Genomic DNA, 42,312 nt, shown 5'->3' with positions numbered 1-42,312 from the left:
GCCCTCGAGGCCGTCCGGTGCGTCAGCTTCCGCTGAAGCAGCCGGTGAGGCCGCTTCCGGTGGTGGCGCTCGGCCCGCCGATCTGGCAGGCGAACTCGATCTGCTCCGGGGAAACCACGTCGTTCGTCCACACGGCGTTCGCCCCGCCAGACGGATCCAGCGCGATGGAGATGGAGTCGGCGAGGTTTCGGTTTGCACCCGGGACCACCGAGCAGAAGATGCCGAACGAGCAGATCCCTCCGATGTGCACCGGGTTCGGGTCCAGCCGCAGCTGCGTGAGCACCGGGGTCGAGGCGTACCGGACCTGGCTGGGCCCGAAGATGGCGACCGCGCCGGTGATCTGGCCGAACTGCGCGTTCCACACGCTGGACGGGTCATTGGGCTTGCTGCTGGCGGACTTGTACCAGATGGCGTCCACGACGCCCTGCGCGCCGGCCGCGATCCACGGGAAGAAGTTCGACCCCTTGGTCCCTGGGGTCAGCACGGCCGGCTTCGTCCAGTGTTGCCCCTGGTCCGGCGATGTCACCAGAAGCAGACGGGTGGGCCGCGGAGCTTCCTGGCAGTTGGGATTGGTCTGGCAGTCGGTGGTGTAGCCCACCGGGTCGTCGTGGTGACGGACCGGGAGAAGGACGTGGACCTGGCCGGCCTGGTCCACGCTGATCGTGCCGAAGATCTTGTCGGCGTTGTCTCCCTGCAGCGTGGTGGGATCATACTTGCCGTGCCACGCTTGGTAGGCGGTCCACGTGGTCCCGCCGTCCGTCGACACCGACACCCATGCCTTGTCGAACGGGCCCAGCTGCGAGTAGTTGCAGCCGCTCGCGGTGTTCGCCGTGACGTCGTTCCCGGAGAGCCACAGCGCGTAGACGTAGTGGTTGTTCGGGTCCACGACGATCCCGCTGGGAATGGTGTTGCACGACGACGCCGACAGCGCATTGGGGTCGTTCGTCACGTTCATGGGCGGACCGAACGTGGCACCGCCATCGGTGGACTTGGTCACGTACACCATGTCGTCCGGCGAGAACGTGTGGTACTCGAGGTACACCGTCGTGTTGGCCGGGTCCCACGACCCGGTCGTCGAGGTCGGGTCCACCGCGATCCACGGTCGGTCCGAGGCGCCAGGATTGGAGTCCGCGGCGATGGTCTGCTGCGGCCAGGTGACCGTCCCATCGGTGCTGCGGTACACGCAGGTGTGCAGCGCCGCGGGGACGCCGCAGATCTGGCCGTTGTACACGGCTCCCGAGGCGTCCACGGCGTTGGACACGTCGCCCAGGGCGCCGGAGTCGGGCTCACCGGTGTTCGTCCAGGTGACCCCGTCGGACGCCACGGCGAACTCGCCCGGAGCCTGCCAGGACGCGTAGCGAATGCCCCCGGTCGAGATGGCCAGCGAGGGCTCGTTGCCGTCATCGGAGCCCGGCAGGAACCCGGTGCTGAACTGGAAGCCCGACGTCCCCGACGCCGGCACGATCATGAACACCAGAAGGAGCGCACCGAGGAGCGCCACCCCCAAGAGGAATCTCCTCTTCATACCCATCCACCTCCCCTGAGTCGCGGGCACGCCATTGCGTACCCCTCGGCGGGGCAGTTCAAGCTTCAAACGTGCAGGTCACCGCGAGTGAGTCCCGCGTCTGCAAGGCCGTTCTCGGTCGGCTGTCCGCATGGGGTTCGTTCCCGGCGGGTAACCCCGGATCAGAAGCCGCTGTCGAGGCCCGCCCGGGAGGGATCGTGGGCGACGAGAACAAGCGCACCGTCCACATCGCGGGGGCGGCCAACGGGCTGATCGCGATCGCCAAGCTCGTGGCCGGGCTGCTCTCGGGGTCGAAGGCCATCCTGGCCGAGTTCGCCCACTCCGTTGCCGACACCATTGACCAGGTCTTCCTCCGCGTCTCCCTGTCGCGCGGGGAGAAGGAGCCAGACGAGGATCACCCGTTCGGCTACGGCCAATGAGCGGTTCTTCTGGGCCTTCCTCACCGCCGTGTTCATCTTCGTGGCGGGGGCGATCTTCTCGATCGGGCAGGGCGTGCTCGCACTGCTGGGGGTGTTCCAGAGCGGGGACTCCGAGTACGGTCCCGTGGGTGGTGCTGGGCATCTCGTTCGTGGCGGAGGGAATCTCGTGGCTGCGGGCCTATCGCCAGACCCGTCGGGAGGCCAGCGACGCCGGTTTGCCCGTCCTGGAGTTCGTCCGGATCAGCCCCGACCCCACCGTGAAGACGGTCCTGCTGGAGGACAGCGCGGCGGTGATCGGCATCGTGATCGCGGCGACCGGCGTGGGGCTGCACCAACTGTGCCCGGCGTGCGCCTGGCGGTGAAGGTCGATCCGGCCAACCCGGCCCGGGTCGCCCTCATGACCGGGTGAAAACGCTGCCGATCGGCGTCTACCTGGAGATCGGGAAGAAGCGAACCTTCGCCGGCGCGCTCGAATGGCCGGGGTGGTGCCGGAGCGGACGCCACGAGGATGCGGCGCTGGACGCGCTGGTCGACGCCGCCCCCCGCTACGTGAAGGCCCTTGGTCGGCGGAAGGTCGCCGGGGAGTTCACCGCTCCGGCGCGTGTGTCGTCCCTGCGCGTGGTGGAGCGCCTGAAGGGCAATGCGACCACCGACTTCGGCGCTCCCGGCATCCCGCCGGCCGCGGACGACCGTCCGCTCGACGACGCCGAGACCAAGCGGCAGATCGCGCTGCTCCAGGCGTGCTGGGCCGCGTTCGACCGGGCCGCCAAGGCCGCGGTGGGCAAGGAGCTTCGGAAGGGCCCCCGCGGCGGCGGCCGCGAGCTCGACGCGATCGTCAGCCACGTGATGGGCGCGGACGCCGTGTACCTGGCGCAGATCGGTGAGCGGTTCCCCATCCGCGACGACCAGAAGGCGACGCCCGAGCTCGCCGCCGGCCTCCGCTCCGCCATCGTGGAGGCGCTGTGGGCCCGCGTGCGCGGCGAGCCCCCGGGGAAACCCCGCCGCTCGGGCACCCACTGGCCGCCCCGGTACTTCGTCCGCAGATCCGCGTGGCACGCCCTGGATCACGCCTGGGAGATCGAGGACCGGGCGGCGCCGCCGGGTGGCGCCTGAACGGGGCTGTGAGGCGCTCGGAGCACGCCTTCAGACGCCTCCCCGTCAGCTGGACTCTTGCCGGCCACCGAGCCGTGACCGAACGTAGGCCAGCTTCTCCGGGTTGGCGATCGCGTGGATCTTCATGATCAAGCCCTCCCGCGACTCGAGGGCCAGGACGGCGATGAGCTCGCCGCCCAAGGAGGCGATCGCCCCAGGCTCGCCGTTCACCGCCATCGGCGCCAGGGTGACGTTCCAGGTCCTGAGGAATGCCAGGAGGGTCTTGGCGACCCGGAGGCTTCCGGCGACGGCTCGCGGCGCCCCGCCGACGCCACCCGTGTCGGTCCATCCCACGACATCGGGATCCAGCACCTTCAACAGCGCATCCACGTCGCCGCTCGAGGCGGCCCGGATGAACTGCTCAGCCGCACGGTGCAGCATGGCCGGGTCCACCTCGAACCGCGCCGGGCTCGTCTCGGCCTCGATGTGGCGCCGCGCGCGGCTCGCCAGTTGCCGGCAGGCCGCGGGCGACCGGCCGACGATCCTCCCGACGGCCTCGAAGGAGAACCCGAACACGTCGTGCAGCACGAAGGCCGCTCGCTCCGCGGGGCTCAGTCGTTCCAGCACCACCAGGAGCGCCATGCGCACGCTGTCGTCGAGGGTGACCCGGTCGGCCGGATCGGGCTCGGCGCCGGGGACCTCGACGAGGGGCTCGGGCAGCCACGTACCGACGTATGCCTCGTGCCGAGCCCGCGCCGAGCGAAGCTGGTCGAGGCACAGCCGGGTCACGACCACGACCAGCCACCCCCGGACGTCGTCGATCTCCTCCAGGTCGACCCGCATCAGCCGGGCGAAGGCCTCCTGGACCACGTCTTCCGCATCCGTGACGCTGCCGAGCATCCGGTAGGCGACGTCGAGCAACAGTCGACGTTGCTCGTGCCACACGTCGGCGAGCCGATCGTCGACCCCGAGGCGCTGCTCGCGTGATGGTCTGTCGCTCATGTCAGGCCTCCGAGGATAGGTCTCCACCAACAGGGACGAGATCGCGGGCCGGGATATGACACGCGGATGGCTCCGCGCGACCGATGTCACATTCCCCGATGGAGCCACGTCCTTGCGCCATCGACACGAAGGAGGAGGCACCCATGGAAATCGACATCGAGCGCTCGCCGGGACCAGCGGACCTCGCCATCCAGGTGCGGGGCCTGACCAAGACCTATCCGGGCGGCGCGGAGGCCGTGAAGGGGATCGACTACGACGTGGCCGCGGGCGAGGTGTTCGGCCTGCTCGGACCGAACGGCGCCGGCAAGTCGACGACGATCGGCATGCTCACCTCGACCGTCGTGCCCACCAGGGGATGGGCCAGGCTGGCCGGGTTCGACGTGGCCGGCCAGCCGCTGGCCGCCCGCCGGATCAGCAGCGTCCTCTTCCAGGACCCCGTCGTGGACAGGCCGCTCACCGGCCGCCGCAACCTCGAGATCCACGCCCGCCTGTGGGGGGTCGAAGCTGGAGCCGCCGCCCACCGCATCGCCGAGATCACCGAGCTGATGGGATTGTCCCTGCTGGTGGACCGGCCGGTGGGCACCTTCAGCGGCGGCGAGCGGCGGCGGCTGGAGATCGCACGGGCCCTCGTCTCGGAGCCACAGGTGCTGTTCCTGGACGAGCCGACCGTCGGCCTGGACCCGAGGATCCGCCACGAGCTGCTGGACGTCATCGCCAACCTGCGGGCCCGCAGCCGGATGACGATCCTGATGACCACGCACTACCTGGACGAGGCCGAGCGGCTGTGCGACCGCCTCGCCATCATGCACGCCGGGCGGATCGTGGCCCTGGACACGCCGGCGGCGCTCCTGGACGGGCTCGGCGAGGAGATCGTGGAGGTGCGGGTGAGCGGGAACCCCCACACAGCTCTGGCGTCGCTGCGCTCGAACGGCGTGGCCGGGGACGACGCGTTCACCGTCGGGTCGACCGTGACGGTGCCCCTGCACGAGGGCGCCGCCGGCGACGCGATCGCCGCCATCGATGCGCTCCAGCTGGGAGCCACCTCGATCAGCACCCGGAAGCCGACGCTCGACGACGTGTACCTGCGGCTCACCGGCGACCGGCTCGCCGAGGCCGCCTGACCCATCACGAACAGGGAAGACCACTGCCCGAATCTCGACGCGAGAGGAGAACCTCGAATGGCGACCATCGCTTCCACCGTTCCCCGAACCCGGCGCCGCCGGACGCTGGCGCTCCCGCTCGCGACCCTCGCGGGCCGGCGCTTCCAGCTCACCGTGCGCACGCCCCGGGAGCTGTTCGTTCCGCTGCTCACGCCGATCCTGTTCGCGCTGGTGATCGCGCCCGCGCTGAAGGAGGCACTGCACACGAGCGCGGCGTACGAGTCGTTCATCGCGATCGGCACCATCGGTCTGCTCATCCCGCTCAACACGATGTTCTCGGGGCTGAGCGTGATCGTGGACCGGGAGAGCGGGGCGCAGCGAGAGCTGCTCGCGGCCCCGATCCCGCGCTCGATGCTGGTCCTCGGCAACCTCGCGGTCGCTCTGGCCGTGACCGCCTTCCAGGTGGTGACGCTGATCGGGTTCGCGCTGGTGCGGGGGATCCACTTCCACGCCACCGGTGCGGGCGTGGCCTGGTTCGTCGCCACCGCCGTGCTCTTCACCGTCGGGATGTACGGGGCGGCCGAGACCCTGGCCAGCCGGGTCCCGAGGCAGGACGAGTACATCGCCCGCGTCCCCGCGATCGCCATCGTGCCGTGGTTCCTGGCCGGCTCGCTCTTTCCGATCAGCGCCCTGCCGGGATTTCTGGCCTGGTTCGCCCGAGTGCTGCCCCTCACCCACGGGCTGGCGCTGATGCGTTACGGGCTGTTGGGGGATCGCTCCGGCCTGGCGGACATCTGGGGCATGGGCAGTGCGACCACGATGGCGACGCTCAGCCTCGCGGTGGTGCTGGTCTTCGCCGGGGCGTTGCTGGCCATCTCGGTCCGAGTGTTCACCCGGTCAGCGCTCAGCTGAGGGCGCCGCCTACACTCCGAGCGGCACGTTTGTAGCGCGAGAGTGGCGGAATCGGTAGACGCGCCGGGTTTAGGACCCGGTGCCCGAAAGGGCGTGGGGGTTCGACTCCCCCCTCTCGCACCGCACCGTCTTCAGTCGTCGGGGCTGTCCCGGTCGCCGAGTGCCCGCACGTTCCGTCGCTCGGCTCGCCCGAGGTAGTGGCGGGCAAGCAAGGCGGCCAGCGCGACGCCGAGCAAGGCTCCGAGTACGTCCGCGAGGACGGAAGATCCCGGAGGTCTGAGCGTCAACTCGGCGATCGCCACACCGATCAAGGTGGAGCCCAGCCGAGTTACCAGTCGCCGAGGCTGGCGCTCCTGATGAGCATAGGCGGCCACGAGAACTCTCTGATCGGGATCGGGGGCCACCCTGCCTCGGAGCGCCAGGAAGAGAACGCGAAAGCGCTCCCTCACGCGCAGAGCCTTCCACCTGCGTCGGAACTCCGAACCACCAGGCAGCTCGGCCATCGCCGAGCTGAGCATATATGTGGTGGCCGACGATCACCGTGGGCGGAGACATGGACCGCGCCAGTTTCGGCGCGGAGGCTCCATATGCGATATTCGGCCCGCTCCTCGGCCTCGCGTAGGGACCCGCGGCCGGGGACGAAGGGGGGATCATGAGCGATTCGACCGACGCTGCGCCCGTACCGCCCGGCCCTCCCTCGCGGCCCGAGATCGGCTCTCCGGATGACCCGTTCCACAACCGGAAACCGATGGTCAAGTGGCTGAGCCCGATGGGTCTGCTCAGCACGGGCTACAAGGTGCTGCTCGCGGGGATCTTCGGCCAGTACTCCGACAAGCGGGAGACGATGGCGGCCCTCCCCCAGCCGCCGTTTCCCCCGCTCACCGGCGAGGAGATCTGGATCGACTACGTGTCCGACGCGGGGGACGGGTGGGACTCGACCTACACGGTTGCATGGCTGCTGGGGCGGGAGGCGCTCGAGGTCCACGACGGGGCCGGACCCCGCCGGATCGAGCGTGGACGGATCCTGGTGATGGGAGGCGACCAGGTCTATCCGACCCCGAACGAGGACGCCTACCAGGGCCGGTTGATCGGCCCGTACCGCGCGGCCCTGCCCTGGACCGAACCGGGGAGCAGCCCCGTCCTGTTCGCCATTCCCGGGAACCACGACTGGTACGACGGCCTGTCCACGTTCCTCCGCTTGTTCCACGCGGGGAAGTGGGTGGGAGGGTGGCGCGTGGACCAGAGCCGGAGCTACTTCGCCATCGAGCTCCCCCACCAGTGGTGGCTGTGGGGGATCGACGTCCAGCTCGACTTCCGCATCGACCAGCCCCAGCTCGACTACTTCCACGACGTGGCCGCAAACCACGCGAAGCCGGGCGACCGCCTGATCCTGTGCACGGCCAAGCCGGCATGGGTCCACGACACCCTGGTCGGTGACGTGTCGTTCCAGGCCAACGAGCGGGCCAAGCGGAACCTCGTGTACTTCGAGAGCGACGTCGTTCGGGCCCATGGTCTGGACCTGCGCCTCGTGCTCTCCGGGGACCTCCACCACTATGCCCGCTACGAGGGGACGGATGGAAGCCACCGCATCACCTCAGGGGGCGGCGGGGCCTTCCTGTATCCGACGCACAACCTGCCCGAGCACCTCTCATGGCCGATGTCCTCGGGTCCCGGGGCGGAAGAGATCCCCTATCGCAGGGCGGAGCAGGGGGTCTTCCCGGACGTGCGGCGATCGGAGCGCCTGCGCTGGGGTGCCTTCGTCGCCCCAGTCCGGACGTGGACGTTCATGATCCTGAACGGCCTCCTGTACATGGCGTTCGCGTGGATGATCCGGTTCGCCCTTCCCCTGGGACAACCGTTCGTGGTCGCCATGAAGGGGGCCGGCTTCCGGGGGCTTGGCCTGGCCATGCTCCGGAACCCCATGAGCCTGCTCCTGGCCCTGCTGCTGCTCCTCGCGCTGTGGAGCTTCGCGGACGGGCGGAAGTGGTGGGGGAGGCTGTCGATGGCCGGCCCCCACTGGCTGGCCCACATGGCCATGGTGACGACCGTGGTCTGGGGGGCCACCAGGGTTCCCTTCCCGCCCCATCCGTACTCCGTCCTCCCCTTCGTCCTGCTCGTGGGCATCGTGGGCGGGTTCGCCGGGGCCGTGCTCATGGGGGGCTACCTGCTGACGGCCCAACTGGCCGTGAAGCGCCATCCCAACGAGGCCTTCTCCGCACAGCACATCGACGACTACAAGAACTTCCTGCGCATGCACATCGACCGCAGTGGTGTGCTGACCGTGTACCCGGTGGGGGTCGAGCGGGCGTGCCGGGACTGGCGCCCCGTGACGCCGGACCATCCGCAGGACCCGTGGGTGGAGCCGGCGTCGGGGTCCATCCCGTACTTCCTCATCGAGGGTCCGATCCACCTGCCGTGACTTCCCCGGCCCGGCCGCCGCCAGGACGAGCTGACATGTCCCAGTCGCCGCTCGCACCACCCGCCGGTCGCGCTATCGTGCCGGGGTGAGCTCGCCGATCCGGCTCGTGGAGTTCCCTGCCGACGACCCGGCCCGTGCTCTGGCGTTCTGGGGCGGGCTCCTGGACGTCGACCTCCAGAGTCGTGAGGCGGCCGAAGGGCAAGGCTGGCAGACCCACGGAAGTGGTCCCGCGCTCGGCCTCCACACGCGAGGGACGGGCCCCGGCGACCGGGTGTCGCTCCCCTACTTCTCCGTCCCGGACATGGACGAGGCGCTTCGGCGGGTCAGCGCGCTGGGCGGTTCGGTCATCCACCCGGGCGAGCGGTGGAGCGTGTGCCGAGACACCGAGGGAAGCCCCTTCGGCCTGGCTCTCGAGGAAAGCCAGTAGGGCGATCTGACTGTACCAAGTCCCCCTTCCCGCACTGACCGGCTCGGGCTTCAGATACCTGAATCGAGGGATGCGCCGGTCCGCCCCCTCCTGCCGATGACTACCACGTGAGCGGCCATTGGACTCGGACCGGCGCCGCGGCGCAAGCGCGCCGAGCGACCGCGGGGCGGGCTGCGGCGTTGGCGGTAGTCGTTGGCTCGCTGCTGTGGGCCAGCACCTGGGCCATGGCGGCCAGTGGACCGGCGGAAGCCATGGCCTCCTCCCGCTCGGGCGGCGCCTCGCTGTCGGACCACGATGGCGCCAACCCGATGTTCGAGGTTCGGAACGCCCGGCCCGGACATCCCGTCCGGCGGTGCATCCGCGTCACGTTCGCGGGCCGCCTGCCGGCGTCGGTCCGGCTGTACGGCTCGACCTCCGGGGACCCTCGGATGGCGCGACTGGTACAGCTCAGGGTGGTGCGCGGATACCTCCCGGATACCACCCGATTCCCCTCGTGCCTGGGGTTCCGGGCGAACCGGACCGACTTCACCGGGTTGGGGCCCGGCGTGCTGTACCAGGGCCTGGTGGCGAGCTATCCGGACTCCGCGAGGCAGGGGATCCTCGACCCCCACGGGGGCTGGAGCTCGGGAGAGTCCCACGGGTACGAGTTCGTCATGCGCGTCGAGAACGACAACCGCGGGCAGGGCGGCAGGCTCGGCCAGGACTTCCTGTGGGCCACCGGGGCCAGGTGAGCGCCAGGCCGCGTCCCTTCACACCCCGGCGGCGATCTTCGAAAGCTCGGAAACCAGGTCGGTGACCACGGCCTTGGCGTCGCCGAAGAGCATGCTGGTCCTGTCCAGGTAGTACAGCTCGTTCGGGATGCCGGCGAACCCCGGCGCCATGCTCCGCTTGATCACCATCACCGTCTGGGCCCGGTCCACGTTCAGGATCGGCATGCCGTAGATGGGACTGCCCTTCTCCGACCGGGCGGCGGGGTTGGTGACGTCGTTCGCCCCGATGATCAGGGCCACGTCGGCCTGGGCGAACTCCGGGTTGATGGTGTCCATCTCGAACAGGAGGTCGTAGGGGACGTCGGCGTCGGCCAGCAGCACGTTCATGTGCCCGGGCATCCGGCCGGCCACCGGGTGGATGGCGAACTTCACCTCGACGCCGCGCTTCATCAACGCGTCGGCGAGCTCCTTGACCTTGTGCTGGGCCTGGGCCACCGCCAGGCCGTAGCCCGGCACCACGATCACCAGGCGGGCCGCGTCCAGGATCATGGCGGCCTCCTCGGCCGTGCCGCTCCTGACCGGACGCTGCTCCGTCTCGGCGCCGGCGGCGGACACCTGGAGCTGCCCGAACGCCCCGAACAGCACGTTCCGGAAGGACCGGTTCATGGCCCGGGACATGATGAGCGACAGCAGGAACCCGGAGGAGCCGTCCAGCGCTCCGGCGATGATCAGCACCTTGTTGTCCAGGACGAATCCCATGGCGGCGCCGGACAGCCCGGCGTAGGAGTTCAGCAGCGAGATCACCGTGGGCATGTCGGCGCCGCCGATCGGGATGATCAGCAGCACGCCGAACACCAGCGACAGCGCCGCGATGACCGGGAACAGCTCCTTGCGGCCGGGATCGATCACCAGCACCACCACCAGGGCGACGGCCGCCCCCAGCATGCCGAGGTTCATGTAGTTCTGGCCCCGGTAGACGATGGGTCGCTGCGGGAGGACCTCCTGGAGCTTGCCGAAGGCCATGAGGCTCCCCGTGAAGGTGAGATAGCCCAGCACCACCTCGATCCCGAGCGCGGTCATGGTGAACTTCGTGATGTGGGGGGAGTGCAGGTAGAACTCCGACGTGCCCACCAGCGCCGCGGCCAGGGCGCCGAACGCATGGGAGAGCGCGATCCGCTGCGGCATCGCCGTCATGGGCATGAAGAACGCCATGGGGATGCCGATGGCCGAGCCGAGGAACAGCGCGACGATGATCCACTGGTAGCTGACGATCTCGGAGCGGAGCAGCGTGCCGATGACCGCGAGGAGCATTCCCGCCTCGCCGATCCACACCCCCCGGCGGGCCGTGGCCGGCGCGCTCATCCAGCGCAGCGCCAGGATGAACGACGCGCCCGAGGCCAGGTAGATCAGCTGGATGGCGTGGTCGTTCATGGGCGCATCCTCACGGCGAGTTCTCGGGTTGCTTCGTCGCCGGGCGCGGACGGGGCTCCCGGCGCCGGAACATCCGCAGCATGCGGTCGGTGATCAGGAACCCGCCCACCACGTTGATGGTGGAGGCGGTGACGGCCACCGTCCCGAGGACGGTGCTGAGGGTGCTGTGCTTGGCGCCAGCCAGGATCAGCGACCCCACCAGCGAGATCCCGGAGATCGCGTTGGTCAGCGACATCAGTGGCGTGTGCAGCAGCGACGGCACCCGGCGGATGACCTCGTAGCCGAGGAACGTCGCGAGCACGAACACGTACAGGCCGGTCTCGATCCGCGACGTCATCGGCCATTGCCTCCCTCCGGCGACGCCGCGGCGGGCTTCTTCTCCTCGAGCCCGAGGGCCTGGCGGATGCGGGGGTGGACCACGTCGCCGTCTCGCGTGGCCAGCGTCTCCCGGGTGATCTCGTCCTCCAGGTCGACCTCGATCCTCCCGTCGGCGACCAGGCGCAGCAGAAAGGACGACACGTTCTTCGCGTACATCTGGCTGGCGTGGAACGGGATGGTGGACGGCAGGTTGGTCGGCCCCATGATCCGGACCCCGTTGACCTCGACCGTCTCGTCCGCCCTGGTCAGCTCGCAGTTCCCGCCCTGCTCGGCGGCTAGGTCCACGACCACCGAGCCCGGCGCCATGCCCTTCACCGCGTCGGCCGGGACCAGCAACGGCGCCCTGACCCCCGGGACCAGCGCGGTGGTGATGACGATGTCGGAAGCCCGCACCACGCGGGACATGGTCTCCCGCTGGCGCCGGTAGAAGTCCTCGTCCTGGGCCTTCGCGTACCCGCCGCGATCCTCGGCGTCGGCCGACTCCAGGGGCAGCTCCACGAACTTCGCCCCCAGGCTCTCCACCTGCTCCTTCACCGCGGGGCGGACGTCGTAGGCCTCCACCACCGCGCCCAGACGGCGGGCCGTGGCGATGGCCTGGAGCCCGGCCACCCCGGCGCCGATCACGAACACCCGGGCCGGCGCGACCGTGCCGGCTGCGGTGGTCAGCATGGGGAACATCTTCGGCAACGCGTCTGCCGCCAGCAGCACGGCCTTGTACCCGGCGATGGTGGCCTGGGAGGACAGCACGTCCATGCCCTGGGCCCGGCTGATCCGGGGCATCAGCTCCATGGCGAACAGGGTGACCCCGTGCTCGGCGAGCTCGCGGGCAGCCTCCGCGGCGGTCAGGGGGGCCGCCATCCCGATCACGATCTGTCCCTCGCGCAGCAGGTCCAGGTCCTCGCGCCCTGCTTCCTGATTCGCTCCGAGGGTCCGCACCTGGAGCACGACGTCCGCCCCCAGAGCGTCCCGGCGGGAGCCGATCGACGCCTCGCGCTCGGTGTAGGCCTGGTCGGAGAAGCCGGCCTCCGCCCCCGCCCCCGACTCCAGCAGGACCGTCAGGCCCGCCTTCACCAGCGGCGGCACGCTGGCGGGGGCCAGGGCCACCCGCCGCTCGCCGGGATACGTCTCGCGCGGGACGCCGACGGAGACCGCGGCCCCCCCGTCCCTGGACTCCACGGCCGAACCATACCCTCGGGGCCGGGCGCCAAGCTGAGCAAGGAGTCCCCTCACCGGCCGGACGGAAGGACCGGAGTATCATGGCCCGTCCCCACCCGAGTGGCGTCCGGATGCTCCTTCAGATCGAGAAGACCAACGACCCGCGCGGATTCCGCCTGGTCGGAGAGCTGGATGCGTCGAACGTCGGTTCCCTGACCGCGGCCCTGGAGCCCGACGTCCAGGCAGGCGGCAGCCTGACCCTGGACCTGGCCGGGCTCGCGTTCATGGACTCCACCGGGATCCAGGTGCTCGTCCGCACGGCCAAGGGCCTGGGAGAGCGGGGGCGCCTCATCCTGGTCTCGCCCGGGTCGCTGGTGAAGCGGATCCTGGAGCTGATCCCCGTCGAGAAGCTGGAAAACGTCTCGATCGTCGACGAGGACGATTGAGGACCGAGGACCGAGGAACCGCCCGGAGCTATCCGGGCAGGTTGGCCGTGGGGCCCACGCCAGCCGAGCGGACCAGGCGGCGGCACACCACCTCGAGGATCCGCAGCGCGATGGCCGGTTCCTGTTCCAGCAGCTCCCAGAACCGCTCCCGGCGGATCTCCAGGCACCGTGTGGGCGACGTGGCCCGAACCGTGGCCGTGGCGGCACCGCCTCCCAGCAGGCCGACCTCCCCCACGAACTCGCCGGAGCCGACCTGCCCGACCGCCGAGCGGTCGACGGCGCCGGCCGCCTCACTCATCGCCGGGACCCCGTCACGGTCTCCTGAGTCAGGATGCGACCGAGGGCCCGGAGGGCCTTTCCCCGGTGGCTGATGCGATCCTTCTCCTCCAGCGAGAGCTCGGCCATGGTTCGCTCGAAGCCAGCCGGAAGGAAGATGGGGTCGTATCCGAAGCCGCCGGTCCCGCGAGGCTCGGTGATCAACGTGCCCTCGCACACCCCCTCGGCGCGGACCTCCGAGCCGCCCGGGCGGGCCAGCACCGCCACGCAGCGATACCGGGCCGTCCGCTGCTGGGGCGGGACGCCGGCCAGCGCCTCGATCAGCTTGTCCAGGTTCTGCTGCTCGGTGGCGTGCTCGCCGGCGAACCGGGCCGACCGCGGGCCCGGACCGCCGCCCAGCGCGTCCACCTCGATGCCGGAGTCGTCCGCCAGGGCCGGCACGCCGAGCGCCTCCACCACCGTCCGGGCCTTGGCCAGCGCGTTCTCGGCGTAGGTCTCGCCGGGTTCCTCCAGGTCGGGCCACGGCCGGTCGTCCCCGCCTGCGGTCAGCCAGCGGACCGGCCAATCCGCACAGATCGTCCTGATCTCCCGGATCTTCCCGGGATTTCGGGTCGCCAGGGCGATGAGATCGGGGAAGGGCATCGGCTCAGCCCTCCGGGAGCGTCGCCAGGGCCTCGCGCTGGATCGCCGTGAGCTCCCGGATCCCCACCTCGGCGAGGTCCACCATCTGCTGGAGCTGGTCCCGGCTGAACGCCCGCCCCTCCGCGGTGCCCTGGAGCTCGACCAGCTGGCCCGATCCCGTCATCACCACGTTGAAGTCCACGTCCGCCTTCGAGTCCTCCTCGTAGCACAGGTCGAGCAGGGCCTCCTCACCCACGATCCCCGCGCTGACCGCGGCCACCTGGTCGGTCAGGGGATCCTGGCGCAGCAGCTCACGTCCCCGGAGCGTCCTGACGGCCATGGCCAGCGCGATGTAGCCCGCCGTGATCGATGCCGTCCGGGTGCCCCCGTCGGCCTGGAGCACGTCGCAGTCCACCCAGATCGTGGACTCCCCCATCTTCTCGAGCGCCGTCACCGCCCGGAGTGACCGTCCGATCAGCCGCTGGATCTCCTGCGTTCGGCCGGACGGGCGGCCCTGCTGGACCTCCCGGGGGGTTCGCACCTCCGTCGCGCGGGGCAGCATGGAGTACTCGGCCGAGACCCACCCCTTGCCGCTGCCCACCAGGAATCGGGGCACCCTGGCCTCGTAGGACGCGGCCGCGAGGACCCTGGTCTTCCCGACCTCCATCAGGACGGACCCCTCCGCCCACTCCAGGAACCCCATCTGGAGCTTCACCGGCCGGAGGTCGGTGGGACCGCGTCCGTCGGTTCGAACGGTGCTCAGCCTCCCACCTCCAGCCGCATGCCCTCGTGGGCGACCGTGATCTCCCCGTCGAAGACCGCCGCGGCCTCGTCCCGGGACGCGTCGCGGTCCGCTCCCGGCCAGAAGTGCGACAGCACCAGACGGCCGGCGCCGGCCCGGGCGGCGTGCTCGGCGGCCTGGCGGGCCGTCAGGTGGAACGGAGGTCGGCCCTCCGCCTGCTCCGGCCGCCAGCTGGCCTCGATCACCGCCGCGTCGGCGTCCCGGGCCAGGGCTTCGATCTCCTCGCTGGGCCCCGTGTCGCCGGTGTACACGAGCACCCGGCCGTCCGCCTGGATCCGCAGCCCGGCGTTCGGGACCCAATGGGGAAGCAGCCGGGTGGACACCCGAAGTGGCCCAGCCTCGAAGCCGGCGCCCGGTTCCACCTCGTGGACGTCGAACAGCTTCCGCATCTCAGCGACCCCCTCGGCGTCCTCCAGCCCGGCCACCCGTTCGAACACCCCGGGCGGCGCGAACAGTGGCAGGGGCGGGAGCGGTTCGGGATGGAACAGCCTGGCCATGAACAGCGGATGCAGGTCGATGCAGTGGTCGATGTGGGAGTGCGTGATGATCACGGCGCCCAACTGCTGGTGCGGGATGTGCAGCTGGAGGTTCGACAACACGCCCGTGCCGAGGTCGAGGACCGCGTTGAAGCCGTCCTCCCGCAGCAGGTACCCGCTGGCGGCAAGCCCCGCGTCGGGCCACGCCGCCGACGAGCCGAGGACCGTCAGCTCCACGGGGCGACCCCCGCCGTGGCCTGGAACCCGCCCGGCACCGCGACCCGGACCTCCGGGATGGACGGCCCCAGGAAGACCTCCGCGATCCGCCGGAACTGGACGGGATCGCCGGTGCATACGAACTCGTGCGAGGGGTACGAGCCGTCCGAGGAAAGAAGGCCCGCCCGGAGCAGGGTGGCGAACACGTCCTTCGCCGTCTCCTCGGCCGAGGAGATCAGGCGCACGTCCGGCCCCATCACGAACGAGATCAGGCCGGCCAGCAACGGGTAGTGCGTGCAGCCGAGGATCAGTGTGTCCACGCCGGCCGCCTGGAGGGGCGCGAGGTAGTCGCGGGCGATCCCGAACAGCTCCTCGCTGGCCGTGTCCCCGCGCTCCACGTACTCCACGAAGACCGGACAGGCCTGGGAGACGAGCCGGATGTCCTGCCCGGTGCGGGCCACCGCGCGCTCGTAGGCGCCGCTGCGGACGGTGGCCTCGGTCCCGATCAGGCCGACCCGGCCGTTGTGCGTGGCCCGGACCGCGGCCCGGACCCCAGGGTCGATGACCCCCACCACGGGAAGGCCGGCGGCCCGAGTGACCTCCTCGATGGCCGCCACCTCGATCGAGTTGCAGGCCACCACCAGCATCTTCACGTTCCGGCCCACCAGGTACGCGGCGATCTCCAGGGCGTAGCCCCGGATCTCCTCGAGGGACCGGGGGCCATACGGGAACCGGGCGGTGTCGCCCACGTACAGCAGCGACTCCCCGGGGTGGGAATCGAGGATGGCCCGCGCCACGGTCAGGCCGCCGCTGCCGGAGTCGAACACGCCGATGGGGCGGGCATCGCTCACCGGCGCGTCACCGAACTCACCACCACAGGGCCTCCTCCACCCGCTTCTCGGCCACGTCGATCTCGGCCGCCCAGGCCTCGGTGGAGAGGTACTTCCACCCGCCGTCGGCCAGCAGGCACACGATGTCTCCTTCCGGGATGTCCTGGGCGATCCGGCGGGCCACGTGGATCACCGCGCCCGAGGAGATCCCCGCGAAGATCCCCTCCTGCTGGGTGAGCTCGCGGGTGGCCCGGAGCGCGTCGTGCGAGGCCACCAGGAACTTCCGGTCCAGGATCCGCTCGTCGAAGATGGGCGGGACGAACCCCTCGTCGAGGGAGCGGAGACCGTACACGAGCTCTCCCAGCTCGGGCTCGGCGGCGACGATCCTCACGTCGGGGTTGTGCTCGCGGAGCCGGCGGCCCACACCCATCAGCGTGCCGCCCGTGCCGAGCCCCGCCACGAAGTGCGTCACCTCGGGGAGGTCGCGCACGATCTCCTCGCCGGTTCCCTCGTAATGGGCCTGCGGGTTGGAAGGGTTCCCATACTGGAACGGCATGAAGTACTTCTCGTCGCGCGCCAGCGCCCGGGCCACCTCGATGGAGCCGTTCGTGCCCTTCTCGGCGGGGGAGAACACGATCTCCGCGCCGAACAGCTCCAGCAGGCGGATGCGCTCCTCGCTGGCGTTGTCGGGGATGACCACGGTGATCCGGTAGCCCTTGCGGCGAGCCACCAGTGCCAGGGAGATCCCGGTGTTCCCGGAGGTGGGCTCCAGGATGATGCGGCCCGGGGTGAGGGAGCCGTCGTGCTCGGCCTCCTCGATCATCTTCTTGGCGATGCGGTCCTTCAGCGAGCCGGTCGGGTTGGCTCCCTCCAGCTTCGCCCACAGCCGCACGGACGGTTTCGGGCTCAGCCGGGGGATGCCGACGAGCGGGGTGTTGCCGATCGCGTCCAGGATGTCGTTCGCGCGCACGAGCCCCGATTATCCCAGCACTCGCCGACCCCACCCATGACGAGGCCGACCGATCGCTCGTTTGCCTGGATGCTCGACGCCGCCGTCGGCCTCTACACTTCGCCTGTGGCAACGCGCCCGCGTCTCTCCACCCGATTGCTCCTGGCAATACTGTCCTCGTTGATCGCCCTGACGGCTGCAGCACTCCTTCCAGGGTCAGCCGTCGCGACGACCAGCCCTGCCTGCAACGGGAAATGGGACCGCCTGGACGTCTCACTTCCCGGAGAAGGCCAGGACCTCGGCCGAGTGTCGGCGACGTCCCCGACGAACGCCTGGCTCGCGGGCTACGTGATCAAGAACGTCGGCCTCCGCACGCTGGCCATGCACTGGGACGGTGCCTCGTGGAAAGTGGTGCCGACACCGAATTCCGCTCTCGGCGAGGACTCCACCTTCGGCCCGATCCTCTCCCTCTCATCGAGCGATGTGTGGGCGGCCGGCGATGAGGGCGGCGAAGAGATCGCCGCCCACTGGAACGGTGCCGAGTGGTCCCTGACGCCGATCACCGACCCGGATCCAGCCATCGTGGACCTCGTCGGGCTCGGTGCGGCGAGCCCGGACGACGTGTGGGCGGTAGGACGGTGGTTTCCGCAGACGGGCCCGAACCGTTTCAGTGCATCTCCGCTGATCGAGCACTGGGACGGGAGCACATGGACGAACACCCCGCAGCCCGTGGACGGGCCGGGTGAGCTCAACGGCGTCGCGGTGATCTCTACCGACGACGTCTGGGCGGTCGGTGGCCAGACCCTCGCCACCAGGCCGCACGGTGCCACGCTCGTCGAGCACTGGGACGGTTCCGCATGGTCGGTCGTCCCGAGCCCGGTTCGGGGTGGCAGCGACGTGATCCTCACCGACGTGGCTGCCCGGGCGGCGAACGACGTGTGGGCGGTGGGTGGGACGAGGCAGGGGTTCGGCCTAGCCATCATCGAGCACTGGGACGGGATGGCCTGGACTGCGGCGTCCGTGACCGGACTCCCACGCGGGAGCCTCTACGCGTTGGCGGTCTCGCTGCGTGGGCGCGCGTGGGCCGCCGGTTACAGATACGTGACGAAGCAAGTCCCCGGAGGATCGGAGACCTTTCCGGTCGGCGTGCTCGATCGTCTGCGGCCCGACGGCGCCTGGGTTCCATCACCGAGGCCGAAGGAGCTCGTCTTCGGAGGCATCGCGGCGGCAGGCCACAGTGTCCTTTGGAGGGTTGGGAACGAAGAGCGGCGTGACGACACGGGTCTGATCGCCGTCAAGTGCACCAGAAGCTCCCCCTTCAGCGGGTGAGATCCAGCACATAGGTCAGGAACGTGGAGCCCCCGCGGTCGACGGTTCGGACGTGGCGGAAGCCGAGAGACTCGTACATGGCTCGGGCCGCGACCATGACGTCGCGGGTGGCCAGGCCGATGGTTCGGGCGCCGTCGGCCCGGGCACGGCGGATGCACTCCTCAGTGAGCGCCTTGCCGACGCGCCGGGTTCTCGCGTGTGGAGCCACGCCCAGCCGGCCGATGTACGCCTCACCTTCCGGGACCGCCTCCACTAGGCCCACGCGCCGACCCCTGGGACCCAGGTACTCGGCGGTCCCAACCAGCTCGCCGTCGATCTCTGCCACGATGGTCACCGCGTCCGGGGAATCCCCACCCAGGCGAGCCAGGTTGCGCTCCATTCGGGCCCACACGTCGGCTCCGACGACATTGGCGAACTCGCGATAGGCATCCACGCTCAGCCGGGCGACGGCCTCCATCTCTTCCGGGCGAGCGTCCCTGATCAGCACAACAGGACCCGGCGTGGCGTGCATGACTCCCTCAGGGTTCCAAGCACTCGATCCGGCTGAGTCACGCCCCATTGGCACGCGACGGAATTGATCGGTGGGCGCGCTACTCGTCGAAAGATGCAAGGAACTCGTCATCGGAGTCGAACCGCTCCAGGCGATCGGCTTCGATGTCCGCGGAAGCTTCGGCCTCGCCCGCTTGCCACGCCGGGGTCCAAAACCAGGCCTGGCTGGCATCGATTTCCTTCTCTGACCCTCCGGCGACGGCGGGGAGGATGCTGACGGTGTCGCCCTCGTTCACCTCGGTCTCCAGGGAGCCGAGGTAGCGGACGTCCTCGTTGTTCACGTAGACGTTGACGAAGCGGTGCAGGCCGCCGTCCTCGGACAGCACCGAGCGGGTCAGCCCCGGGTAGCGCGACTCCAGGTCGGAGAGCACCTCGCGGAGCGTCGCACCTTGGCCCTCGACGAGCCCCTCGCCGCCGGTGTGCTTGCGTAGGATGGTCGGAAGCTTGACCCGCACGCTCACGCTCCCACCCCCGTGGCCACGCCGTGCTCGGCCTCCGGCGGCGCCTCGCCCGGGGCGAGCCCGCAGAACAGGTCGTAGTCGATGAGCTCGGTCACCGTGGGCTCCTTCCCGCACACCGGACACTCCGGGTCCCATCGGATCTTCACGGTCTGGAAGTCCATGTCCAGGGCGTCGAAGATGAGCAGGCGCCCCACCAGCGGGGTCCCGATGCCGGTGATGAGCTTGATGGCCTCGGTGGCCTGGATGCATCCCACGATCCCCGGGAGCACCCCGAACACGCCCGCCTCCGCGCAGTTCGGCACCGAGCCCGGGGGCGGCGGCTGCGGGAACAGGCACCGGTAGCACGGGCTGTCCCGCCCCGGCAGGAACACCGTGGCCTGCCCCTCGAACTGGTAGATCGAGCCGTACACCAGCGACTTCCCCAGCATCTGGGTGGCGTCGTTCACCAGGTACCGGACCGGGAAGTTGTCGGAGCCGTCGATGACGATGTCGTAGGGCTCGAGGATCTCGAACGCGTTCGCCGAGGAGAGCATGGCGTCGTGCGGCCGCACGTCCACTCCCGGGTTGAGCGAGCGCATGGTGTCGGCAGCCGACTCCACCTTGGGACGGCCCACGTCCTCGGTCCCGTGGATGATCTGGCGCTGGAGGTTGGTGAGGTCCACCCGGTCGAAGTCGACGATCCCGATGGTTCCCACGCCCGCCGCGGCCAGGTACATGGCGATGGGCGACCCCAGGCCGCCCGCCCCCACACACAGGATCTTGGCCTCCAGGAGCTTGCGCTGTCCCTCCCCGCCGATGAGCGGCAGGATGATGTGCCGCGCGTAGCGGACCACTTCCTCCTCGGTGAACGTTCGGCCAGGGGTCGGGCTCATTCGATCCTCACTTCCTCCTCGGTGACCTCGCCGTCCGAGATCCGGAATCCGCGGAGCACCGGGTTGTCCCGGTCCGCCAGTGACAGGACGAGGTAGTAGCTCTCCGGATAGAACGCCTGGCGGCGGTCGGTCTCCGACGGGTAGGCCTCGGAATGCGTGTGCGAGTGATAGATCGCGTAGAGCTCCAGCCCCTCGTCCTCGATCTCGTCGAACACCCGCAGCTGCTCCTTCGGGTCCAGCCGGTAGGTCGCCGGGCTCGCGTCGGCGTTTCGCATCCGGTAGACGCGGACGGGGGTCCCCTCCTTCGCCGCGATCAGCCCGCAGGCCTCGTTCGGGTACTCCTCCAGGGCCTGCTGGACGATCTCGTCGTGGAAGCTGCGCTCGAGCTGGATCACCTCGTGAAGTCTAGCAACGAGGTCGGATTCAGCCGGTCCGGCCCACCCGGCCCTCCACCCGGATCCGCCCGGGCAGGCCCTCGGCCGTTTCACCGACCCGGTGCGCCGAGACGCCCCGGCGGAGCAGCGACTCCTGGAGGCGGTCGCCGTCCCGTGCCGCGATCAGGAGCCCTCCGGAGGTCTGGGCGTCTGCCAGCACCAGCTGCTCGGGAAGCTCCAGCTCTCCCCACGTCACGAACTCCCCCAGGAAGTCGTGGTTGCGGTGGGTGCCGCCGGGGACCACGCGGTCCTCGGCCAGCTCCAGGACCCCCGGGAGCACCGGGACCGCGTCCGCGTGCACGGTCGCGGCCACCCCCGACGCCGCGAGCATGGTCCGGAGATGCCCGAGCAGGCCGTACCCCGTGACGTCCGTGGCCGCCTCGGCCCGCGCTTCCACCATGGCGGCGGCGGCCTCCGCGTTCAGGCGGACCATGAGCTCGACGGCCTGCGCGATCTGGAGCTCGGAGGCGCGCTGCTGCTTGATGGCCGTGCTGAGGATGCCGGTCCCCAGGGGCTTGGTCAGGTACAGGCCGGCGCCGGGCGGCGCGGTGGAGTTGCGCACGATGCGATCGGCGTCCACGAACCCGGTGACCGCCATGCCGTACTTGGGCTCGGCATCGGTGATGGTGTGCCCACCGACCACGGCCACCCCCGCCTGGGCGGACACGGCGGACCCGCCCTCCAGGACCCGGGCCAGCAGCTCGAGCGGCAGGACGTCCACCGGCCACCCGACCAGGTTGAGGGCCAGCACGGGCAGGCCGCCCATCGCGTACACGTCGCTGAACGCGTTCGCCGCGGCGATGCGCCCCCAGTCGTAGGCGTCGTCGACGATGGGCGTGAAGAAGTCGACGGTCTGCACCAGCGCCCTGCCGTCCGGAAGCCGGTACACGGCCGCGTCGTCGCCGGTCTCCGCGGAGACCAGCACCTCCTCCGGCATGGCCGGAGTCCCCAGATGGCCCAGGACCTGGGCCAGGTCACCAGGACCGAGCTTGCACGCTCACCCGGCGCCGTGGCTGTAGGTCGTCAGGCGGACCTCGTCACGCACGATGGCGAGCATACTCGCCCTCAACATGGGGACGGTGTGTAACGATTTCGCTATCGTGAGCGGACGTTCATGACCGACCTCGCGCCTGGCTCCCTTGATCTTCGCCTGGCCCCCGAGGCGCATCTGCTCGACCAGGCCAGCGTTTCCGTGGTCGTCACCGACCTGACCGGGACCATCACGTACTGGAACTGGGCGGCCGAGGCCCTGTTCGGCTATTCGCGGGACGCGGCGCTGGGCCGGTCCATCCAGGCGCTCCTGGTCGAGGAGCAGGCCTCCGAGCCGGCCATCGCGATCCTCGTCAGGCTCCGCGCGGGACAGTCCTGGGAGGGCGAGTTCCCGGCTCGTCGCAGGGACGGCGCCCGCATCGTGATCGAGGCTCGGCTCTCGCCGCTGACCGACGACGCCGGTCGGGTCGCGGGGGCGGTCAGCGTGGCCATCGACGTCACCGAGCGATGGCACGCCCAGCGGCGCGTGAAGGCGCAGTACGCCGTGACCGCCGCCCTGGCGGAGGCGGAGTCCCTGCCCGCCGCCGCCCGCGGAATCCTGGAGGCCATGTGTGACGCGCTCGGATGGGTGTTCGGGGCCATCTGGGAGCTGGACCGGGACCGCGACGTCCTGCGGCTGGTCGACCTGTGGCACGCTCCCGAGCTGGACATCGGCGGGTTCAAGGGCCTGACCGAATCCACCGTCTTCCAGCAGGGCCTGGGGCTGCCGGGACGCGTGTGGCAGCTCAGGCGGGCCGCGTGGATCCCCGACGTGACCGGCGACCGGAACTTCCCTCGGGCCGAGGCCGCCGCCCAGGCCGGGCTGCGTGCGGCGTTCGGCTTTCCCGTCCTCCGGGGGACGGAGGTGGCGGGGGTCATCGAGTTCTTCAGCCAGGAGATCAAGGAGCCGGACGAGGACCTGCTCGCGATGATGACGGCCGTCGGGATCCAGGTCGGGCAGTTCATCGACCGGAAGGCGGCCGAGGAGGCGCTCCGGGAGAGCGAGGCCCGCAAGGGGGCCATGCTGGAGTCGGCCATCGATGCCATCGTGGCCATGGACCACGAGGGCAGGATCTCCGACCTCAATCCGGCGGCCGAGGAGATGTTCGGGCTGCGGCGGGAGGAAGCGCTGGGCCGCCTGGTGGAGGAGACCCTCATCCCGCCCCGGTACCGGAAGCGCCATCGGGCCGCCCTGAAGGCGTACCTGGCCACCGGCAAGGGCTCCATCCTCGGGACACGGGTCGAGTTCAGCGCCCTCCGGGCCGACGGCACCGAGTTCCCCGTGGAGCTCACGGTGGACCGGGTCAAGCTGCCCGGCCCGCCGCTGTTCATCGCGTACGTCCGCGACCTGTCGGAGCGGGCGGAGGCGGAGCGGGACCGGGCCATGCTGGCCTCGATCGTCCAGAACTCGAACGATGCGATCTTCGGCAAGGACCTGGACGCCGTCATCGTGTCCTGGAACGCGGCGGCGCAGCGGCTCTACGGGTACACGCCCGACGAGATCGTGGGCAAGCCGGTCTCGGTCCTGGTGCCCGAGGGGTTCCCCAACGACGTACCGGAGATCATGGCCCAGATCCGCCGGGGCCAGGCGGTGGTCCTGCACGAGACCCGGCGGCAGAAGAAGAACGGGGAGGTCATCGACGTCGAGGTGACCGTCTCCCCCATCCGGTCCCCCGACGGCAGGCTGATCGGCGCGTCGACCATCGTCCGCAACGTGTCGGCGCGCAAGAAGGTGGAGCGGCGCGAGCGGTTCCTGGCGGAGGCGGGGAAGGTCCTCACCAGCAGCCTGGACAACGAGACCGTGCTGTCGCGGATCGCCGAGCTGGCGGTTCCCCAGCTGGCCGACTGGTGCATCGTCTACGTCGTTCGCGACGACGGATCGGTCCGGCGGCTCACCCTGGTGCACGACGACCCGGCGAAATCCGAGATCGCGCACACCATCTCCCAGGACTTCGAGGTGAACCCGGATGCGGAGGGCGGCGTCCCCCTGGTCCTGCGGACGGGCACCTCGCTGTTTCACCGGGAAGCGACGGCCGAGCTGCTGGCGGCCGACGTCGACGATCCCGAGGCCCTTGCGCTGCTGACGGAGCGGATCGCCATCGGATCGTGGATCTGCGTGCCGTTGTCGGCCCGCGGGCACACGCTCGGGGCCATCTCCCTGCTGACCGCGGAGTCCGGGCGCCGCTACGGCCCCGAGGACCTGGCGGTGGCCGAGGAGCTGGCCCGCCAGGTCGGCCTGGCCGTCGACAACGCAAGGCTGTACGAGGCCGAGCGGCGGGCTCGCCACCTGGCGGAGCAGGCCGCCGCGCGCACCGCGCTGCTCAATGCCGTGGCCACGGGGTTGTCGGAGGCGCTCGATCCCTCCCGGGTGGCCCAGGTGGTGGTGGGTCGGGGCCTCATCGCCCTGGGAGCTCGGGCAGGGCTGATGGCCGTGCTGTCCGAAGACGGCCGATCCCTGGAGATCGTCCACACCGTGGGGTATCCGGAAGGGCTCGAGGAGCAGTGGCGGACCTTCCCCTCGGACGCCCCCTATCCCCTGGCGGAGGCGGTGCGGTCGGCGGAGGCCGTGTACCTGGAGAGCCTGGAGGACCGGGCCAAGCGGTATCCGGTGTTCGGCGTCCGCCCCGAGGAAACGGACCACGCCGTGGTGTGCATCCCCATGATCGTGGAGGGCCGCCCCGTGGGCGGGCTCACCTTCTCGTTCGGCCATCCGCGCACGTTCGATGCGGACGACCGGGCCTTCCTGTCCGCGCTGGCCCGGCAGGGCGCGCAGGCCCTGGAGCGGGCGCGCCTGTACGAGGCCCAGCAGGCGGCCCGGGCGGAAGCCGAGCGTGTCCGGGACCAGCTGGCGTTCATGGCCGATGCCAGCCGCGTGCTGTCGTCCTCCCTGGACTTCGAAAAGACGCTCGCAAAGGTGGCGCGCCTGGCCGTACCCCGGCTGGCCGACTGGTGCGCCATCGACATGATCGACGAGAGTGGCGGCATCAAGCAGCTGGTCGTGGCCCACGTGGACCCGGCCAAGGTCAAGCTGGCCAAGCGCCTCCGCCGCCAGCAGCCGGTTCACCCGGACGCTCCGACCGGCGTCCCCGCGGTCATCCGGACCGGCCGCCCCGAGCTGTACCCCACCATCACCGACGAGATGATCGACGCCGTCCCGGACCCCAAGGTCCGCGAGATCGCCAGCAGCCTCCAGCTTCGGTCGCTGATGATCCTGCCGTTCAGGGTGGGCGGGCGTACCCTGGGGGCGATCACGCTGGTGTGGTCGGAATCGGGCCGGGCCTACGGCGGGGACGACCTCGCCCTGGCCGAGGAGCTGGCCCGCCGGGCCGCCCAGGCCATCGAGAACGCCCGTTTGTACCGGGACCGGGACACCATCGCCCGGACCCTCCAGCAGAGCCTCCTTCCGCCGGAGCTGCCCGAGGTCCCCGGCATCGACCTGGCCGCGCTGTATCTGCCGGCGGGAGACGGCAACCAGGTCGGAGGCGACTTCTACGATGTGTTCGACAACGGTGACGGCAGCTGGGGGCTGGTGATCGGCGACGTGTGCGGGAAGGGGCCGCTGGCCGCATCGGTCATGGGGCTGGCCCGGCACACGCTGCGCGCCGCAGCCATGCGGGAACGGCGTCCCAGCCACATCCTGTCGATGCTCTCGGAGGCCGTGCGCAACCAGACCGGTGACGGGCGATTCCTGACGGTGTGCTACGTGCGCCTGCGTCCGAACGGAAAGGCCGCTCGCCTCACCGTATGCTGCGGTGGGCACCCGCTTCCCGCCCTGCTGCGGCGTGACGGCACGGTGGAGACCGTGGGTGTACCCGGCACGCTGCTGGGGCTGTTCGAGGATCCCACGCTGACGGACCGCAGCGTCGACCTCGGCCCCGGCGACGCGCTGATCCTGTACACGGACGGGATCACCGACGTTGCGCCCTCCGCCGTCATCGGGGCGGCCGGGGAACCCGACCTCGCGGAGCTGCTGGCCGGCGCCGAGGGGCTGGACGCCGCCGGGATCGTGGAGCACGCGCGTCGGGAGCTGTCCCGCCGCATCCGCGGAACCCTCCGCGACGACATGGCGATTCTCGCCGTGCGGGTGGAACCGTGAGCGGCACGGAGGTCGACGTCTCCACGAGGAACGGCGACGCCTGGGTGCGGCTGAAGGGCGAGTTCGATCTGGGTGCCGCCGCCGACGTCGAGAAGCGACTGTCCGAGGTCGAACGCGACAATCCGGCCACCGTGGTGCTCGACCTGCGGGACCTGAGCTTCATCGACTCGACGGGGCTCCGAACGGTGCTGGCCGCGGACGCCCGGGCCCGCCGGGACGGCCGGCGGCTCGTGGTCATCCCGGGACCGCAGGCGGTCCACCGGGTGTTTCGAATCGCGCTCCTCGACAACCGCCTCGACTTCGTCGAGGAGCCCGCCCTGCTCGGGGAGGGCGACGATGCCGGGCATTGAGGTCCACCTTCGCTCGACGACCGATTCACCCGCCGAGGCTCGCGACGCCCTCAGGGGACTGTCCCGGGAGCTGCCCCAGCCGCTGGTCGAGGACATTCGCCTGCTGGTCAGCGAGCTGGTGACCAACAGCGTCCGGCACGCCGGCCTGGGGCCGGAGGCCACCATCCGGCTGCGAGCGGACATCCTCCCCGACCGGGTCCGGGTGGAAGTGACGGACCCCGGCCCCGGGTTCGAGCCGGGCCAGGAGTCGCCGAACATCTACCAGGACTCCGGATGGGGGCTGTACCTGGTGGGGCAGGTGGCCACCCGGTGGGGGGTCGAGCTGGACGAGGCCACCAAGGTCTGGTTCGAGATCGATCGCGAGACCGCGATCGCCGGCTAGGGGCGCGGTTCCTCCGGCTCCTCCGGCTCGTCCGCCTCGTCCACAGAACCCGCGTCCACCGGGTCCTCGTCCACCAGGTCCGACCCCATGGCGTGGTACCCCCCGTCCACGTGCAGGATCTCGCCGGTGATGCCGGCGGACCAGTCCGACAGCAGGAACGCGACGGCCCGGGCCACCGGCGTGGGGTCCGACGGATCCCACGGAAGCGGCGCCCGGCGGCCCCACGTACTGGCCAGCCGGCCGAACCCGGGGATGCTCTTGGCCGCCATGGTCCGAAGCGGCCCCGCCGACACGCAGTTCACCCGGATCCCTCTCGGACCGAGGTCCCGGGCCAGGTACCGGGTGATGGCCTCCAGGGCGGCCTTGCTCACGCCCATCCAGTCGTAGATGGGCCACGCCACCGTGGCGTCGAAGTCCATGCTCACGATGGCCCCGCCGTCCGTCATCAGCGGCAGGAACCCCTGGGCCAGCGCCTTCAGCGAGAACGCGCTGGTCCGGAAGGCCACCTGGGCGCTCTCCCACGGTGCCGAGAGGAAGTTCCCGCCCAGGGCGTCCTGCGGGGCGAACGCGATGGCGTGCAGGAACCCGTCCAGCCGGCCCCATCGCCGCTCCATCTCGCCGGCCACCGCCTGGATGTGGACCTCGTCGTTCGCGTCCATCTCCAGGACGTCCACCGGCGTGGGCAGGCGCCGCGCGCTCTTCTCGGTCAGCCCCATGGCCTTCCCGAACGAGGTCAGCAGGACCTCCGCCCCCTCCCGCTGAGCCACCTCCGCCGCGGCGAACGCGATGCTCTGGGGCGTGAGCACGCCGGTGACCAGCAGGCGCTTTCCCTCGAGCAGGTTCGGCATCTCCTCCGATGCTACGGGCTGGGCGCGGGGCGCCGCGAATCCGCCGCTCCGATGCGCTTGAATGGCCGCTCGTGGACCTTCGCGGCCTGCCCAAGATCGACCTGCACCGCCACCTGGAGGGGGCGGTCCGGCTCTCCACCATCCTCGAGCTGGCCCGGGAGGCCGGGGCGCCGCTCGCGGCGGGGACGCCCGAGGACCTCGCCCCGCTGGCCCAGGTCCTGGCTCCGATGGCGTCGCTGGAGGAGGTGCTGCGGTACTTCCGGGTGGCCCAGGAGGCGTTCCGGACCCTCGAGGCGGTCGAGCGGATCGCGTTCGAGGCGGTGGAGGACCTGGCGGCCGACAACGTCCGCCTGGCCGAGCTGCGGTTCTCGCCGGACTTCCTGTGCCGCACGGCGGGGCTGGACTGGGACGCGGCGTTCGGGGCCATCCTGGCGGGGACGGCGCGGGCCCGAGCCGCGAACGACGTGGCGGTGGGGTTCATCGCCATCGTCAGCCGGGCCTACGGGATGGACTCGGCCCGCCGGACCGTGGAGTTCGCGCTCCGGCACCGGGAACGGCTGGTGGGCTTCGACCTGGCCGACGACGAGATGGCCTGGCCGCCGCAGCTGTTCGTCGAGGTCCTGGCGCCCCTTCGGGACGCCGGCATGCCGCTGACGGCGCACTACGGTGAGGCCGGGCCGCCCTCGTATTCGCGGGAAGCCATCGAGGTCCTGGGGGTGGCCCGGCTGGGGCACGGCTGTTCGGTGGCGGAGGACCCCGAGGTGGTCGCGCTGGCCCGGGACCGGGGCGTGGTCCTGGAGATGTGCCCGACCTCGAACGAGCGGACCGCGGCGGTCCCCAGCCTGGCCGAGCATCCGGCCCGGCGGCTGCTCCACGAAGGGGTCCGGGTCACGCTGAACACCGACGATCCGGGACTGTTCGGGATCGACCTCACCCACGAGCTCGAGGTGGCCCGGGACGTGCTCGGCTTCGATCAGGCCGATCTGGCGGCGGTGACCGGAAACGCCCTCGAGGCAAGCTTCCTGTCTCCGGAGGTCAAGGAACAGGCGCGCCTGGCGCACTTCGGATGGCTGGAATCGTGAGACGTCAGCCCGCCGCGGGCTTGCGGAACACGTAGGTGGGCCAGGCCGAGAAGAGCGTCGCCGCCGCCCGTCCCCGAAGGCCGGACCGCGTGGACCACACCCCGACCGGCTCCAGGCCCGTGACTCGGCGGACCTGGCGGATGAACGTTCCCGGGCTGGCCTGGTGGATCCGGGCCCCATCGACGTCGTCGAACATCGGGTGCAGCACCGCGCCGGTGCGCAGGTGGCGCAGCCGGAACCGCCACAGCTGACGCGACCGCGTGGCCCGGGGGGACAGGATCGTGCCGATCGGGTTGTGCGAGGAAGCCACGAAGACGCCGCCCGGCCGAAGGACCCGGTGGATCTCGGCCAGCGCGTCGACCCGCCCGGACATGGATCCGATCATGTCCAGCCCGTTGTAGGCGAAGACGACGGCGTCCACGGACCCGTCGCGAAGCGGCAGGGCCCGAGCGTCGCCTCCGAAGATCTCGACGCGCTCACCGTTGCCGGCGGACGCCCGCGCGGCCTGGAACTCGGCCAGCGCGTCCAGGTTGAGGTCGCAGGCCAGGATCCCGATGCCCCGGAGGGCCAGACGGCTGGCCACCCTTCCGTTCCCCGTCCCCAGGTCGAGGACGAGCATCCCCGGTCGCAGGAACCGTCCGAAGATGACCGACTCCGCCCGGAACAGCTCGAAGTCGCGGGGCCGGTACGCGGCGACGTTCGACCGTGTCTCGTCGGCGTCGGCGTCGGCGTCGGGCGCGGCGCCGGCGGGCCCGGGTCCACCGGCTGCTCTCGAGCCTCGAACGCCGATGCCGTATTCCACCCATCGATCATCGGCGGCCGAAGGCGCGGAGTGAGCCTCGACGGCCCTCTTTCATACGGGGTTCTTACGCGGGGCGGGTGGCGCGGCTCCGGCCCGGAGCCTTCCTTCGCCGCCGGTCGGCCAGGACCTCGCGAGCGGCGTTGGCGCCGGGCCCCCCGGTGACGCCGCCGCCCGGATGCGCCCCGGAGCCGCACAGGTACAGGCCGGGGACGGCCAGCCGGTACCGGGCGTGCCCCAGCAGCGGCCGCCACGCGAAGAACTGGTCGAGCCCGGGCTCGGCGTGGAGCGGGTGCCCTTCGGTGAGGCCGAACTCCCGTTCCAGGTCGGCGGGCGTCGCCACCCGGCGTGCCGTGACGCTGGAGCCGATACCGGGGGCGTACCCCTCCAGCACGGCCAGGACCAGGTCCCCCAGGGACTCTCCGCCACCCGACCACGTGCCCGCTCGGAGGTGATACGGCGCACCCTGCACCAGGACCCGCATGCGGTGCCGGCCTTCGGGCTCGAGCGCCGGGTCGGTCAGCGTGGGGATGGTGGCCTCGAGGAAGGGCTCCTCGGCCATTCGCCCGTACTTCACGGCGTCGTGGGCCCGTTCCAGGTGGTCCAGGCCCGGCGCAAGGACGATCCGTCCGGCCAGGCGCCGATCGTCGCCTCGGGCCGCCGGGAACCGGGGAAGCCGGTCCAGCTCCAGGTCCACGTGCGCCACCGCCCCGGGGGCCCGGATGTTCCCGGCCCGCCAGACCAGGGTCGGTCCCAGCTCCACGGGGTCGACCAGGCCGAGGAGGGTCCGCTTGGGGTCGAGGCCCGAGACGACCACCGGCGCGTCGATCTCCTGGCCCGAGGCCAGCGCGACGCCCCCCACCCGGCCGCCCTCCGTTCGGATCGCGGCGACCTCCGCGCCGCACCGGACCTCCGCGCCGAAGGACCGCGCGGCGTCCACCAGCGACCGGGCCAGCGCGGGCGGCCCGCCCCGGACGAACGTCGATTCCCCCGCCGCTCCCCCGCCGCTCCCGGCCGAGTCCATGAGGAGGACGGCGGCCGTGCCCGCCGACCGGGGTCCCATAGCCGTGAACCGGACCCCCCGGGAGGCCACCGCGGCCCGGAGCGCGTCGTCGTCCAGTTCCTCCTCCACCAGGTCGGCCACCGACATCGGGAGGACCCGGGCCAGCTCGCGGATGGCCCGCGGGTTCCCGAAGCCCCGGAGGGCCCGCCCCAGACGCAGGCCGGTGAAGGCGTCCGCCAGGGACGGGCCGGACAGGTTCGGCGGCGTGGCCACCGCCAGGTGGGCCAGGAAGCTGGCCAGGGCCCCGATCTTCCGGTCGAACCCCGGGTAGGCGGGTCCGTCCTGGCGGGAGCGTGCGCTGAGCTCGTCGGCCGTCCTGGCCGGGTCCGCCCACAGCGTCACCGCGCCCCCATCCGGCTGGGGGGCAAACACGCGGACCTCCGGGCGCAGCAGCTCCAGGCCGAGGGACTCCAGCCCGAGGTCCCGGATCACCGACCGCCGGAGCCGTCCCACCGTCCCGGCCAGCGCCGCCGCACCGCCGGCTTCCTCCCGGCGTTCCAGCACCAGTGTCCGCAGCCCCGCTCGGGCCAGGTACGCCGCGCACACCAGCCCGTTGTGGCCGGCCCCCACCACGACCACGTCGAAGCCGCGGGAGTCCCCGGAGGCCACCACGGATCAGGCCGCCCCGGACCGGGTTGCCCGGAGCAGCTCCAGCGCCGCGCTCCGGCCGGGCGCGCCCATGATGCCGCCGCCGGGGTGCACGGCCGAGCCGCCCAGCCACAGGTCCCGCACCGGCGTCCGGAACCGCCCCCACCCCGGCACGGGCCGCCCCCAGAAGAGCTGCTCCAGCGACAGCTCCCCCTGGAAGATGTTTCCCTCGGTGAGCCCGAAGTCGCGCTCGATGTCGAGCGGCGTGAGCACCTGGCGGTGCAGGATGAGGTCGCGGATGTTCGGGGCTCGCTCCGCGATGGTGTCGACCACGGCATCGCCGAAGGCGTCCCGCCGCGCGTCGTCCCACTCGGCGCCGTCGGCCAGCCGGTACGGCGCGTACTGGACGAAGCAGCTCATGACGTGCTTGCCGGGCGGGGCCATGGACGGGTCCACCAGCGTGGGGATGACCATGTCGATGTACGGGCGCCGCGAGAACCGCCCGTACTTGGCGTCGTCGAAGGCCCGTTCCATGTAGTCCACGGAGGGGGAGAAGCTGACGGCCCCCCGGAGGTGCTCGCCTGGACCGGGCAGGCAGGTGAACGAGGGCAGTCCATCCAGGGCCAGGTTCACCTTCCCCGACGATCCCCGGAACCGGAACCGGCGGACGTCGGCCTCGAAGCTGGGGTCCAGGGTCCCCGGTTCCATCAGGTCCAGCATGGTCCGGCGGACGTCGACGCTCGACAGGACGGCCCGGGCCGCGATCTCCTCTCCCGACTCCAGCACGACACCGGTGGCCCGATCCCCTCTGGTCAGGATCCTCGAAACCCCTGCGCCGCAGCGGATGTCGGCGCCGGCGGCGCGTGCCGCGGAGGCGATGGACTCGCTGATCCCGCCGGTTCCTCCCTTGGGAATGCCCCACGCACGGAACGCGCCGTCGATCTCGCCCATGTAGTGGTGCAGCAGGACGTAGGCGGTGCCGGGCGAGCGGATCCCCTGGAAGGTTCCGATGATGCCGGACGCGGACATCGTGGCCACCAGCGGGTCGGTCTCGAACCACTGCCCCAGGAACTCCGCCGCGCTCATCGTCATCAGCTGGACGAACGTGGCCTGATGGCGCTCCGGCAGCTGGGCGAACCGGCGGGCCAGCCCCAGCACCGGCAACCATTCCCGCGGATTCAGACCCCCCGGGTCGGGTGGCACGGTGGACAGGATCGGCTTCACGAACCGGGCCATCTCCACCATGAGATGCCCGTATTCGTCGTAGGCGTCGGCGTCCATCCGCGACCATCGCCGGATCTCCCGCATGGTCCGGCCGTGGTCGTTCACCCGCCACAGGTAGTCGTCCTTCAGCGGGGTGAACGTGCCGTCCAGCGGCAGGATCTCCAGGCCGTGCTTCGGCAGCTCCAGCTCCCGGACGATCTCCGGGCGCAGCAAGCTGACCACGTAGGAGGCCACGCTGAACCGAAACCCCGGGAAGACCTCCTCGGTCACGGCGGCGCCGCCCAGGACGTGGCGGCGCTCCAGCACCAGGGTGCGAAGGCCCGCCCGGGCCAGGTACGCGGCGGCCGTCAGCCCGTTGTGGCCGCCCCCGATGACCACGGCGTCGTAGCGTTCCGGCATGGTGACGCGCACTCTACCGGAGGCTCCCGGGCAATCCCCCCGCCGTCGCGTGCCCGTACGTTGGGACGTGAGACGGGGAACGGGGGTCCTGCTCGCGGCCGTTCTCCTGGCAGCATGCACCGGCGGGCAGGGGCCGCCTCCGCCCGGCCATCGTCCGTCCGTCTCCCCCAGCCCGGTCGCCTCCGGGTCCACCTCCGGAGGGCCGCACCCGGCCTCCTGCCAGGCGGCGCCCCCGTACGCGAACCCGGCCCAGGGGCGGCCCCGGTACACGCTCGGGGTCAGGCTGGACCTCGCGCGGGGCCACGTCATTGGCAAGGAGTCCGTCACGTTCACGCCCGACCTCCCCACCGGCCGCCTGGTGTTTCGCCTGTGGCCGAACGCGCCACCGCAGGCCGCGGAAGGAGCCCACCTTGCCGTCGGCCGCGTGCAGTCAGGTGACACTCCGCTGGCGTCCCGCCTCACCGACCCGACCACGCTCGAGGTGACCCCGCCGGCCCCGCTGGCGGGAGGCCAGAGCATCACCGTCTCCATGGCATTCACCCTGAAGCTTCCCGGGGCCGTCCTGGACCGCCTCAGCCACGACGGCTCGACCGTGCTGCTCGGCTCGTTCTTCCCCGTCCTCCCCTGGGTGGACGGACAGGGATGGGCGCTCGACCCCCCCACCACGACGCTTGCGGAGGCGTCGACCGATCCGACCGCCGACTTCGACGTGACCATCCGCCTCCCGAAGGGACTGGAGTTGCCGCACGGAATCGAGATCCTCGCGACCGGTGAACGGGATGGCCCCAGCCACTGGACCGCGACGGCCGTGCGCGACTTCGCCATCGCCGTCGGCAGCTTCAAGACCGCCACGAACGTGCTGTACGCCCCCGACCCGATCACGGTGACGGTTGGCATCGAGCGCACGGTGGCCGCGCCGCCGCCCGCCCAGCTGCTCGAGCGCATCGACGAGACCCTCGGCAGCCTCGCCAACCACTACGGCCCCTACCCGTGGAAGTCCTTCTCGCTCGTGCTGGTGAACGTGCTGGAGCGCAGCGGGATCGAGTACCCGAACCTGGTCTTCGAGGGCGCCCGGGGGATCGACCGGGTGACCACCCACGAGATGGCCCACCAGTGGTTCTACTCGCTGGTCGGGAACGATCAGGCCCTCGACCCGTGGCTGGACGAGGCCCTCGCGACGTGGGCGGCCGCGCAGATCGACGGCTACCTTCCGTTCATCCAGCAGCAGCCCATCCACGGAGTCGCCGAGAACCATGTCGGCTCCCCCATGGCCTTCTGGGACCACCACTCGCGCGCGTACGAGCTCGGCGTCTACTTCCGCGGCGTCCAGGCGCTGGCCTCGCTGGGCTCGCCGGACCTGATCGACTGTGCACTTCGAACCTACGTCGCGCAACGGGCGTACCAGGTCGCCGTCCCAGGCGATCTCCTCGACGCCCTCGACGCCGTCATCCCCGACGCCACCGCGAAGCTGGCCTCGTTCGGCATCCACCCCTGACGACCTGAGAGAATCCCGCACCGTGAGCACCGGGACCGCGTTCCACGAACGGACGGGGCCGCTCAACCGCAAGATGCAGTGGCGGGAGTGGGCCGGCTACTGGTCGGCCATCTCCTACGCCGACCACCTCGACATCGAGTACAACGCGATCCGGGTGGCCGCGGCCCTCATCGACGTGTCGCCGCTGTACAAGTACATGGTCACCGGCCCCGACGCCGGGCAGCTGATCGACCGGGTCGTCGTCCGGAACGCCTTGAAGCTCGCCGTGGGGCAGGTCTACTACACGTGCTGGTGCGACGAGGACGGGAAGGTCGTGGACGACGGCACCATCACTCGTCTGAGCGAGACCACCTACCGGTGGACGGCGGCCGACCCCACCCTGCGGTGGATCCGCCTGAACGCGACGGGCCTGGACGCCGACGTCCAGGAGGTCACCGAGACGACCGCCGCCGTGGCGCTCCAGGGGCCGCTGTCGCGAGCGGTGCTGGAGGCCGCCGCGGGAGAGAGCTTCGCCGATCTGCGGTACTTCCGAGGACGGCCTGCCACGCTGGGCGGCGTCGAGCTGTACGTGACCCGAACGGGGTACACGGGCGACCTCGGCTACGAGCTGTGGATCGAGGCCCAGGACGCGGTCCGGGCTTGGGACCACCTCATGGAGGTGGGCGGTGCGTTCGGCCTCCGGCCGGCGGGATTGAACGCCCTGGACCTGGTCCGCCTGGAGGCGGGCCTGATCCTCCTGGAGGTCGACTACACGAGCTCTCGCCACGCCGTGATCCCGGAGCAGGCCTATTCACCCTTCGAGATCGGCCTGGGGCGGCTGGTGGACTTCGAGAAGCCGGCGCCGTTCGTGGGCCGGCTTGCGCTGGAACAGGAACGAGACGCCGGCGGGGCGCCCCGGCGGCTGGTCGGACTGGAGATCGACTGGACCGGGGTGGAGCGCCTCTACCAGGACCAGGGGCTGTTCCCGGTGTTCGAGGGAGCCGCATGGCGCACCCACGTGCCGGTGTTCTCGGGAAGTCGGCAGGTGGGGCGGGCCACCAGCGGCACGTGGAGCCCCATCCTGAAGAAGAACATCGCGCTGGCGCAGATCGAGGCCGAGCGGGCCGAGCCCGGAACACGCCTGGAGATCGAGTGGACCGTCGAGGCCCGCCGTGGCCGCGCCGCCGCCATCGTGACTGCGCTGCCGTTCTTCGACCCACCCCGCAAGCGCGCCTGAACCCCTCCAGACCATATCGACGGCAGTTCTCGCATCCGGCTGAGACAATGGACGGCGCAGTGCGCCTTCGAACTCCCTCCCCGCTCGCGCTGGTGCTCATCGCGGTCGCCGCGCTGTTCGGCCTCTCCTTCGGCATCGCCTTCGCCGGCAGTGTGGTCATGGCCCTGGGGATCGGGATCGCCGTGCTGGGGGCGCTGGCCTGGATGGCGTGGCGGCGGACCACGTCACGCGAGACGGACCTGTCCCGCCGGAGCTTTCTGGTGGGCGTGGGGGCCGCCGGGCTCGGCGTGGTCGCCGCCGGCAGCGGCATCGGGCGGGTGGCCGAGCGGCTGGCGCGTCCCGACCCGGGGCCGGCGATCGCCCAGATGGCCCGCCGGGTGGGCGCGGAGAGCATGGAGCTCGTCCGGCGGGGGCACTTCGCCGGGCGCTCGGGAGAGCTCCAGCTCGTGCTGGCCCCGTTCAACACCGCGAACTACTCGTTCGAGTCGCTGAAGCTGGAGCCGAAGGACCCCCGGAGCAGTCACGCCCTGTCCTGGGGATACACGGAACGCATCCCGATCGTGGCCTACGCGCCCGGGCTGGTGAGCAAGGACGACCGGACCGAGCGGGTCACGCTGGCCGACCTGGCGCCGTCCTCGGCCCAGCTCATGGGGTTCGACTTTCCGGCTCGGGACGGCTCGCCGCTTCCCGGCCTGCCCGGTCCGACGAAACCACCCAAGGCCATCGTCACCTTCGTCATCGACGGCGGCGGGTGGAACGTGCTCTCGCACTGGCCAACCGCATGGCCGAACCTCCGGGCCCTCATGGGCAAGGGGATGGTGTACCGCAACGCCATCATGGGCTCGTTCCCGTCGGTGACGGCGTGCGCCCACGCCACCATCGGCACGGGCGCGTTCCCGAACGGGCACGGGATCTCCGGCCACAGCGTCCGGCGGAACGGCCACATCGTGAAGGCGTGGGGCGACCCGGGCCAGGCCGACCCCACCTTCCTGCTGCTTCCGACCCTGGCCGACGCCTGGAGCGAGCACACCGGCCGGAAGGCCTGGATCGGCGAGATCGGCTACCAGATCTGGCACCTCGGGATGATCGGGCACGGGGGCAAGCGCCCGCTCGGCAAGCTGCCGGTCGCGCTGTACTACGACGAGGACCACACGAAGGACTGGCGGTCCCAGAACGAGCACCTGTACCGGCTCCCGGACGGCTCTCCCTCGCGGGACCAGCTGTCGTCGTATCTGCGGACCTACTTCGGCCCCGAGCGCGGCGCCGAGCTGGACAAGGCGGCCGGGCGGAAGGTGTGCTGCTCGCCGCCCATCATCCGGTACATGGGCGACGTGATCGCCGCGGCCATGGACAACGAGGGGGTCGGCACGCACGATGCGACCGACCTGCTGTACATCAACTTCAAGATGCCCGACTACACGGGGCACGTGTACAACATGCTCTCGATCCAGGAGAAGATCGCGCTCCAGGCCGTGGACCGGGAGCTGGGCCGGCTGGTGGCGACGTTGGAGAAGCGGTTCGCGCCGGGCGAGTTCGTCCTGTTCGTGACCGCCGACCACGGGCAGTGCCCGCTGGTGGACGTCGCGGGCGGAGTTCGCCTGGATCCGATCCAGCTGGCCGACGACATCAACCACGCGTTCGGCCGGTCGGTGTGGCACCTGGTGGAGGACGTCCGCCCGTCCGAGGTCTACCTGAGCCGGAAGGCCCTATGGGACGGCGGCGTCACGGTCGACGACATCGCCGCCTTCCTGTCGAGCTACCGGTACGGCAACAACGTGGGCCCCTACGTCCCTGGGAGCCTGGTCGAGCAGTCGCGCCTCGACCAACCGGAGTTCGCCGGCGTGTTCTCCACCGACTACATCCAGAAGCTCGATCTCTCCGCGGTGGCCCGGCTCGGCAGTGGCACCTTCGACCGCGCCGACCCCGGCATGCCCACCGTCACCTGGTAGCCGGCTGAATCTCCCTCTCTGCGTGATCGGGCGTACGTTGACGCGGAGGATTGCATCGGAGGCCGCCATGTCGACGCGCTGGATGCGCTCAATCGTCCTGCTGGTCAACGTCGTCGGCGTCGGCGCGTGCTCCGCGGCGGCGCCGTCACCCAACATCCACGGGGTCATGGTGTTCCATGTCTCGAAGGGCGGATGCGGCAGCTGCTTCTCCACGCCGGTTCCGATATCCGGGATCGTGGACGTGCTTGGGCCATTCGACGCCACAGAAGTTCGTGATCACCTCAACGTGCCATGTTGCGATGCCACGGAGACGTCGGTCGTGGCGACCGCCCTGGTCGATCGACAGGGCCATTTCTCGCTCGCGCTCCCACCGGGACGCTACGTGCTGGTAGGCCATCCGCCGCACGAAAACCGGTATCTGGACTTGAGCCAGACCCGTGTCCTCATCGTCCCGACGCACCGCGTGATGAACGTTCGACTGGTGCTCGACGAGTACCTGCCGTAGAGGTCTCACGCCGGACCAGCGGTAGCCGGGGCGCGACTGCTACCGGCCCGTGACAGCGTGCAGCGCGGCCAAGACAAGGGGAGCCGTCGACGCTGCCACGACGACTCCGACCTGTCGGCCAACGATCGCCACCCAGACGACGGTTCCGAGGATGATGGCCAGCCAGCGCAGGGGTAGCCGGTCGTCGGCGCGGCGGTTCACGCGGCGCCCGCCAGCCGGAGCCGCTTGCTCCGACGGAGGTGGACGAACGGCGGCTGGAGCGTGTGCCGCTCCACCACCGCGAATCCGAGCGGCGCGGCTGGCGCGACCTTCCGCTCCCGGCGGGTGACCAAGAGCCCGCAGCGCCGGAGTTCCGCGATCCCTCGGCCCGCGCTGTCGGCCGAGACCCCGTACCAGGGCTTCACACGTTCGATCGGCAGGACGAAGTCGGCCGGGAGGGAAGCGGCGATGAGGAGCATCGCCTTCGCCGCGTGAGAGAGCTTCCGGTGCCATCCGTCTGTCCAGTACTCGACCGGGAGCCGCAGGTAGATCTCGCGCGGGTCGCCCTTTCTCCCGGGAGGCTGGTAGTCAGCGCCTGAGCCGTCCTCCCGGAGGGAGGTGACCTTCAGTAGTCGGCCCGCCCGAGCCTTGGCCACAAGCCGGTGAGTGTTCGCCAGGCGTGACCACCTCTGGGAGACCGCCGCTGCCCCGCTGTCGCGCGCGGTCGCCAGGCCGAGGGCCCTCGCGAATATTCGGGCGTCGCGGACCACGTCGTACGGATGCGCTGTTGCCAGCGCTCGATGCAATAGGAACAGATCGAGGGCCCCCTCATCGTGGCGGCGGAGAAGAGCAGCGGCGGGCCCAGGAACCGGCCGACCCTGGGAGCCGGCCTGTACGAAGTCTCGGCGGATGGGCACGAAGCCGCGGCGCTTCGACTGGCGGATGAGCTCCGCCACCGTCTCGTCCGGCGTGGCGATGGGCATGTCGCGCTCTTCCATGTCCTGGTGTTCGTGCCCTTTTCGAGCGCGAACGCAGGTGGCACGGCGGACCGGACTCAGTTCCCTTAACGCCGGAAGGGCCGCGCCGAGGAACGGCTTCCGCTCGGCCCGCGGACCGGTCGGCTACGCGGCAGCGGTCGCCCGGGTCTCACCGTCCACACGGCGGCGTTGTTGACCAGCACGTGCATGGGGCCGGACGCTTCCACCGCCGCGGCCGCGCTGTCGGGCTCCCGCACGTCGAGCCGCACTCCGACCGCCGCCCTTCCGCCAGCCTCCTCGATCTCCTGTGCCACGGCGGTGGCGGCCTCGACGTCGAGGTCCCCACCACCACCCTCGCGCCGGCCTCGGCGAGCAGCTCGGCGGTGGCCCGCCCGATGCCGTTTGCGGCTCCCGTCCGCAGGGCGGTGCGGCCGGATAGATCGATCTCGACGGTCACGTCACGCTTCGAGCAGAGCTGGGGCCAACTCCCCGAGTTGCCGCAGCGCCACGTCCGCGGGGTCCTCGGCCAGCGCTTGCACGCAGACGTGATCGGCGCCCGCGTCGAGGTGCTCCCGAACCCGCCCGTACACGGCCTCCACGTCGCCCCACGCCACGATGGCGTCGACCAGCCCGTCGCTGCCGCCCCCCTGCAAGTCCTGGTCGCTCCATCCGAGCCGCCGGAGGTTGTTCGCATAGTTATCGAGCTTCAGGTAGCCCTCCATGTACGCCCGCGCGATCCGCCGGGCCGGATCCGCGTCCGGCTCCAAGACCACGGCCAGCTCGACCGCCAGCACGGGCTCCGGACCGAGCGCCGCTCGCGCTCCGGCCGTGTGCTCGACCGGGACGAAGTAGGGGTGGGCCCCCTCAGCCCGTTCCGCCGCCAGCCGGAGCATCCGGGGGCCCAGGGCCGCCAGCAAGCGGGGCGGCGGCTCGGGGGCGTCCACCACCGAATAGCGGGCCTCGTCCATTGCGCCGAGGTACTCGCGCATCCGGCGGTAGGGGCGCTCGTAGCGGTGGACCCCTCTCCGCTCGACCGAGGGCCCGTGGCTGACCCCGATTCCCAGCACGAACCGGCCTGGAAAAGCATCGTCCAGCAGGCGAGCCCCGTTGGCCATGGCCATCGGGTCCCGGGCCCAGATGTTGGCGATTCCGGTGGCCACCACCAGGCGCTCCGTGGCCGACAGGAGCAGCGAGGCATGGGCCATCACGTCCTTGCTGCCCACGCTCTCGGGGATCCACAGGACGGGGTAGCCGAGCGCCTCGATGCGCCGAGCGGCCTCGCGTTCCTCGGCCGTCCGGAGGCGGTCGAAGGCGAAGCTCCACACCCCCACCCTTCCGATCGCATCCCGCAGCCGGGCCCGGCGATCCGTGCGGTCGCTCATATCGCGGCCATCTTCCCCGGAATCGGGGGCGGGCGCGACCGAACCTCTGAGGCCACGCGAGCCTGTGCAGCGGGACGGAACCGCGACGCTACGACGTCAGTGAGCCGACGTACAGGTAGGCCTGGGAACCGGGCGTCCGGAGGATCCGCACCGAGCGGCCTGTGGACAGGTCGAGCTCCTCCACGGCGCCAGGCATGGCCACGTACAGGTTGCGGCCCTCGCTTCCGAACCCGAGGGCCGTGACCGGCCCGGAGGCCGTCCATTCGTGCTCGGGCCGCATGGTCCGCGTGCGGAGCACCTCCACGCGATTCCCGGCCGCCACGACCAGCGTGCGCCCATCCGAGCCCACCGCGGCGTGGACCTGGCCGCCTCCCAGCGCCGAGAAGTCGGCCTTCGCGTCGCGAACCACCTTCATCCGCCTCGTGTCCATCACCGCCACGACACCTCGCTGGGTGTCCACCACGTAGAGGGACCGCCCGTCGGGCGACAGGGCCAGGGCCTCGTGAACCGGGTTCCCGTCCCCCAGAGCCCGGGGAAGCCCGACGCACTCCGCCCATCCGTCGTCGAGGCTGAGCGTGTGGACGAACGCGACCGGCGTTCCCGCCTTGGCCTGCATGGGGTCGTACTCGCGCGCGTACTCGGCAGGCTGGCTCGTGTACAGCGTGTACAGCCGGGCGCCGTTGGGCGCGGGCAGCTGCATCAGGCGGGTGCCCGACATGGTCTCCACCGGTGACTTCAGCCGGCCGAACACCGGGTACACCTCACCCTCGTCCAGGTCGAGACGGGTGACCCGGTAGGCCACCGGATCGATGGCCGGCACGTACTTGATCAGGAACAGCCCCGTGTTGTCCGCGGAGAACGCCTCGGGCTCGAAGTTTCCCTTCAGATGGAACCGCTTTGTGTGGAAATAGCCCGACGGGTTCGTCACCACGATGGTGGTGGAGGCGCGATCCTCCGGGATCCACGGGTTGGCTCCCGGCGGGAGCGGCGCCATCAGGGCAACCCGGGAACCGTCGGGCGACACCGTCCGCACGGCCAACTGGCCGGCCACTCGGGCCGTGCCCACCGACTCCCCGGAAACGTCCCGAGTCACCCGGACCACCGTGGCGTCACCGGTGGTGGTCGCGGTGGCCGTGGCCAGCATGGACCAGTCCCCCAGCGCGGGGACGCCCACGCCGGCGAACAGCTCGGATCCGGTCCGCGCGTCCAGCACGGCGGCCCCGAGCGGCGAGCCCAGCACCAGCAGCTCCCTGGGTTCCGCAACGGGCGATACCGCGGGAGTGGCCCCGTCGCGCGCATCCGGACGCGGCGCTGCCGGCCCGCCCTGCGTGCCCGGTGTGCAGGCCGCCACCGCCACGGCCATCCCCGCGACCAGCACCACCCATCTCGCCCGCATGGACCTGCCCTCCTGCTCGGAAACCACCGACCGTCCACCTCATCTACCGCCCGACGGGCCGATCGGTTCCCTCCCCCAGGTCGCTGTTCTGGGGTCGGCCCACGCCCGAGTCCACGGATTCCCGTGGTTCCTCCGGGGGCCTCGGCGCCTAGCGTGGCCATCGACGGAAGGCGTACAAGCCGCGACGAAAGGAGGGCGCCATGGCCGTCAACGCACAGGTGCAGACGCTACCGAGGAGGGGGGTCCCGCTGTCCCCGCTCGGGATGGTGGTGCTGTCGGTGATGCTTGCCGCGGCAGTCGTGATGGGGGTGCTGGTGGGCCGGTGGACCGCCCCGTCGACGACCGCAGGGCAGCAGGCAGCGATCACCGCTCCCGGATGGGCGGCCGAGGCCAACTCGGCCGGGTTCACCGGACGGCTGGGGTTCGAAGCCCCGCTGCAGGTGATCGGGAGCGACGGGTGGCAAGCGGATGCGGAGGCTGCCGGGTTCACCGGCCGGCTCGGCTTCGCCACCGGATTCACGGGACGGCTTGGGTTCAGCACTCCGATCCAGGGGCCGGCGTCGGGCTGGGAAGGGGCCGCCAAGGACGCCGGGTTCACCGGACGCCTGGGAACCGAGGGCTGAGGGCCCGCCGAACGGCTTGGCCACGGTCCTCACCGGTGCGCGGCACACCCTTCCTGCCGGTGGGGACCGTGGCCAGCTTCACACCGAATACCAGAAGGG

42 protein-coding genes, 1 tRNA gene and 3 pseudogenes are annotated in these 42,312 nt (G+C 70.9%); 21 read left to right on the top strand and 25 right to left on the bottom strand.

Annotation, left to right across the window (positions count from 1 at the left end):
• Window positions 1-22: 22 nt before the first annotated feature.
• Complete coding sequence (locus M3Q23_07555; protein ID MDP9341947.1) at window positions 23-1,525, bottom strand: glycoside hydrolase; 1,503 nt, start codon at window positions 1,523-1,525, stop codon at window positions 23-25.
• Between the two features lie 197 nt (window positions 1,526-1,722).
• Between M3Q23_07555 and M3Q23_07550 the strand changes: the two genes are divergently transcribed.
• The 3 genes from M3Q23_07550 to M3Q23_07540 all read left to right on the top strand — a co-directional run bounded on the left by M3Q23_07550 (window position 1,723) and on the right by M3Q23_07540 (window position 3,057).
• Window positions 1,723-1,944 carry a cation transporter gene (locus M3Q23_07550; GenBank protein MDP9341946.1) on the top strand — a complete coding sequence of 74 codons (222 nt, stop codon included), beginning with the start codon at window positions 1,723-1,725 and terminating at the stop codon, window positions 1,942-1,944.
• Between the two features lie 128 nt (window positions 1,945-2,072).
• Entirely contained in the window at window positions 2,073-2,306 is a 234-nt protein-coding gene (locus M3Q23_07545) for a hypothetical protein (GenBank protein ID MDP9341945.1), read from the top strand.
• Window positions 2,307-2,349: 43 nt separating this feature from the next.
• Window positions 2,350-3,057, top strand: a complete 708-nt coding sequence (locus M3Q23_07540) for a hypothetical protein (GenBank protein ID MDP9341944.1) — start codon at window positions 2,350-2,352, stop codon at window positions 3,055-3,057.
• Window positions 3,058-3,102: 45 nt separating this feature from the next.
• On the opposite strand, the gene sigJ is transcribed toward M3Q23_07540, so the two are convergent.
• Entirely contained in the window at window positions 3,103-4,038 is a 936-nt protein-coding gene (gene sigJ / locus M3Q23_07535) for an RNA polymerase sigma factor SigJ (GenBank protein MDP9341943.1), read from the bottom strand.
• 143 nt (window positions 4,039-4,181) lie between these two features.
• Here sigJ and M3Q23_07530 point away from each other — a divergent pair, with 143 nt between their 5' ends.
• The 3 genes from M3Q23_07530 to M3Q23_07520 all read left to right on the top strand — a co-directional run bounded on the left by M3Q23_07530 (window position 4,182) and on the right by M3Q23_07520 (window position 6,170).
• Window positions 4,182-5,159, top strand: coding sequence for an ABC transporter ATP-binding protein (locus M3Q23_07530; GenBank protein ID MDP9341942.1), 978 nt, complete (start codon window positions 4,182-4,184; stop codon window positions 5,157-5,159).
• Between the two features lie 57 nt (window positions 5,160-5,216).
• The gene (locus tag M3Q23_07525; GenBank protein ID MDP9341941.1) at window positions 5,217-6,050 is read left to right on the top strand and encodes an ABC transporter permease; all 834 of its coding nucleotides are present in this window, start codon (window positions 5,217-5,219) and stop codon (window positions 6,048-6,050) included.
• Between the two features lie 36 nt (window positions 6,051-6,086).
• A tRNA-Leu gene (locus M3Q23_07520) sits at window positions 6,087-6,170 on the top strand.
• Window positions 6,171-6,181: 11 nt separating this feature from the next.
• Here M3Q23_07520 and M3Q23_07515 read toward each other — a convergent pair.
• Window positions 6,182-6,553, bottom strand: a complete 372-nt coding sequence (locus tag M3Q23_07515; protein ID MDP9341940.1) for a hypothetical protein — start codon at window positions 6,551-6,553, stop codon at window positions 6,182-6,184.
• 266 nt (window positions 6,554-6,819) lie between these two features.
• On the opposite strand from M3Q23_07515, the gene M3Q23_07510 reads away from it, so the two are divergent.
• From M3Q23_07510 to M3Q23_07500, 3 genes are all read left to right on the top strand, one after another.
• Entirely contained in the window at window positions 6,820-8,469 is a 1,650-nt protein-coding gene (locus M3Q23_07510) for a metallophosphoesterase (GenBank protein MDP9341939.1), read from the top strand.
• Between the two features lie 85 nt (window positions 8,470-8,554).
• A complete protein-coding gene (locus tag M3Q23_07505) occupies window positions 8,555-8,896 on the top strand; it encodes a hypothetical protein (GenBank protein ID MDP9341938.1) in 342 nt (113 codons plus the stop codon).
• Between the two features lie 179 nt (window positions 8,897-9,075).
• Entirely contained in the window at window positions 9,076-9,627 is a 552-nt protein-coding gene (locus M3Q23_07500) for a hypothetical protein (protein ID MDP9341937.1), read from the top strand.
• A gap of 18 nt (window positions 9,628-9,645) precedes the next feature.
• On the opposite strand, the gene M3Q23_07495 is transcribed toward M3Q23_07500, so the two are convergent.
• Genes M3Q23_07495 through M3Q23_07485 form a run of 3 tightly spaced genes read right to left on the bottom strand, consistent with a single transcriptional unit; the run spans window position 9,646 to window position 12,591 of the window.
• Window positions 9,646-11,037: an NAD(P)(+) transhydrogenase (Re/Si-specific) subunit beta gene (locus M3Q23_07495; protein MDP9341936.1), complete on the bottom strand. Its 1,392-nt coding sequence runs from the start codon at window positions 11,035-11,037 to the stop codon at window positions 9,646-9,648.
• A gap of 10 nt (window positions 11,038-11,047) precedes the next feature.
• Complete coding sequence (locus M3Q23_07490) at window positions 11,048-11,374, bottom strand: NAD(P) transhydrogenase subunit alpha (protein MDP9341935.1); 327 nt, start codon at window positions 11,372-11,374, stop codon at window positions 11,048-11,050.
• A complete protein-coding gene (locus M3Q23_07485; protein MDP9341934.1) occupies window positions 11,371-12,591 on the bottom strand; it encodes a Re/Si-specific NAD(P)(+) transhydrogenase subunit alpha in 1,221 nt (406 codons plus the stop codon). The genes M3Q23_07490 and M3Q23_07485 overlap by 4 nt, the downstream gene beginning before the upstream one ends.
• 110 nt (window positions 12,592-12,701) lie before the next feature.
• Here M3Q23_07485 and M3Q23_07480 point away from each other — a divergent pair, with 110 nt between their 5' ends.
• A complete protein-coding gene (locus M3Q23_07480; protein MDP9341933.1) occupies window positions 12,702-13,016 on the top strand; it encodes an STAS domain-containing protein in 315 nt (104 codons plus the stop codon).
• A gap of 28 nt (window positions 13,017-13,044) precedes the next feature.
• Here M3Q23_07480 and M3Q23_07475 read toward each other — a convergent pair whose 3' ends face one another.
• Genes M3Q23_07475 through M3Q23_07450 form a run of 6 tightly spaced genes read right to left on the bottom strand, consistent with a single transcriptional unit; the run spans window position 13,045 to window position 17,207 of the window.
• Complete coding sequence (locus M3Q23_07475; GenBank protein MDP9341932.1) at window positions 13,045-13,314, bottom strand: cyclic nucleotide-binding domain-containing protein; 270 nt, start codon at window positions 13,312-13,314, stop codon at window positions 13,045-13,047.
• On the bottom strand, window positions 13,311-13,934 hold the full coding sequence (gene rdgB, locus M3Q23_07470) for an RdgB/HAM1 family non-canonical purine NTP pyrophosphatase (GenBank protein ID MDP9341931.1): 624 nt from the start codon (window positions 13,932-13,934) through the stop codon (window positions 13,311-13,313). The genes M3Q23_07475 and rdgB overlap by 4 nt, the downstream gene beginning before the upstream one ends.
• Window positions 13,935-13,938: 4 nt before the next feature.
• Entirely contained in the window at window positions 13,939-14,616 is a 678-nt protein-coding gene (gene rph, locus M3Q23_07465) for a ribonuclease PH (GenBank protein ID MDP9341930.1), read from the bottom strand.
• A 56-nt stretch (window positions 14,617-14,672) separates the two neighbouring features.
• The gene (locus M3Q23_07460; GenBank protein MDP9341929.1) at window positions 14,673-15,428 is read right to left on the bottom strand and encodes an MBL fold metallo-hydrolase; all 756 of its coding nucleotides are present in this window, start codon (window positions 15,426-15,428) and stop codon (window positions 14,673-14,675) included.
• Window positions 15,419-16,258: a glutamate racemase gene (gene murI, locus M3Q23_07455; GenBank protein ID MDP9341928.1), complete on the bottom strand. Its 840-nt coding sequence runs from the start codon at window positions 16,256-16,258 to the stop codon at window positions 15,419-15,421. The genes M3Q23_07460 and murI overlap by 10 nt, the downstream gene beginning before the upstream one ends.
• 16 nt (window positions 16,259-16,274) lie before the next feature.
• Complete coding sequence (locus tag M3Q23_07450; GenBank protein ID MDP9341927.1) at window positions 16,275-17,207, bottom strand: cysteine synthase; 933 nt, start codon at window positions 17,205-17,207, stop codon at window positions 16,275-16,277.
• Between the two features lie 69 nt (window positions 17,208-17,276).
• Between M3Q23_07450 and M3Q23_07445 the strand changes: the two genes are divergently transcribed.
• Window positions 17,277-18,515: a hypothetical protein gene (locus tag M3Q23_07445; protein MDP9341926.1), complete on the top strand. Its 1,239-nt coding sequence runs from the start codon at window positions 17,277-17,279 to the stop codon at window positions 18,513-18,515.
• Here the strand turns inward: M3Q23_07445 and M3Q23_07440 are convergent.
• The 5 genes and pseudogenes from M3Q23_07440 to selD all read right to left on the bottom strand — a co-directional run bounded on the left by M3Q23_07440 (window position 18,505) and on the right by selD (window position 21,888).
• Window positions 18,505-19,026, bottom strand: coding sequence for a GNAT family N-acetyltransferase (locus M3Q23_07440; GenBank protein ID MDP9341925.1), 522 nt, complete (start codon window positions 19,024-19,026; stop codon window positions 18,505-18,507). The two genes, M3Q23_07445 and M3Q23_07440, sit on opposite strands and share 11 nt — an antisense overlap.
• A 79-nt stretch (window positions 19,027-19,105) precedes the next feature.
• A complete protein-coding gene (locus tag M3Q23_07435) occupies window positions 19,106-19,525 on the bottom strand; it encodes a MoaD family protein (protein MDP9341924.1) in 420 nt (139 codons plus the stop codon).
• Between the two features lie 29 nt (window positions 19,526-19,554).
• A pseudogene (gene moeB / locus M3Q23_07430) lies at window positions 19,555-20,397 on the bottom strand (molybdopterin-synthase adenylyltransferase MoeB).
• Window positions 20,394-20,792: a M67 family metallopeptidase gene (locus M3Q23_07425; GenBank protein ID MDP9341923.1), complete on the bottom strand. Its 399-nt coding sequence runs from the start codon at window positions 20,790-20,792 to the stop codon at window positions 20,394-20,396. Before M3Q23_07425 ends, moeB begins: the two are co-directional and overlap by 4 nt.
• Before the next feature lie 28 nt (window positions 20,793-20,820).
• Window positions 20,821-21,888, bottom strand: coding sequence for a selenide, water dikinase SelD (gene selD, locus M3Q23_07420; protein MDP9341922.1), 1,068 nt, complete (start codon window positions 21,886-21,888; stop codon window positions 20,821-20,823).
• A gap of 57 nt (window positions 21,889-21,945) precedes the next feature.
• Between selD and M3Q23_07415 the strand changes: the two are divergent.
• The 4 genes and pseudogenes from M3Q23_07415 (at window position 21,946) to M3Q23_07400 (ending at window position 26,688) form a co-directional block, all read left to right on the top strand.
• Window positions 21,946-25,146, top strand: a pseudogene (locus M3Q23_07415) (PAS domain S-box protein).
• A gap of 210 nt (window positions 25,147-25,356) precedes the next feature.
• Window positions 25,357-25,956, top strand: a complete 600-nt coding sequence (locus M3Q23_07410) for a serine/threonine-protein phosphatase (protein MDP9341921.1) — start codon at window positions 25,357-25,359, stop codon at window positions 25,954-25,956.
• On the top strand, window positions 25,953-26,306 hold the full coding sequence (locus M3Q23_07405; GenBank protein MDP9341920.1) for an STAS domain-containing protein: 354 nt from the start codon (window positions 25,953-25,955) through the stop codon (window positions 26,304-26,306). The genes M3Q23_07410 and M3Q23_07405 overlap by 4 nt, the downstream gene beginning before the upstream one ends.
• Window positions 26,293-26,688 (top strand): ATP-binding protein, encoded by a 396-nt coding sequence (locus M3Q23_07400; protein MDP9341919.1) that lies wholly within the window; start codon window positions 26,293-26,295, stop codon window positions 26,686-26,688. Before M3Q23_07405 ends, M3Q23_07400 begins: the two co-directional genes overlap by 14 nt.
• On the opposite strand, the gene fabI is transcribed toward M3Q23_07400, so the two are convergent.
• Entirely contained in the window at window positions 26,685-27,536 is an 852-nt protein-coding gene (gene fabI, locus M3Q23_07395) for an enoyl-ACP reductase FabI (GenBank protein ID MDP9341918.1), read from the bottom strand. The genes M3Q23_07400 and fabI overlap by 4 nt on opposite strands.
• A 71-nt stretch (window positions 27,537-27,607) precedes the next feature.
• Here fabI and add point away from each other — a divergent pair, with 71 nt between their 5' ends.
• Window positions 27,608-28,618 carry an adenosine deaminase gene (gene add / locus M3Q23_07390; GenBank protein MDP9341917.1) on the top strand — a complete coding sequence of 337 codons (1,011 nt, stop codon included), beginning with the start codon at window positions 27,608-27,610 and terminating at the stop codon, window positions 28,616-28,618.
• 4 nt (window positions 28,619-28,622) lie between these two features.
• On the opposite strand, the gene M3Q23_07385 is transcribed toward add, so the two are convergent.
• The 3 genes from M3Q23_07385 to M3Q23_07375 form a co-directional block, all read right to left on the bottom strand.
• Complete coding sequence (locus M3Q23_07385; GenBank protein MDP9341916.1) at window positions 28,623-29,420, bottom strand: class I SAM-dependent methyltransferase; 798 nt, start codon at window positions 29,418-29,420, stop codon at window positions 28,623-28,625.
• 64 nt (window positions 29,421-29,484) lie between these two features.
• Window positions 29,485-31,092, bottom strand: coding sequence for an NAD(P)/FAD-dependent oxidoreductase (locus tag M3Q23_07380; protein ID MDP9341915.1), 1,608 nt, complete (start codon window positions 31,090-31,092; stop codon window positions 29,485-29,487).
• Window positions 31,093-31,095: 3 nt separating this feature from the next.
• Entirely contained in the window at window positions 31,096-32,691 is a 1,596-nt protein-coding gene (locus tag M3Q23_07375) for an NAD(P)/FAD-dependent oxidoreductase (protein ID MDP9341914.1), read from the bottom strand.
• Window positions 32,692-32,758: 67 nt separating this feature from the next.
• On the opposite strand from M3Q23_07375, the gene M3Q23_07370 reads away from it, so the two are divergent.
• The 4 genes from M3Q23_07370 to M3Q23_07355 all read left to right on the top strand — a co-directional run bounded on the left by M3Q23_07370 (window position 32,759) and on the right by M3Q23_07355 (window position 37,856).
• Window positions 32,759-34,186, top strand: coding sequence for a hypothetical protein (locus M3Q23_07370; protein ID MDP9341913.1), 1,428 nt, complete (start codon window positions 32,759-32,761; stop codon window positions 34,184-34,186).
• A 22-nt stretch (window positions 34,187-34,208) separates the two neighbouring features.
• Complete coding sequence (locus tag M3Q23_07365) at window positions 34,209-35,402, top strand: aminomethyltransferase family protein (protein ID MDP9341912.1); 1,194 nt, start codon at window positions 34,209-34,211, stop codon at window positions 35,400-35,402.
• A gap of 47 nt (window positions 35,403-35,449) precedes the next feature.
• Window positions 35,450-37,351, top strand: coding sequence for an alkaline phosphatase family protein (locus M3Q23_07360; GenBank protein ID MDP9341911.1), 1,902 nt, complete (start codon window positions 35,450-35,452; stop codon window positions 37,349-37,351).
• Window positions 37,352-37,418: 67 nt separating this feature from the next.
• Window positions 37,419-37,856 (top strand): hypothetical protein, encoded by a 438-nt coding sequence (locus tag M3Q23_07355; protein MDP9341910.1) that lies wholly within the window; start codon window positions 37,419-37,421, stop codon window positions 37,854-37,856.
• A gap of 197 nt (window positions 37,857-38,053) precedes the next feature.
• Here the strand turns inward: M3Q23_07355 and M3Q23_07350 are convergent, their stop codons facing one another.
• The 4 genes and pseudogenes from M3Q23_07350 to M3Q23_07335 form a co-directional block, all read right to left on the bottom strand.
• Window positions 38,054-38,833: a hypothetical protein gene (locus tag M3Q23_07350; protein MDP9341909.1), complete on the bottom strand. Its 780-nt coding sequence runs from the start codon at window positions 38,831-38,833 to the stop codon at window positions 38,054-38,056.
• Between the two features lie 316 nt (window positions 38,834-39,149).
• Window positions 39,150-39,269: pseudogene (locus tag M3Q23_07345) on the bottom strand (SDR family NAD(P)-dependent oxidoreductase).
• 1 nt (window position 39,270) lies between these two features.
• Window positions 39,271-40,194, bottom strand: a complete 924-nt coding sequence (locus M3Q23_07340) for an LLM class F420-dependent oxidoreductase (protein MDP9341908.1) — start codon at window positions 40,192-40,194, stop codon at window positions 39,271-39,273.
• Between the two features lie 88 nt (window positions 40,195-40,282).
• On the bottom strand, window positions 40,283-41,590 hold the full coding sequence (locus M3Q23_07335; protein ID MDP9341907.1) for a hypothetical protein: 1,308 nt from the start codon (window positions 41,588-41,590) through the stop codon (window positions 40,283-40,285).
• Between the two features lie 200 nt (window positions 41,591-41,790).
• Here M3Q23_07335 and M3Q23_07330 point away from each other — a divergent pair, with 200 nt between their 5' ends.
• Window positions 41,791-42,213 carry a hypothetical protein gene (locus M3Q23_07330; protein MDP9341906.1) on the top strand — a complete coding sequence of 141 codons (423 nt, stop codon included), beginning with the start codon at window positions 41,791-41,793 and terminating at the stop codon, window positions 42,211-42,213.
• Window positions 42,214-42,312 lie beyond the last annotated feature (99 nt).

The organism is Actinomycetota bacterium, from assembly GCA_030774015.1.
Lineage (GTDB): Bacteria > Actinomycetota > UBA4738 > UBA4738 > JACQTL01 > JALYLZ01.
This window is presented reverse-complemented; position numbering and strand designations above follow the sequence as displayed.

What these genes read in the sequence shown, in the direction of transcription:
- M3Q23_07440 (MDP9341925.1), bottom strand. Translation starts at nt 19,026, where the DNA reads ATGCACGCCACGCCGGGTCCTGTTGTGCTGATCAGGGACGCTCGCCCG.
- fabI (MDP9341918.1), bottom strand. Translation starts at nt 27,536, where the DNA reads ATGCCGAACCTGCTCGAGGGAAAGCGCCTGCTGGTCACCGGCGTGCTC.
- M3Q23_07340 (MDP9341908.1), bottom strand. Translation starts at nt 40,194, where the DNA reads ATGAGCGACCGCACGGATCGCCGGGCCCGGCTGCGGGATGCGATCGGA.
- sigJ (MDP9341943.1), bottom strand. Translation starts at nt 4,038, where the DNA reads ATGAGCGACAGACCATCACGCGAGCAGCGCCTCGGGGTCGACGATCGG.
- M3Q23_07355 (MDP9341910.1), top strand. Translation starts at nt 37,419, where the DNA reads ATGTCGACGCGCTGGATGCGCTCAATCGTCCTGCTGGTCAACGTCGTC.
- M3Q23_07335 (MDP9341907.1), bottom strand. Translation starts at nt 41,590, where the DNA reads ATGCGGGCGAGATGGGTGGTGCTGGTCGCGGGGATGGCCGTGGCGGTG.
- M3Q23_07490 (MDP9341935.1), bottom strand. Translation starts at nt 11,374, where the DNA reads ATGACGTCGCGGATCGAGACCGGCCTGTACGTGTTCGTGCTCGCGACG.
- M3Q23_07525 (MDP9341941.1), top strand. Translation starts at nt 5,217, where the DNA reads ATGGCGACCATCGCTTCCACCGTTCCCCGAACCCGGCGCCGCCGGACG.
- M3Q23_07400 (MDP9341919.1), top strand. Translation starts at nt 26,293, where the DNA reads ATGCCGGGCATTGAGGTCCACCTTCGCTCGACGACCGATTCACCCGCC.
- M3Q23_07530 (MDP9341942.1), top strand. Translation starts at nt 4,182, where the DNA reads ATGGAAATCGACATCGAGCGCTCGCCGGGACCAGCGGACCTCGCCATC.
- M3Q23_07515 (MDP9341940.1), bottom strand. Translation starts at nt 6,553, where the DNA reads ATGGCCGAGCTGCCTGGTGGTTCGGAGTTCCGACGCAGGTGGAAGGCT.
- M3Q23_07360 (MDP9341911.1), top strand. Translation starts at nt 35,450, where the DNA reads ATGGACGGCGCAGTGCGCCTTCGAACTCCCTCCCCGCTCGCGCTGGTG.
- M3Q23_07330 (MDP9341906.1), top strand. Translation starts at nt 41,791, where the DNA reads ATGGCCGTCAACGCACAGGTGCAGACGCTACCGAGGAGGGGGGTCCCG.
- M3Q23_07555 (MDP9341947.1), bottom strand. Translation starts at nt 1,525, where the DNA reads ATGAAGAGGAGATTCCTCTTGGGGGTGGCGCTCCTCGGTGCGCTCCTT.
- rph (MDP9341930.1), bottom strand. Translation starts at nt 14,616, where the DNA reads ATGGGGTTCCTGGAGTGGGCGGAGGGGTCCGTCCTGATGGAGGTCGGG.
- M3Q23_07495 (MDP9341936.1), bottom strand. Translation starts at nt 11,037, where the DNA reads ATGAACGACCACGCCATCCAGCTGATCTACCTGGCCTCGGGCGCGTCG.
- M3Q23_07475 (MDP9341932.1), bottom strand. Translation starts at nt 13,314, where the DNA reads ATGAGTGAGGCGGCCGGCGCCGTCGACCGCTCGGCGGTCGGGCAGGTC.
- M3Q23_07445 (MDP9341926.1), top strand. Translation starts at nt 17,277, where the DNA reads ATGCTCGACGCCGCCGTCGGCCTCTACACTTCGCCTGTGGCAACGCGC.
- M3Q23_07480 (MDP9341933.1), top strand. Translation starts at nt 12,702, where the DNA reads ATGCTCCTTCAGATCGAGAAGACCAACGACCCGCGCGGATTCCGCCTG.
- M3Q23_07350 (MDP9341909.1), bottom strand. Translation starts at nt 38,833, where the DNA reads ATGGAAGAGCGCGACATGCCCATCGCCACGCCGGACGAGACGGTGGCG.
- M3Q23_07375 (MDP9341914.1), bottom strand. Translation starts at nt 32,691, where the DNA reads ATGCCGGAACGCTACGACGCCGTGGTCATCGGGGGCGGCCACAACGGG.
- rdgB (MDP9341931.1), bottom strand. Translation starts at nt 13,934, where the DNA reads ATGCCCTTCCCCGATCTCATCGCCCTGGCGACCCGAAATCCCGGGAAG.
- M3Q23_07510 (MDP9341939.1), top strand. Translation starts at nt 6,820, where the DNA reads ATGGGTCTGCTCAGCACGGGCTACAAGGTGCTGCTCGCGGGGATCTTC.